The organism is Mycobacterium venezuelense, from assembly GCF_054919535.1.
The window spans coordinates 1-55,108 of the sequence record NZ_JBONDW010000009.1 but is presented as its reverse complement, the minus strand read 5'-3'; the positions used below and the strand labels follow the sequence as shown (position 1 = coordinate 55,108).

Below are 55,108 nucleotides of genomic sequence, written 5' to 3'. Positions count from 1 at the left end.
GGCCGCCAACCTGGTTGCGTTGCTGTTGACAGCGATCGGCAACACGGCCGCCAACCGGCGATTCACGTTCGGCATCGCCGGCGCCGGCAATGTCACCCGCCACCACCTGGAGGGGCTGACCGTCTTCGCGATCGCCCTGACCATCACGAGCGGCTCGCTCGGCGTGCTGCACGCACTGACGCCGCAGCCGCATGGAGCCGTCGAACTCGCCGTGCTCGTGGCGGCGAACCTGGCGGCCACCGTCGTCCGCTTCGTGTTGTTGCGCGGCTGGGTGTTTCACCCGTCCCGGACACGACGCTGAACCTTCGAAACCGAAAGACTGCTGACATGACGACCATCGCTGACATCGGCCGCGACCCCATCGTGGTGTCGGCCGACGCGCCCCGCGCCGCACAGCCGCGCTGGGTCCGGCCCGCCTACTGGGCGATGCTGGCCGGCACCGCGATCCTGTACGTGTGGGGTCTCGGATCCTCGGGCTGGGCCAACAGTTACTACGCCGCCGCGGCACAAGCGGGCACCCAGTCCTGGAAGGCCTGGCTGTTCGGCTCCCTCGACGCCGGCAACGCCATCACGGTGGACAAACCGCCTGCCGCGATGTGGGCCATGGGATTGTCGGGCCGGTTGTTCGGCTTCAACGAGTTCACGATGCTGTTGCCGCAAGCCCTGATGGGCGCGGCGGCAGTGGCCGTCCTGTATGCCACCGTCAAGCGGACGAGCGGCCCGGGCGCGGGCCTCATCGCGGGGGCGGCGCTGGCCTTGACCCCGGTGGCGACGTCGATGTTCCGCTACAACAACCCCGACGCACTACTGGTCTTGCTGCTCGTCGTGGCCGCCTACTGCATGGTGCGCGCGATCGGGCCGGTGTCGGCGAAGACCAGCACGCTGTGGGTCGCGCTGTCGGGCTGCGTGCTCGGGTTCGCGTTCCTGACCAAGATGCTGCAGGCGTTTCTCATCATTCCCGGGCTGGCGCTGGTGTTCTTGGTCGCCGCGCCCATCGCATCGGTGTGGAAGCGCCTGGGGGCAATACTGATCGGCGGCGTCGCAATGGCGATCTCGGCCGGGTGGTATCTCGCGCTGGTTGCCTTGTGGCCTGCCGAATCCCGTCCCTATATCGCGGGCTCGACCGACAACAGCTTGCTGCAACTGGCGTTCGGCTACAACGGTATCGATCGGATCGTGGGGCAGAACCAGCCCGGCGGCGGCTCCGGTCATGGTCCCGGCGGCGGTGGGCCGAACCTGTTCTTCGGCGGCGAGGCCGGCATCGGCCGGATGTTCGGGCTGTCCATGGGTACCGAGGCGTCCTGGCTGCTGCCCGCCGCGTTGGTCGGACTGGTCGCCGTGCTGTGGTTGACGCGCCGCACCGCGCGCACTGCGGGTGCTCGTGCCGGGGCGCTGCTGTGGGGTGGCTGGCTGCTGGTGACGGCGGCCGTGTTCAGCTTCATGGACGGCACCATCCACCCGTACTACACCGTGGCGCTGGCCCCGGCGATCGCGGCGCTCGTCGGTATCTCGGCGATCGAATTGTGGCGGGTACGTGAGCACTTCATCGCCCGACTGGTGCTGGCCGCGATGCTGGCGGGCACCGGGGTGTGGGCGTTCGTACTGCTCGACCGGACACCCGAGTGGCTACCCGCGCTGCGCTGGATCGTGCTGGTCGCCTCAATCGTGGTCGCGCTGCTTCTGGCGGCCGGTGCGCACCGGCCGGGCCGGGCCGGTGCGGCGGTGGCGCTCGCCGCGATCATTGTCGGGCTCGGTGCGCCCGCGGCGTACTCGATCGAAACCGTGGTCAACGGAAACAGCAGTGGTCCGATGGCGATCGCAGGCCCCAAACGCGACTGGGGTTTCGGTGGCCCGGGTGGACACGGTGGCCCCGGTGGCCCTCCGCCGGGCATGGGCAAGACAGATGACTCGGCTCTGGCCGACCTCATCGCCGGCGCCGACAACCGTTGGGCAGCAGCCAGTGTCGGGTCGATGATGGTCAGCGATCTGGAACTCAAGACCGGCGAGTCCCTGATGGCCATCGGCGGATTCACCGGTGGCGACAACTCGCCCACCCTGGCGCAATTCCAGCAGTATGTCGCCGATGGCGACGTCCGCTACTTCCTGGATCGGGAAAGTGGCTTCGGCCCGCCCCGCGAGCAGCGTGGCAGTGCCGGTGACATCACCAACTGGGTGAAGCAGAACTTCACCAAGACCGAGGTCGGCGGAACAGCGGTGTACGACCTGCAAGCACCGCTCTCCTGACCCCCAGACCGCGGCGGCCGTCCTGCTACCCCCCGAGCAGGACGGCCGTCGCCTTTGAATCCACCCGATCCAGACCCGTGACGAACGGGTCGACGGGGTCTAACCTGCCGCTCATGTCAGTCACCGATCAGTACCTGGCCAACAACGCGGCGTTCGCCAAGGAGTTCACCGGACCGCTGCCGCTACCGCCGAGCAAGCACGTCGCCGTCGTGGCGTGCATGGACGCTCGCCTGAATGTGTACCGCATCCTCGGCCTGGCCGACGGCGAGGCGCATGTCATTCGCAATGCCGGAGGCGTGGTCACCGACGACGAGATCCGGTCTCTTGCCATCAGTCAGCGGTTGCTGGGAACCAAGGAGATCATCCTGATCCATCACACCGACTGCGGCATGCTGACTTTCACCGACGACGACTTCAAACGCGCGATCCAAGACGAAACGGGCATCAAGCCCGCGTGGGCGGCCGAGGCGTTCACCGATCTCGAAGAGGATGTGCGCCAGTCCCTGCGCCGCATCGAGGCCAGCCCGTTCGTGACCAAGCATGAATCGTTGCGCGGCTTCGTCTTCGACGTGGCGACCGGCAAGCTCAACGAGGTTCGCGTCTGAGGGGTTCAGCCCACCTTGTATGTCGCGATCGCCTTGGCGACCGCGTCGCCGTCGGGCGTGACGATGTCGACATCGCAACTCACGAGCGACCGGCCCTGGCGCAGCACCCGGCCGATCCCGATGATGTCGGTTGCCCGGGCCGGCGCGAGGTACTGCACCGACATCGAAACCGTCACGCCGCGAAGCGAATCCGGCACGTCGGCGCCGGCCCATGCCGCTGCCATGACGGTGACGTCGGCGAGCGTGGCGATCGCGCCGCCGTGCACCATGTCCGCAAGGGTGACGTTCGACGGGTCCCATGGCAGCCGGATTCGAACCTCGGGTCCGTCGAGCGATTCCGCGACGATGCCCAACTTCGCGACAAATGGTGACTGCGGCAGGAACTGTGCCATCACGTCAGATCCGGTCTGGGTGGTCATGCGCCCGAGTCTGTCGGCAACCGGTGCGGCAGTTCAATTACCTCCGGGGTAATCGGCCTGCGCCAGCACCGTCAGCGCGTCGGCCGTGCGGTCGCAGTATGCATCGCGGCCGACGAGCCCCCGCGTCATCGCCCGAACCACGGTGGACGATACGAGGAAATCGAACACGACGTCGGCACGCGCCGCGTCGCCGAGCAGTTCGGCCATCAATTCCCGCACATCGGTCTCGGCACGCAGCACGAGCCGCTCATAGATCGTCTCGTCCCGGTGGTATGCCGTCAGCAATCCCGGCAGCGCCGCCCGGGTCACGGGGTTGGCCAGCCAGTCGAGGAACACCGCGACCCAGCCGCGCAGATCCGCCCGCAGGTCGCCGGACGGCGCGGGTACGGGCACGGGTGCGGTGTGACCGAACGCGGCGTCTTCGACGAGAGCCTCTTTGGTGGGCCAGCGCCGGTAGATCGTCGGTGCGCCGACACCGGCCCGCCGGGCGATGGCGAGCACGGTGGTGCCCTGGTAGCCCTCCTCGACCAGCAGTTCCCGGGCCGCAGTCAGCACGGCGACATCCTTGGCGGGGTCGCGTGGCCGCCCGGCTGCAGTGGTCATCGCAAAAACCTATCCGCACTCGCTCCCGAGTGTTACGTTACGGACCATAACGTAATTATCCGGAAGGCTGCCGATGCTCACCCCGCACGACGAACTGCTCTGTCACCAGTTGCCGACCACGTTCGACCATGTCGCCCAATCCGATCTGCGTTGGACCGAACGCATCGTGATGTACGGGTTCGACCGCTCGGGCGATGTCAACGTGATGACGGGCCTGGCGCGCTATCCCAATCGCAACGTCACCGACGCGTACGCGATGATCACGAAGCGCAACGGCGAGGCGCGCGTCGTGCGCATGTCCACCGAATTGAACCCCGAATCCGGCGCTCTCGGAACGTATTCCGTCGGCCCGTACACCTACATCGTCGAGGAGCCGCTGCGGACCGTGCGGGCAGTGCTCGAACCCAACGAGCAGGGGGTGAGCCTCGACCTGCGGTTGCGCGGCCAGTTCCCGACCTATGAGCAGACGCCGGCGTTCCACCGCAGCCGCGGCCGCGTCAGCGAGGATGCCCGCCGGTTCTACCAGAACGGCGACCTGGAAGGCTGGATCGACATCGATGGCGAACGCATCGAAATCGATACGTCCCGCTGGTGGTTCGGACGCGACCACTCGTGGGGTATCCGCAACGGACCCGGCGGCGGGAGCCTGTCGGAGGGTGCGAACCTACAGCCTCAGGAGATACCCGAGGGCACGCTCTACTACATGGGCATCTTCGAATTCGACGACGAGCTCGTGCATTTCGCGCAACGCGAGACCAGTACGGGGGAGCGGTGGCAGTTCGAGGGCGAAATCCTCTATCCGCTTGCGACGGAACGCCCGGCAGGCACCATCATCGACGTCGAACACGATCTGAAGTTCCGCGACGACCTGCGGGTCATCAGCGGCGGCACTTTCACCGTGCACCGCGGCGACCGCAGCACGAGCACCATCGCGGTCGCCCCGATCACCGACTTCTGGCCCGGACTGGCCGGCTACATGGAAGTCGACGGATATGCATCCGGGCATTGGCGCGGTAAGGACTTCATCGACGGGTTCACGGCAGACACCACGGATCTGAGTGTCGTGAAGCCGGTCAGCTTCCTGTCCGAGACGCTGTGCGAGGTCCAGATGGACGGTAAGACCGGCCACGGCCTGGTGGAGATGGTCTTCGTCGGGGCCTACCCGCGCTACGGCTACACCGGATGGTGAGGCTAGCCGCCGAGGAGCTACCAGGAGCCCTCGAAACCAATGCCCGCCAACGTATTCCCGGAGCCTCGCAAGCGCGGGTGAAGAACTGGAACGCGAGCCAAGGCGGATTCTCCACCGAGACGTTCCTGTTCGACCTCGAGGGGCTCGACGACGGAGGCAGTCTCGGCCTGGTGTTCCGCCGCCCGCCGGAATTTCAGATCCTGCCCGACTACGACCTGCGCAGGCAGTTTCTCGTCATGCAACGTCTTGCGGCATCGGACATTCCGGTGCCGACCGTGCGGTGGATCGACGCCGATGCCGACGCGCTGGGCACGCAGTATCTCGTGATGGACCGCATCGACGGAGTGGTCGGTGTCAGCGACGTGCCGCCCTACCACGGGGCAGGAATCTTCGCCGAGACCGACGACGCGGGCCGCGCCACGCTCTGGAATGGGTGCGTAGACATGATCGCGGCCGTGCACCGGCTCGATCCGCAGGAATATAGGCTGGGGTTCCTCGGCGAGTCGAGTCCGGCCGCCCTGCGTGACTTCCTGCGCTATGCGATCGGCTGGGCCTACGGCGACAAGCCGATTCACCCGACCTTCATCCGAGCGCTGGAGTGGCTGGACAACCATCTCTACTCGCCTGACCGGGTCGGGCTGTGCTGGGGTGACAGCCGGATGTCCAATGTCCTTTACCGGCCCGATCTCACGCCCGCCGCGGCGCTGGACTGGGAGATCGCCTATCTCGGTGATCAGGCCGCCGACCTCAGCTGGCTGCTCATGACCGATTGGGTGAGCAGCCCGCTGCCCGACAACGCACCGGCGCCTGGAACGCCGAGCCGCGAGGAGACCGTCGACCGCTACGAACACGCGGTGGGGCACAGCATCGGCAACATCGAGTTCGGCGACATCACCGCGCCGCTTTTGCTGGCCGTCGCGCTTATCCGGCTCAACCATCGGTTCGACCTGCCGGGCGTTGACCTCGCCGACATTTGCGCGCGGCGTATCGACTTCGTACTCGGCAGCTGAGGGTCCTCAGGGAATTGCTCTAGATTTCTCGGGTGTCCACGCCCGAGAGCCCGGCCTTCCCCCGCGGGATGGCTCTGCTCGTGGCGGGGGCGCTGTTCATGGAGATCCTCGACGCCACGATCATCACGCCCGCCATACCGCTGATCGCGTCGTCGTTCGGCGTCGATGCGGTTGACGTCAACGTCGCGATCTCGGCGTATCTGGTCACCGTGGCGGTCCTGATCCCGGCCAGCGGCTGGATGGCCGACCGCTTCGGCATCCGCCGCGTATTCATCGCCGCCATCGCGGTATTCACGCTGGCCTCGGTCGGCTGCGCGTTCTCCGTGTCGTTGCCCATGCTCGTCGGCACGCGGGTATTGCAGGGTGTCGGTGGCGCGATGATGGTCCCGGTCGGCCGGCTCGCAGTGCTGCGCTTCAGCGCCAAGTCCGACCTGGTGCGGGCCATCGCGTTGCTGACCTGGCCGGCCCTGGCCGCGCCGGTTCTCGCCCCGGTGCTCGGCGGTGCCATCGCGACGCTCGGAAGCTGGCGGTGGATCTTCGCGGTCAACATTCCGATCGGGCTGATCGGATTCCTCTTGGCGCTGCGGCTCATTCGCGGTGAGCCGGCCGCGGCGCCGCGGTCCCTGGACTGGCCCGGGCTGCTGGCACTCGGTTCCGGGATTGCTGCGGCGCTGATCGCACTGGAGAACATCCGGGTGTCCGGCACCGATTGGGTGCTGGTCGGCGGGTGCGGTGTGGGCGCGATCGTGCTGCTGTCGGCTGCCGTCTGGCGGCTGCTCAATGCACAGAATCCGCTCGTGCAACTGCGCGTGCTCCAGGTCCGCACGCTGCGGATCACGGTGCAAGCCGGGTCGCTGTACCGGATGGCCATCACCGGCGTGCCGTTTCTGCTGCCGCTGCAGTTCCAGTTGGAGTTCGGCTGGACGCCGTTCGCCGCGGGGCTCATGGTGGCCGCGCTGTTCGCAGGCAACCTGACCATCAAGCCACTCACGACGCCGATGATGCGGCGCATCGGAATTCGCAACGTGCTGCTGATCAACGGCATCGCCTCGGTCGGTTGTTTCGGCCTGCTCGCCCTACTACAGCCGGGCGTGCCCGTCGCCGTCATGGCCGTCGTCCTCTACGTCAGCGGCGCGCTGCGATCCATCGGCTTCACCGCCTACAACAGCCTGGCGTTCTCCGACGTCGACGGCGATCGACTCACCCACGCCAACACGCTCAACGCGTCCGTGCAGGAACTCGCTGCCGGCCTCGGCATCGCCGTCGCCGCGCTGCTGCTCAGTCAGCTGACCTCGTACTCGGCGACATTCTTGGTGCTCGGCGCCATGCTCGCGGTCACTCTCATCGAAACGCTGCGGCTGCCGCGCAGTGCCGGCTCGCACGTGAGCGGGCACCGCTGAGGTGATTGCTCGCTGGCTGTGTGCCCGCGATTGGCGGCGTTGCCCCTTGATGGTCACGCCAGTGTGGCTTTGGAGGCCGACGGTCACTCTGGCGTGACAAAGGCAGTGGCGTGACAAAGGCAGTGGCGTGACAAAGGCGGGCCGGCCGCGGGCCACGCACTCGCGCAGGTCAGCAGCTGGAACGTTGACACTGCCGCGCCATGCCGGTTACATTCCAGGTCATGCTTGCAATTCTGGCCATTTCTACCAACTTAATGGGGAAGCAGTGACCACGGCCGAGCCGATCGAGACGCAACCCGGCACCTACGAGCTGAGCCATCTGCGTTCGCTGGAAGCCGAGGCCATCCACATCATCCGCGAGGTCGCGGCTGAGTTCGAGCGGCCGGTGCTGCTGTTCTCGGGCGGCAAGGACTCGATCGTCATGCTGCAATTGGCGATCAAGGCGTTCGCGCCGGCGCGGCTGCCGTTCCCGGTCATGCACGTCGACACGGGGCACAACTTCGACGAGGTGATCGAGACTCGCGACCGTCTGGTGGCCGAGAACGGCGTGCGACTCGTCGTCGCCTCGGTGCAGGACGACATTGACGCGGGCCGGGTCGTCGACAACGGACCCTCGCGCAATCCGCTGCAGACGGTGACGCTGTTGCGCGGCATTCGCGAGAACAAGTTCGACGCCGCATTCGGCGGTGCACGCCGTGACGAGGAGAAGGCACGGGCCAAGGAGCGGGTGTTCAGTTTCCGCGACGAGTTCGGCCAGTGGGATCCCAAGGCGCAGCGCCCCGAACTGTGGAACATCTACAACGGCAGGCACCGCAAGGGTGAGCACATCCGGGTGTTCCCGCTGTCGAACTGGACCGAGTACGACATCTGGGCCTACATCGGCGCCGAGAACATCACGTTGCCCGCGATCTACTACGCCCACACGCGCCCGGTGTTCCAGCGTGACGGGATGCTGCTCGCGGTGCACCCGTTCATGCAGCCCCGCGACGGCGAAGACGTCTTCGAGACGAGCGTGCGGTTCCGCACCGTCGGCGACGTCACGTGCACGGGCTGTGTGGAGTCGACCGCGGCGACGGTCGAGGACATCATCGCCGAGACCGCCGTCTCGCGTCTGACTGAACGCGGCGCCACGCGCGCCGATGACCGCATCTCCGAGGCTGGGATGGAAGACCGCAAGCGCGAGGGGTACTTCTGACATGGGGCGAGCGAAGCGACGGGGGAAATAGACATGGCGACACTGCTGAGGATCGCGACCGCCGGGTCGGTCGACGACGGCAAGTCCACGCTGATCGGCCGGCTGTTGTATGACTCGAAGGCCGTCATGGAGGATCAGCTCGCCGCCGTCGAGCGCACCTCCAAGGAACGCGGCAACGACTACACCGACCTGGCACTGGTGACCGACGGCCTGCGCTCGGAACGCGAGCAGGGCATCACGATCGACGTCGCCTATCGCTACTTCGCCACGGCCAAGCGGAAATTCATCATCGCCGACACGCCCGGCCACATCCAGTACACGCGCAACATGGTGACCGGAACGTCGACCGCGCACCTGGCGATCGTGCTCGTCGACGCGCGGCACGGGCTGCTCGAACAGTCCCGCCGCCACGCCTTCCTGGCTTCGCTGCTTGGTGTGCAGCACATCGTGCTCGCCGTCAACAAGATGGACCTGATCGACTGGAATCAGGAGAAGTTCAACGACATTCGCGACGAATTCCATGCGTTCGCGGCGCGTCTGGACATCCATGACGTCACCACGATCCCCATGTCGGCGCTCAACGGTGACAACGTCGTCACGAAGTCGGACAAGGCCCCGTGGTACGACGGCCCCCCACTCCTGAGCCATCTCGAGGACGTCTACGTCGCCGGTGACCGCAACCTGGTCGACGTCCGGTTTCCCGTGCAGTACGTGATCCGTCCGCAGACCGTCGACCATGCCGACCACCGCAGCTATGCCGGCACTGTGGCCAGTGGCGTGATGCGCGTAGGCGACGAGATCGTCGTGCTGCCGAGCGGGAAGTCGAGCACCATCACCGCGATCGACGCGCCGACCGGTCCGGTCACCGAGGCGTTCCCGCCGATGGCGGTTTCGGTGAGCCTGGCCGACGACATCGACATCTCGCGTGGCGATGTGCTCGCCCGGGTCAACAACCAGCCGCACGTCTCGACGGAGTTCGACGCGACGGTCTGCTGGATGGCCGATGGCTCGGCGCTGGAGCCGGGCCGCGAGTACCTGGTCAAGCACACCACGCGCACGACGCGGGCCCGGGTCGCCTCACTGGACTACCGTCTCGACGTCAACACGCTGCACCGGGACAAGTCCGCGACGGCGCTCAAGCTCAACGAGCTCGGCCGCATAACGCTGCGCAGCCAGCAGCCACTGATGCTCGACGAGTACTCGCGCAACGCCGCTACGGGTGCGTTCATCCTGATTGACCCCGACACCAACGGGACGGTCGCCGCGGGCATGGTGCGTGACACCACGCCCGTCGCGAACCGGGCGGCGAGCCCCAACACCGTTCGTCACCAGTCGCTCGTGTGTGCCGACGACCGGCTGTCCAAGGGCCGCACCATCTGGTTCACCGGCCTGTCGGGTTCCGGTAAGTCGTCGGTGGCGATGCGGGTCGAGCAGAAGCTGCTCGAACGCGGTTGCCCGGCTTACGTTCTCGACGGCGACAACCTGCGGCACGGGCTCAACGCCGATCTCGGTTTCTCGATGGCCGACCGGGCGGAGAACCTGCGCCGGCTGGCTCACATCGCCACGCTCATGGCCGACTCCGGTCTGACGGTGCTGGTTCCCGCGATCAGCCCACTGACCGAGCACCGCGAGCTGGCCCGTGCCGTGCACGCGAACCAGGGTTTCGAGTTCTTCGAGGTGTTCTGCGACACCCCGCTGGAGGACTGCGAGCGGCGCGACCCCAAGGGGCTGTACAAGAAGGCCCGTGCCGGTGAGATCACGCACTTCACCGGGATCGACAGTCCATACCAGCGGCCGAAGAGCCCGGACCTGCGGTTGGTTCCCGATCGCGATGTGGACGAGCTCGCCGACCAGGTGATCGAGCTGTTGGACAGTCGCCGGTGAACGACCACGAACTGGCTGCCCGTCTCGCGACGCGCGCCGGGGATCTGCTGCTCGACGTCCGTGCCGACTTCGCCGACGCGTCTGCCGAGGAGCGGAAAGCCGCGGGGGACAAGCAGTCCCACGATTTCCTGATGGAGGAGCTCGCGGCGCAGCGTCCCGGCGACGCGGTGCTGTCCGAAGAAGGTGTCGACGATCCGGTGCGCCTCGCCGCCGAGCGGGTCTGGATCGTCGACCCGCTCGACGGCACGCGGGAGTTCTCCGAACTCGGCCGCGACGACTGGGCGGTGCACGTCGCCCTGTGGGAGAACGGTGAACTGGTCGCCGGCGCGGTGGCGCTGCCCGCACAGAACACCACGTTGTCGACACCCGAGGTGGCCGCGCCGCGTGCGTTCGACGGCCCGCCGCGGATCGTGGTGTCGCGTACCAGGCCGCCGGCGATCGCGCTTGCGGTGCGCGATGCGCTCGACGGCACCTTGGTCGAAATGGGTTCGGCCGGTGCGAAAGTCGCCGCGGTGATCCGCGGGGTCGCCGACGTCTACGTGCACGCCGGTGGCCAGTACGAGTGGGATTCGGCCGCGCCGGTCGCCGTGGCACGCGCGGCGGGCCTGCACACGTCACGCATCGACGGGTCGCGGCTGGTCTACAACTCGGCCGACCCGCTGCTGCCGGACCTCGTGGTGTGCCGGCCCGAGCTGGCCGAGCGGGTACTGGCCGTCACCGGATAGGACGTTACCGAGAGCAACGAAATGGCTGGTTTGCCAACGGTTTCACCGCCACACCGTTGGTCTCGGCGTAGGCTGGCTTGATGACTCGTCCAACGTTGCGCGAACTCGCCAGCCTGCCGGGCGCGCCGGCCCGGCTGGCCGACTCCACCCTGGTGCTCATCGACTGCCAGAACACCTACACGCAGGGCACGATGGAGCTCGAAGGTGTGCAGGCCGCCCTGACCGAGACCGCGCAACTGCTGGACCGGGCCCGCAGCGCGGGCATCCCGATCATCCACATCCAGCACTCCGACGGGCCGGGTTCGCTGTACGACATCGAAGGCGAGAGCGGTGCGATCGTGGCGTCGGTGGCGCCTCGCGAGGGTGAACCCGTCGTGGTCAAGAACTTCCCGAATTCCTTTGTGCAAACTGATCTTCAGCAGCGATTGCAAGAGGTCGACGCGTCGAATCTGCTACTCGCGGGGTTCATGACGCACATGTGCGTCAACTCGACCGCACGCGGTGCGTTCAACCTCGGTTACGCGCCCACGGTCGTGGCCGCTGCGACCGCAACCCGGACGCTCGCAGGCCCGGACGGGGAACCCGTGCCTGCCGCCGCCCTGCAGGCGGCGAGCCTGGCGGCCTTGTCGGACCTGTTCGCGGTCGTGGTGCCGCAGACCGTCGACATCCCCGACTAACCCGTCCAGTTCGCGTTGAGCGAGTCGATGCGGTCGACGTTGTCCTCGGCCCAGGCGCGGAGCCGGCCCAGCGGATCGGCGACGTCGCGGCCCAGTTCGGTCAGTGCGTATTCGACGCGGGGCGGCACTTCGGCGTAGATGGTGCGCCGCAGCAGCGACGCGGCCTCGAGCCGGCGCAACGTCTGGGTCAGCATCTTCGGGCCGACGCCGGGCAGCGCGGCTTGCAGTTCGGTGAACCGGGCCTGGCCCTGCTCAAGCAGCCCGATGATCAACGCCGACCACTTGTTGGCCAACAGATCCAGCAATGCCCGGCACGGACAGGCTTCGGCGTACACGTTGTGCTCGTCGTGTCGACCGGTCGGACAAATCGTGGCCACAGCTCGTTCTCCTCACTACGTCTAGCTGCAAGGATTCCCTCGAGGGAAGTAGGCGCCCTTGCAGGAAACCGCCGGTGCGCGATTAGCATCCGTCGGCGTCAGCAATGCCAACAGATGAGGAGTGGTCACTATGCCCGATATGGCCGCGATCGGTTCCTACTCCGCCCTGCCGATCGACGATCCGGATGCTCTGCGAGACGTCCGGGTTCCGGTGCCTCAACTCCGCCCTCATGACGTCCTCGTGCGGGTCGCGGCCGTCTCGGTCAACCCCGTCGACATCAAGCGCCGCCGTAGCCTGTCGCCGAGCACGGATCCGGTGATTCTTGGCTTCGACGCGGCGGGAACGATCGAGGCGGTCGGGCCGGAGGTGACGACGCTCTCGGTGGGTGACGAAGTCTGGTATGCCGGTGACGTCACGCGGCCCGGAACCAACGCCGAGCTTCATGCGGTCGATGAGCGTATCGTCGCGCGAAAGCCGAAATCGTTGTCCTTCAAGGATTCTGCCGCACTGCCGTTGACCACCATCACGGCCTGGGAGACGTTGTTCGAACGGTTCGCGCTCACGGCCGATTCCCGGGGTGACCTGCTGGTGCTCGGCGCGGCCGGCGGCGTCGGGTCGGTGTTGATCCAGCTGGCAAAAGCGCTGACCGGGGTTCGTGTCATCGCGACGGCCAGCCGCGCCGAATCCCGCGACTGGGCGCTGCGCATGGGAGCCGATGAGGTGATCGACCACCGTGACCTGCGATCTCAAGCTCTCGAGGTGGCGCCGGACGGGATCGACTACCTCTTCTCGCCGCACTCGGCAGGCAACATCAGCATCTACGCCGACATCATGCGCCCGTTCGGGCACATCACGGCCATCGACGAGCCCGAGGGACTCGACCTCGTCGAGCTCAAGACGAAAAGCATTGCGTGGCATTGGGAACTGATGTTCACGCGCCCGATGTTGGGTTACGACATGATCGCCCAGCAGCGGTTGCTCAGCGCGGCCGCCGATCTGATCGACGCTGGGACGCTGCGGAGCACGCTCACCAATGCAATCGACGGCTTCGGTGCGGCCGGCCTTCGCGAGGCGCACCGCCACGTGGAATCCGGTCGCATGGTCGGCAAAGTGGTGGTGACGCGCGAGCGATAAACCGCTGGGCGGTCCGCCGACCCGGCTGGCAGAATCGCGCCATGCGGAGCACCCCATGACGCAGCCCTCCACGCGCATCACTCGCCTCGACGAGAAGCAGAGCACGTCGCGAAGCCAGCTGGACGAACTGCTCGACAGCACGCCACTGGCGACCATCGCACTCGTCCGCGACGGTCACCCGATCGCGTTTCCGACCGGATTCGCGCGCATCCGAGACGAATTGGTGATCCACGGATCCACCGGCTCGCCGTGGCTGCGGGCGCTCGCAGGAGGTGCACCGGCCGCGGTTTCGGTGACCGCGCTCGACGGTGTGGTGGTGGCGCGCAGCAGCTTCGAATCGTCGTTCCACTACCGCAGTGCCGTGCTGTTCGGGACGTTCGAGCGCATCTCCGACGACGACAAGGTCGGGTACCTCGAAACCCTTACCGACTCATTCATCCCCGGGCGCGTCGCCGAACTGCGGTCCAGCACCCGCAAAGAGCTCGCTGCCACGATGGCGATGCGCCTGCCGATCGGTGCCGACAACTGGTCGCTCAAGGTCAGCGACGGCTGGCCCGAAGACCCGGACGAGGACATCGCGGCGGGCGCATGGGCCGGTGTGGTGCCGTTGACGGTGCAGTACGGACAACCCGAGACCGCGCCGGACGTCGCGCCGGGCACACCGGTGCCAGCGTCGGTGCACGCCATGACCGGGCCGCTGCGGAACACGCCGTCGCGGTAGCGCTGGACTGTCCGCATGGTCCGGCTGGCAGAATCGGGCCTATGCGGATGTCGGCGAAGGCGGAGTATGCCGTCCGAGCCATGGTCCAATTGGCCGCCGTCGGCGAAGGTGATCTCGTAAAAACCGACGATCTGGCCAAGGCGCAGGGCATACCGTCGCAGTTCCTCGTCGACATACTCTCCGACCTGCGCACCGACCGGCTCGTTCGCAGCCACCGGGGCCGAGACGGGGGATACGAGTTGGCTCGCTCGGCCGCTGAGATCAGCATTGCCGACGTGCTGCGCTGCATCGACGGGCCGCTTGCGAGTGTGCGCGACATCGGCCTGGGCGACCTGCCGTATTCGGGCCCGACCGCCGCGTTGACCGATGTGTGGCGGGCCCTGCGGGCCAGTATGCGTTCGGTGCTGGAGGAGACGAGCCTGGCCGACGTGGCGTGCGGCAAATTGCCGTCCCACGTGGCGAAACTGGCGGGCGCCTACCTCAATCAGGAAGAGCAGCGCGGGCACGGTTAGTGGCCGACGTACTCAGCCGCCGTACGGCCGGGTGATGATCTCCAGGTAGTGGCCCGACGGGTCTTGGAAGTAGACACCACGTCCGCCGTCGTTGTGGTTGATCTCGCCGGGGCGCGCACCGCGCGGATCGGCCCAGTGCTGCAAGCCCCAGTCGCGGACCCTGCCGTAAATCGCGTCGAACTCGTCCTCGGACACGAGAAACGCGTAGTGCTGAGGGCGGATCTCCTCGCCGGGTGAGGCCTGCGCGTAATCGAGGGTGACGCCGTGGTTGAGCGTCACCGCGAGAAACGGGCCGAATTCGCGCGGGCTGGGCAGCCCGAACAACTCGGTGAAGAAAACCGCTGACTCCTGCCGATCCTTGGCGGCGACGATGGTGTGGTTGAAGGTGATTGCCATATGTAGCCAGTAAACCCTTGGCTCGTCGCGGTCGGCAAGGTGCAGGATGAGGGCCATGCCGACAGCCGAAACCCTGACCGGTCCACGCGTGCGGCTGCGGGCACCGGTCATCGATGATGCCGAAGCACTGTTCGCCCGTATCGCCTCCGATCCCGAGGTGACCCGCTATCTGTCGTGGCGCCCGCATCCTGACGTGGCAGAGACGCGGCGGGTCATCACGTCGCTGTTCAATGTCGGCGATGAACGGACGTGGCTGATCGAGCTGGACGGTGAGGTTGTCGGCCTGTGCGGCAGCCGACGCGTGCAGCCGCACGCGGTAGAGCTCGGCTATTGCCTGGCACGGTCGCATTGGCGGCAGGGTTTGATGTCAGAGGCAGTGTCGATGGTGTTCGACGAGGCGAGCCGTGACCCGTCGGTGTACCGGGTGTCGGCCTACTGTCATGTCGACAATGCGGGCTCGGCGGGTGTGCTGCGACGGTGCGGTTTGTCACTCGAAGGAAGGCTCGCGCGCTACGCAGTGTTTCCCAATATCGGCGAGGAGCCCCAGGATGTGCTCCTGTTCGGAAAGGCGGTGCGGTGATGAGCGGATTCGACCTACGAGGTCTGGCGCGGCCGGTGATCGTGGCACCGATGGCCGGTGGGCCGTCGACCCCCGAATTGGCGGCCGCGGGCAGCAACGCGGGTGGGCTCGGATTCATCGCGGCCGGCTATCTCTCTGCCGACGCACTCGCCGACCGGATCACCGCAGCGCGCGCGCTGACATCAGAGCCGTTGGGCGTGAATCTCTTTGCGCCCCAGCCCAGTGCAGGCACCGCGGATGGGATCGAGGCCTACGCGCGGGCGCTGGACGGTGAGTCGGACCGGTACGGGGTAGCGCTCGGCGAGCCGCGCTACGACGACGATGCCTGGTCGGCGAAACTCGGCGTGGTCGGAGACCTGCGGCCCGAGGTGGTGTCGTTCACGTTCGGATTGCCGACGGCCGAAGAGATCGCGCGGCTGCGCGATGCCGGGATCACCACGGTGGGCACCGTGACGACGCTGGACGAGGCCCGGATGGCGGTGGATTGTGGCATCGACGCGCTCGCCGTGCAGGGGCCCGCGGCGGGCGGTCACCGCGGCACATTCGACCCGGCCGCGGCACCCGCGACGCAGCCGCTGGATCAGCTTCTGGCCGAGGTGCTGGCCGCAGTCGACGTCCCGGTCGCGGCGGCGGGTGGGCTGGTGACCGCAGCCGACGTCGCGGGCGTCCTGGCCGCCGGTGCGGTGGCAGCGCAACTCGGCACCGCGTTCCTGCTGGCCGACGAGGCAGGCAGCAGTCCTGTGCACCGTGCCGCGTTGCAGAGCCGGGATTTCACCGAAACCGTTGTGACGCGGGCATTCTCCGGACGTTATGCCCGCGGCCTGCGCAACCGGTTCGTCATCGAGCACGAGGCTCAGGCGCCGTTCGGCTACCCTGAGATCCACTATCTGACGAGTCCGGTACGCAAGGCGTCGGTGGCCGCCGGTGATCCGCAGGCCACCAACGTGTGGGCGGGTACCGGGTGGCGCAACATCGGCACGGGTTCGGTCAAGGACATCATCGGCGCACTCACCTGAGCTGACCTAGCCGCGTTCGAGTCCCACTTCCTCCACCACGACCTCACCGTTGTCGGATCGTGCGGTCACCTCCCCAACAGCGTTGTCGGGATTGGTGGTTTCGGGCACCCGCACCTTGGTCGAGGACCCGGACTGCGCTCGCACGAAGTACGGACCGGGCTTCGGCAGGCCGATCACGACAGTGCCGTCGCGGGTGATCGCATTGACGGTGCGGGGTGCGGCATCGCGGAAGTCGACGGTGATATCGCCATCGGATGTCGTGGCGCTGAACTCCTCGGTGACCGCGATGGGATCGCGGGAGACGATTTCGCCGTTGACGGTGTGGGTTTCGATACGCCGGGCCGCGCCGCTGAGGACGATCGCGCCGTTTGTGGTGCGGGCGATCAGCTGGTCCACGTCGGCTTGCGCGAAGACCGCGCCGATCTCCTGTTCGGTGCGCACCGTCAGCCTGCGTGCCTGTTCGGGCGGCAGCGAGATGACGATCTCACCGCCGCGGGCCCATTCCAGCATGGGAGACGGACTACCGGAGATGGCGATGCGGGCTTCGCCGCCGTCGGAGCTCACCGCGAGCCGGTGCTCGCCGCTGTGCGTGGTGTTGACGAGCCGCAGGTCGGCTTTGGCATCGCGGGTTTCGCGATCGGCGGTGATCCGGATCGCGACGGGAACCTGAGCGGTGTCGATCACCAGCGTGCGCATGGTGGCCGGCAGGGCCTGGTGATCGGTGACGACGCGCACGGTACTGACGCCCCAGGCCGCGACCCCGAGGCCGGCCAGCGTGCCGACGAGCAGAAGCGCGGCCGCAGCGATCAGAACCAGCCGGAACGCGGTGCGCCCGCCCGGCGTCAGTTGGGGCGGCGGGGCGACCGGCGGCGGGGTGGTGATGGTAGTCACGATGGAAGTCCTTCCGGGAATGGAGATTTCGGCTACGTCTCGAGGTAACGCAGTACCGCCAGGACGCGGCGGTTCTCGCTCTCGTCGGGGGCGAGATCCAACTTCGTGAAAATGGACGCGATGTGTTTCTCGGCCGAGCCGACCGAGATGTGCAGTGCCGTGGCAATCGCCGAGTTGGTCTTGCCCTCGGCCATCAATTGCAGGACGTCTTGTTCGCGCGGGGTCAGCTGATCCAGTGCGCTGCGTCGGTGGGAACGAACCAAGATCTGTGACACCACCTCGGGATCGAGCACGGTTCCGCCGCCGCCCACCACCTCGACCGCGTCGAGAAAAGCAGGCACATCCGCGACCCGATCCTTCAGGAGATAACCGAATCCCTTGGTGTCCGAAGCGATCAGGTCGGCTGCGTAACGCTCCTCCACGTAGTGCGAGAGCACCAGGACAGGCGATTCAGGGTTCTGGCTGCGTAGCAGGGCCGCGGCCCGGATGCCCTCGTCGGTGAACGTCGGCGGCATCCGGACGTCGAGGATGGCCAGGTCGGGACGGTGCTCGTTGACGAGCCGCAGCAGGTTGGTGGCGTCGGGAACTCCGGCGACCACCTCATGACCGGCGTCGGCGAGGATGCGCTCGATGCCTGCCCGCAACAGCGCGGAGTCCTCGGCGATTACGACGCGCATGGCAGCACCGCCGTGACGATCGTCGGCCCGGTCACCGGACTCGACACTGCGAACGATCCGCCTGCGGCGCGGACCCGTTCTTCCAAACCGCGCAGGCCGGTGGCGTTCTCGCCCGCATCGATCACCGCGCCGCCTCTACCGTCGTCGAACACCGACACGTGCAGCACGTTGGCGGCATCATCGAGCCGGACGGTCACCACGGCCTGGGTGGCCTCGGCGTGCTTGGCGATGTTGGTCAGGGCCTCGGCCACCACGAAATAGGCGACCGACTCCACCTCGTCCGGCAGCCTTCGTGGCAGATCGACATGCAATGTCGTTGGCACTCCCGAAGTTTCGGCGCGCTGCACCACCGACGACAACGCCGCGTCCAATCCGCGGTCGGCGAGGATGGTCGGGGCGATGCCGCGCACCACGTTTCGTAGCTCGACGAGCGCGCTCTTGGCGTCGTCGTGCGCCTCTGCGATCAGTGCCTTCGCGGCGGGCAGATCGGAGTCCAACTTGGTCTGTGCCAGCCCGATCGTCATCGCCAGGGAGACGAGCCGAGGTTGCACGCTGTCGTGCAGATCGCGCTCGATACGGTGGCGTTCGGTCTGCGCCGAGGACACCGCACCTTGTCGCGCGTCGGCCAGTGCACTGACCTGGTACTGCAGGGCCGCCGTCGGGGAGGGGGACAGCAGCCACCGGTCGATTGCGGCGTCAAGGGCGGGCGCGAACACCAGGATGGCCGCGGCAGCCGCGACGGCGACGATCGCCAGCAGCCAGGCTATGGGCGGCGAGACGAATATCAGGCCAGCGTCGCCGTCACTCTGGCGGATCGCGGTGGCCGCGGCCGGCCCCACGAACGCGAACAGCAATAGCCCGAACGCGATACCGGCGGCCAGCATGTCGTAGAGCATCCGCAGATAGTGGTGGGCGACTCCTTTCCAGAATCGCGCACTGCTGATGTCCAGCCACTGCTGATGGGCCCAGCGTTGCAAACCGGTGTAGTGCGACAGCCGGCGCGGCGGAACGCCGATGCCCAAGCCGAAGACCGCCTCGCTGCGGGCCCGCTCGACCCACTCGACTCCGCGCATGAGGTAGATGAAGACGACTGCGGCAAGCAGGAATCCGATCACCGATGGAATCGATGACAGCCCGACGATCAAGATGGACAACGGAATCCAGAACCACACCAGCGCCAGGGCGGCTCCCGTGATCAGCGAGGCCGTCGGTACGACGCCGATGTTGCGGGGCTTCGCGAGGGGCACGGCAGGGGCGGGAGCGGCCGGTGGGCCGGTTTCGCTGATTGCGACCATGCCTTCAACCTACGAAGTCGAGGCGTCCGGCGACACAGCGTTTTCCCGCGAACCGGCTGGGGGATAACCACCCCTTGCCTTCCACGTGACCGCGCCGATGAGTTTCCGCCGGCCCACCGGTCTACCCATCCGTCAGCTCATCTCGCCCGCCAGGAGGACACCATGACCGTTCTGACCGCACCACAGACAAAGAAGATCAGCGAAGGCACGTCGCTGAGCCGTCGAATCGGAATCGGGATCAGCGTGCTCGTCGGCGCGTTTCTGGTATTCGACGCGGTCGGCAAACTCACCCTGCCCGAACAGGTCGAAGCCGGGACGGAATCGCTCGGGTTCCCGGTCGAGCAGGCACTGGCGATGGGCATCGTCCTCGCGGTCTGCGTCGTCGTGTACGCGGTCCCGCGGACCGCAGTGCTCGGTGCGCTGGGCCTCACGGCCTACCTCGGCGGTGCTGTCACGGCGAACATGCGTGTCGAGGCTCCGTTGTTCAGCCATACGCTGTTCGCGGTGTATCTCGGCACCTTGATGTGGATCGGGCTGCTCCTGCGTCGCCCCGAACTGCTCAGAATTTTCGGGTTGCGACGCTGAATCTCATTTCGGCGCAGTCAGCTCGAGCGCGATGTTGTCGGGATCGCGGAACTCGAGGATGTAGGACGGGCCGATGTCCTTGACCGGTTCGTGCGCGATGCCCAGATCGTCCAGATGGCGCGCGGCGTCGTTGAGCTCGGCTACGCTCGCGACTCGGAAAGCCAAGTGGTCCAAGCCAGCTCGGTCCTCATCGAAGCGATCCTCGGCGACCGGTCGCAGGCCGATCAACGTGCCGCCGAGGTCGTAGATCACGCCACCGAACAAAAAGCTCAACCGTTCCCGGATTGTCGCGCTCGCGTTCTCCGGGAGCTCGAGGAGGACCGGCCAGTCGAACACGCTCTCGTAGAACTGTCGCGACCGTTCGATATCGCTGACCGTGAGCCGGACGTGCGCGATGGAGGACGTTGCAATCGCCATCCGTTCATGCTGCCATCGTGCTCCCGAACGCATCAGTGGTGACCCGCGAGCGCGGATCACCACTGATGAGGGGAAAGGTTGCGCTACTCCGCCGCGTCGGCGGCCTCCGCGCCTTCGTCACCGGGGGTCCAGCCGTCCCTGAGCTTGTCGGGGAAGCTGGTCCAGCCCTCGCGGAGCTTGTCGGGGTAGTTGACCCAGTTGTCCCTGAGTTCGCCGGGGAAGCTGGTCCAGTTTTCCCGGAGCTGGCCGGGGAACGTCTGCCAGGCGTTGGCCTGGATCGGCACCGCGCAGGTCCAGGCCTCGGTGGAGGTCGGCTCGTAGCCCTCCTCGCTGTTGATTTTGTCGATGACGCTGTCGCAGTTGGGTGCGGCGGAAGCCGGCGCGGCGAGCGCGATCGCGCCCCCGAATGCCCCGGCGGCCAAAACCCCCACGATGAGTTTGTTCATGATCTGTGTCCCTCGGGTGAAAAGCTGATTTGAGATGGACTGTATACCTATTCGCCACAGTTTGCTGAAGTTTTCACTACGCGTCTTTTCCTGCCGCGCGGCAAGAGAAACACGCTGCGGTCACCTGGGAGATTCGCGGGTGTGGATTTGCCCATGGCCAGTGCGTTCGTCACGGTTGGGCACGTCGCGTCGGGGCGCGTCGGTCACGCCGTCACCCGGTCTGCCGCTTACTCCGGCGAGATTTTGCCAAACTTCGCCTTCCGCGGCCCATGTCAGAATCACTTCGTGCGGGTTGGGATGACGATGCCGGTAATGGAGCCACAGCTGGACGCCGCGACTTTGCGCGCGTGGGCGCACGTCATCGATGGAGGCCCGTTTTCGTCCTTGTGCTGGGGTGAGCGGATCGCGTTCGACAACCCCGACAGCCTGACCCTGCTCGGGGCGCTGGCGGCCTGGACCGATCGGGTCCGGTTGGTGACCACCGTCGTCGTACCGCAACTGCACGACCCGGTGATGCTCGCCAAAGGGCTGGCCACGGGGGATCTGCTCAGCGGCGGTCGGCTGACGGTCGGTATCGGAATCGGCGGCCGCGAAGAGGACTACCGGGCGGTTGGGGCAGACCCGGCCACGCAGACCCGACAGGGTCTGGCCGATCGGGTGGCGGTGATGAAGCGCGTGTGGGCGGGTGAAAAAATCACTGACTCGACGCTGCCGGTGGGTCCCCCGCCCGTGCAGACCGGCGGACCGCCGCTGCATATCGGCACCATCGGACCCAAGACCGTGCGTGACGCCGCCGCGTGGGCGGACGGCGTCGCGGGGACGACCTTGGACCTGGACTTGGACAAGCAGGCCGAGTTGTTCGACATCGCGCGGGCCGCGTGGGCGCAGGCCGGGAAACCGAAGCCGCACCTGGCCACGTCGTTCTGGTTCGCGCTCGGCGAACCCGACGAGGCCAGGGCGCAGGTGCACCGGCATCTGCGTCGGTACATGAACTGGATCCCCGCCGACTACGTCGACGCGATGGCTCCCACGACCGGCTGGGCCGGCAGTGAGGACGAATTGGTCGAAGTGCTCGGCAAGTTCGAGGACATCGGCACCGACGAGGTGCAGCTCATTCCGACGAGCTCCAACATCGACCAGCTGCGCCGGGTGGCCGACGTCGTAAAGATCTTCGCCTGACGGGGGTGCGATGGCAGGCTGAGAACATGGCCGCCACACCGCTTCCCCCCATCGTCTCCCGCGCCGAGTGGGAGGAGCAACGTGCGAAACTCCTTGTCCGCGAAAAGGAACTGACACGCATGAAGGATGCGGTCAGCGCGGCGCGACGGCGCCTGCCGATGGTCGAGATCACCGAGAACTACGTGTTCGACACCGAGAGCGGGCCGCTCTCGTTACTCGATCTTTTCGACGGGCGCCGTCAATTGATCGTGCAGCACTTCATGTTCGGTGCCGACTGGGATCAGGGCTGCGACGGCTGTTCGATGATGGCCGACCACATCGGCCCGCTGTCCCACCTGTACGCCAAGGACACGTCATTCGTGCTGGTGTCCCGGGCGCCCATGGGCAAGCTGCTGGCATTTCGCGACCGCATGGGCTGGGCGCTGCCATGGGTGTCTTCCGGGGCGACGACGTTCAACGAGGATTTTCGCGCGACGGTCGACGGTGAGGAACGTCACGCCATCAGCGTGTTCCTGCGTGACGGCGAACGCGTGTTTCACACCTGGTCGACCTACGGCCGCGGTGAGGAGCCGTTCATGGTGGTCTTCGACCTGCTGGATCTCACGCCCTACGGGCGACAGGAGACCTGGGAAGACTCGCCGAAGGGCTGGCCACAACAGCCGCCCTACGAGTGGATGCGGCTACACGATTCCTACTGACCTGGCTGTTTAACATTCGCGAGAAGTGGAACGATAGATAGTCAGAGGCCGTAATTCGGCTGATGAGGAGCAAGAGATGAATTTCGTGAAGAAGATCGCTACGACAGCCGCCACCGTCGGTGCGCTCGGCTTCGCTGCCGTCGGTATCGGTGCAGGTCAGGCCAACGCCGATGACCCATGGTGGTGGGAGCCCGTGCCATCGCCAGGACACTTCGTGCCGTCACCGGGCCATATCGGCCAGTTGCCGTTCGTCCCGCCGCCAGGGCACTGGGACAAGCCCGGCAAGTGGTTCAAGTAGCGGCATCGTCAACAGGACCGGCCTACCACGCAGAACGGCTGCGCGGTAGGCACGGGTGACTTGCTCGCTTTCTTCAGCGCCTCGAATTTCATGACGATTTCGTCGCTGATGCGGAAGGCATCGTTTTCCTGCGGCAGGTCGTAGTAGGCCGCCTCGGCGGCCTTGAAGCGTTCGACGGCCGCCTCGTGTCTCCGCTGGTTCTCCGGCGTGGGATTGGCCTCCTTCGCTGCTTCCGCGGCTTCGAGAGCCTTTGCTGCTGCGTTTATTTCGGCATATACCCGGTGTGTCTTGGGGGAGTCGGTGCCGTTCTGGGAGTCGTACCAGCCCTCCGCGATCGCGGCTTCCATGGTGCCGGGCTTGAGCTGGTTCTCCGGCTTGAGCGCTTCTTTGATGACGTCCTTCTTGGTGCTGGTCTGCCAATAGATCTGGCCTTCGTTCAGGCCACGCCCGGCGAGCATCGACGCGATGCGGAACGCCTGCTCGGCGTGCCGCGCTTCGTGATAGAGCGTCGACGTGAGGGCGGTGGTGTGGCGGTCACGGTGTTCCGGATCACTCGGCAGCTCTTTGAAGGCCGACGGTTTGATGAAGATCGTCCACGTCGTGCTGTCGAACTGATTGCCTTCGCCCGTAGTGAGTTCGACGGCGGGCACTCCGACCTCACCGAGGTGCTTGTTGATCTCGGTTTTCAACGCCAGGCGTCGTGCCTCGGGTGTCTTGAGTTCGTCCCACCTGTCCAGGACGGACTTCATCTCACCGACGTAGACGGTGATGCGGGCGCTGACCCCTAGGCCCCCTTGGAACATGCGCGGCAATGTGCGGGGGCCCGCCATACCGTCGACCTTCAGGTGTGGCTCGAATTCGCTGCCCTTCGTCCGCTGCCATTCGGCGACGGCCTGCACGTCGGCGGCGTCCATCTCATCCTTCGGCGGAGTGCCGACCGCGGCTTGGATCTGGTTGATCACCGCCTTGGTGTAGCGCTTGGGTTTTTGCTTGTAGTAGAAGATCGCGCCGGTGACCTGCTGTGGGTCGAGGACGCCCTCGACCTCGATCACTGGTTCGCGTTGCACATGTAGCAGGTCCGTGGTGGCGCGATTGCCTGCCAGGCGCTGCAGGCCGAGGACTCCGCCAGCCGTTCTCGCGTCGACGCCGGCCGTCGCTGCGCGACGTGGTGTGCCGGCGCGGCGTCTGGCATCCCGCGCAATTCGGTCGAACATGCGATCTCGCCCCCTCATGCGAGATGGATAGGCCGAACCTACGAATTGCGCAGGGCGGCCACAATGGACGAAAGGGCAGAATCGAGCGCCGATTCTTGCGTAGGAAAACGCGCGACACGCAATTTGCGAAAAGCTGTCTACTCACGAACCTGTGTGGTGACACACTTGGCGAAATTCGAAGTGCGTCAAGCGATGGGGTAGCGGTCATGAGTCCGTCGCACATCCGGGTCGTTGCGTGTACTTGTGTGCTCGCGGTTGGAGTCATGGTCGGCACACCGGCGATCGCGTTCGCAGAACCAACTATTGACGGTGGTGTCACCGCGAGCGCCGATGAAACCGCCGGTGGCTCACCCGAATTGACGTCGTCGACAATCGATACCACCGCAGCGTCGCCCGAGCCAACCGCCGCCGGCAGCGCCGAGGACAGCGCTGCCGCTGCGGAGCGAAACGCTGTCGAAGGCGTCGACAGCACGGTCGGTTCCGGCCGTAACCCTGGTGACCCGCCGCTCGCAGAAGATGGCGGCTCCACCGAAACGTCGGCAGCCGAACAACCTTCGGCGACAGCCAGCGCGACGGATGAGGGGTCTGTCATCGCCGATGCGGACGCGGAATCGGCCGCTTCGGATTCCGACCCGACCACCGAGGCCACGCCTGAGACCACCGAGGCGGACGGTTCGGGGTCAGCACCGGCTGTTCAAACACAATCCCAGGGCACCACCGCCGTGCCGCCCGACAACACGCCGACTGCACCGCCACCCGGGACCGTGCCCGCTGCCGCGTACGTGATGGCCGTGCCGTATCTGGCCCTGCTGGGCCTGCAGGCGGTGGTCGCACCGGTTGCCCATGTCATGGCGGCAGTGACGTACCTGCTCGCCGAGGTGGTCGTCGTACCCCTCCTACAGCTCCAACATGATCTTGTGATGTTGTTCGCGATCGCCGGAGTCGAACCCGTGGTGGACAGCCTGGCGCAAATCGGTGTCGCGCTACCGCCATCGGTTCAGGCGGCGTTGGAGGCGAAGTTCGCCGAACCGGCGCCAGGCGTATCCCCGCTGGACGCCGTTTCGGCCGGCGTGGCTCAGCCGGAGGCCGGGCTTCCTCTGGAAAGCAAGTTGCCCGCGGCCCCCGCACCGCCCGAACCGGGCGAGTCAGTGCTGTCGCGGGTCTCGTCGTTCATCGGCGACATCACCCGCAAACTGCTGGAGTCCCCAACGTTGATGGCATTGGCCATCGCAGCCCTACCTGGCCTCGCCGGGTTGTTGGTGCTGACGGCTGGTGGCGTGCGGCTCGGGTACCGGCAGGCCAAGGCGCGGGTTGCCGTGCAGGTGCATGGCATCGCCCGATTCGTGGCGATGGAGCCAGTGGCCGAGGTTCGGTGCGGGGCGTTGGTGTTGCTGCGGCCACGGATCAGGTCCGCACCAAAGCCGGTCGTCACGGCGGTGCTGGACGAGGCGGCATAGGCGCTGACAACATTTTTGCCCGCCGGCGGAATATTGCGGGGGCGTAGTTGATTTCACACCTCAGGGCCGTCTATCCGGGCGGTCTGCCCGAGGCCGAGTGAGGTGGTCAGAGGTGGATTCGAACAAGAATCGCAGGCAGTTCAAGACAGTGTCGGCCGGTATCGGTCTGACGGCGGCAGGGGCTCTGGCGGTGCTGGGAGTGCTGATGAGCCAGTCACCTGCGGGAACGCAGAATTGGAGTCAGGCGCCGATGGAGACGGGAGCGACGGTGACGCAATCCACTCCCGCGACCGAGCCGGAAACGTCGGTGGCCAAGCCGCCGTTCACGTTTACGACGCCAGAGGGGTTCGCGGTACCGCACTAGCGCTGCACGGTCCAGCGGCCGGGATGGTTCAACAGCCGTGGTGTAAGCACTCCTACAGTGACCGTTCACGGCTCGTGTACGTCGGTTCCCATCGCCCGAAAAGCCTTGGTAGACAAGGCTTTGGGCGACGGCTGACAGTTTCTCACAGGCAGATTCGTCCGTGCGCGCTCAGATCCCAAGGTGACTAACGCTTTCGCCGATTAGCGTTCCAAGCATGTTGAACCACAGTGCCATTCGGCGCGAGGTGCTCATGATGCGGGCGTTTCGGAACCGCCTGGTCGGTTGGGGTCAACGCCGTGTCACCGGCACGGAACAGGTCATGCGCGAGGGCATGGGTTTCTGGTCTTCGCGGTCTCTTCACCGATCTGGCGACCGGCCCCGCAACCGCCAATGCTCGACTGCCTCGTCGCGCTCGGGCTGCTCAAGTGTGACCGCAACGGCCGGTACCTGAACTCGCTGCGGGCAAGTCTGTTCCGTGGATCGCAACAGGCCCAGCTACATCGGCGGGCTCATGGAGCTGTCCAGTAGTCGTCTCTATGACCTCTGGTCCGGGCTCGGCGACCTGATGAGCACCGGGAACCCCGCCGCCGAGGAAGAGAGCGGCGACAACGAGTTCTTCGCCACCCTCTACCAGGACCCCGCTGCGCTGAGGCACTTCCTGTCCGGGATGACCGGTATCTCGACAGCCGAGGCGACGTTGATCGCCGCGCGGTTGCCCTGAAGGCGGTTCAGCACGTTCGCCGATATCGGCGGAGCGCAGGGCGCGCTGCCGGTCCGCGTCGCGCTGACCCATCCGCATCTGACCGGGCTCAACTACGACCTGGCCGCGGCCGGCCCGTCTTCACCGAGTACGTCGCGCCGGTTCGGCTCGAGCTCATCAGGAAGGCGTACTCGGCGCTGCCGCCGGGAGGCTCGCTTCTCGTCTACGACGCCATGGTCGACAACAAGAGCCGATACCGCTCGATGGGCCTCTTGTCGAGCTTGAACATCATGCTCGAAACCCGTGAGGGCTTCGAAGCGAGCACTGACGAGTATGTGCGCTGGCTCGGCGATGCCGACTTCCGCGACGTCACGGTCACACACCTGGTGGGGCCGACCTCGATGGTCTACGGGTTCAAGCCGACGGCTTAAGCCTGGTCAGAGGGTATTTTGCGGAGTGCCCCCGGCAGGATTCGAACCTGCGGCCTTCTGCTCCGGAGGCAGACGCTCTATCCCCTGAGCTACGGGGGCGCGATGGTTAAACCAGCTGCGCCGATTGGGCGTGGATAGCGTAGCGCATCCGGCGGCGAATACGGATTCGGGGCGTGAGCACCCCAGACCATAGGATGGACCCTCGTGACCCCCGCCGACCTTGCTGAGCTGCTCAAGGCCACTGCTGCGGCAGTGCTGACCGAACATGACCTGGACACGGCCGCGTTGCCCGCGACCGTGACGGTCGAGCGCCCCCGCAACCCGGAGCACGGCGACTATGCGACCAACCTCGCTCTGCAGGTCGCCAAGAAGGTCGGGGCCAATCCACGCGAGCTCGCGGGCTGGTTGGCGACCGCGCTCGCGGCCGCCGACGGCATCGCCGCGGCCGAGGTCGCCGGCCCGGGCTTCGTCAACCTGCGCATCGAGGCGTCCGCGCAGGGTGTGATCGTCACCAACGTGCTGGCCGCGGGGGCGGGCTACGGCGCGTCGGAGGTGCTCAAGGACCAGAACATCAACCTCGAATTCGTCTCGGCCAACCCCACGGGGCCCATTCACATCGGTGGCACACGCTGGGCCGCGGTGGGTGACGCGCTGGGACGGCTGCTGGCGACGCAGGGCGCCGAGGTCACGCGTGAGTACTACTTCAACGATCACGGCGCGCAGATCGACCGGTTCACCAACTCGCTGATCGCGTCGGCGAAGGGCGAACCGACCCCCGAGGACGGCTACGCCGGGGCCTACATCGTCGACATCGCACAGCAGGTGCTGGCCAAGGCGCCCGATGCCATGAGCCTGCCCGGCGAGCAGCAGCGCGAGACGTTCCGCGCAATCGGCGTCGACCTGATGTTCACCCACATCAAGGAGTCGCTGCACGAGTTCGGCACCGACTTCGACGTGTACACGCACGAGGATTCGATGCACACGTCCGGCCGGGTGCAGCAGGCCATAGCCAAGCTGCGCGAGACCGGCAACATCTACGAGAAGGACGGCGCAACCTGGTTGCGCACCACCGAGTTCGGCGACGACAAGGACCGCGTCGTCATCAAGAGCGACGGCAACCCGGCCTACATCGCCGGTGACCTCGCCTATTTCCTGGACAAGCGTCAGCGCGGCTTCGACCTGTGCATCTACATGCTGGGTGCCGACCACCACGGCTACATCGCGCGGCTCAAGGCCGCCGCGGCAGCGCTCGGCGACGACCCGAACACCGTCGAGGTGCTGATCGGGCAGATGGTCAACCTGGTCCGTGACGGTCAGCCGGTCCGGATGAGCAAGCGCGCGGGCACCGTCATCACGCTCGACGACCTGGTCGAGGCCATCGGCGTGGACGCTGCACGCTACGCGCTGATCCGCTCGTCGGTGGACACCCCGATCGACATCGACCTGGCGCTGTGGTCGAGTGCGTCCAACGAAAACCCGGTCTACTACGTGCAATACGCACATGCCCGGCTCTCGGCGCTGGCCCGCAATGCGGCCGATCTGGGCGTTGTCGCCAGCACCGACAAGCTGGACCTGCTCACGCACGACAAAGAAGGCACGCTGATCCGCAACCTGGGCGAGTTCTCCCGGGTGCTCAAGACCGCCGCCGCGCTGCGCGAACCGCACCGCGTGTGCCGTTACCTGGAGGATCTGGCCGGCGACTACCACCGGTTCTACGACTCCTGCCGGGTGCTGCCGCAGGGCGACGAGGAGCCGGGCGATCTGCACGCGGCGCGGCTGGCGCTGTGCCAGGCCACCCGCCAGGTCATCGCCAACGGTCTTGCCATCCTCGGCGTCACCGCTCCGGAGCGGATGTGAACGCGCACCCCGCCGGTCCGCGGCATGCCGACGAAGTCCATCACACCGCCACCCCCGCCAAGCCGCAGACGCCGGACGAGATCCTGCTGCTGGCTCCGAATGTCTGGCCCCGCAACCTCGTTCGCGGTGCCGACGGCGTGGTGTCGATCGCCGGAGTGTCGGTCACGGATCTGGCCGCCGAGTTCGGCACGCCGCTGTTCGTCATCGACGAGGCCGACTTCCGGTCCCGCTGCCGCGATATCGCGGCGGCCTTCGGCGGCGGCGAGTACGTCCACTACGCGGCCAAGGCGTTCCTGTGCTCCGAGATCGCGCGCTGGGTGGACGAAGAAGGTCTCGCACTCGACGTCGCGACCGGGGGCGAGCTCGCCGTCGCGCTGCACGCGGGCTTCCCGGCGGAGCGAATCACGGTGCACGGCAACAACAAGTCCGTCGAAGAGCTGACCATGGCGGTCAAGGCGGGCGTCGGCCATGTGGTGCTGGACTCCGAGATCGAGATCGAACGCCTCGACGCGATCGCCGGACAGGCCGGTGTCGTGCAGGACGTGCTGGTGCGCGTCACCGTCGGCGTTGAGGCCCATACCCACGAATTCATCTCCACCGCGCACGAAGACCAGAAGTTCGGGTTGTCATTGGCCACCGGCGCCGCGATGGACGCAGTGCGCCGGGTGTTCGCCACCGACAACCTGCGGCTCGTCGGCCTGCACAGCCATATCGGGTCGCAGATCTTCGACGTCGCCGGGTTCGAACTGGCCGCGCACCGGGTGATCGGTCTGCTGCGCGACGTGGTCGCCGAGTTCGGCGTGGAGAAGACCGCGCAGATCTCGATCGTCGATCTCGGTGGGGGACTGGGTATTTCCTATCTTCCGCACGACGACCCGCCGCCGATGAAGGACTTGGCCGACAAGCTCCTGGCGATCGTCCGCAACGAATCCGCGGCTGTCGGGCTGCCCGCGCCCAAGCTTGTCGTCGAGCCCGGCCGTGCGATCGCCGGGCCGGGGACCATCACGCTCTACGAAGTCGGCACGGTCAAAGATGTGGCCGTGAGCCCGACCGCGCACCGTCGGTACGTGAGCGTCGACGGCGGCATGAGCGACAACATCCGTACCTCGCTCTACGCCGCCGAGTACGACGCCCGGTTGGTCTCGCGGGTGAGCGATGCACCGGCCGCGCTCGCGCGCATCGTCGGAAAGCACTGTGAGAGTGGCGATATCGTCGTCCGCGACACCTGGGTGTCCGATGACATCGCGCCGGGCGATCTGCTCGCTGTGGCCGCGACCGGGGCGTACTGCTACTCGATGTCGAGCCGTTACAACCTGCTGTGCCGTCCCGCCGTGGTTGCGGTGAAGGACGGCAAGGCGCGGCTGGTACTGCGACGGGAGACCGTCGACGATCTTTTGAGCCTGGAGGTGAGTGGTCAATGAGTCAGAAGCCCATCGGCATAGCGGTATTGGGCCTGGGTAACGTCGGCAGCGAAGTGGTGCGCATCATCAACGAGAGCGCCGCCGACCTGGCCGCGCGCATCGGGGCGCCGCTGGAGCTGCGCGGCGTGGGCGTGCGCCGGGTTTCCGACGATCGCGGCGTGTCGCCCGACCTGCTCACCGACGACATCGCTGGCCTGGTGTCGCGCGACGACGTCGACATCGTCGTCGAGGTGATGGGCCCGGTGAAGCCTGCCCGCAAGGCCATCCTGGCCGCGCTCGAGCAGGGCAAGTCCGTCGTCACCGCAAACAAGGCCCTGATGGCGCAGTCCACCGGTGAGTTGGCGCAGGCCGCCGAGAAGGCCCGCGTCGACCTGTATTTCGAGGCCGCGGTGGCAGGCGCGATCCCGGTTATCCGCCCGCTGACGCAGTCGCTGGCCGGTGACTCCGTACTGCGCGTGGCCGGCATCGTCAACGGCACCACCAACTACATCCTGTCCGAGATGGACAGCACCGGAGCCAATTACGAGACGGCACTGGCCGACGCCAGCGCGCTCGGCTACGCCGAGGCCGATCCCACCGCCGACGTCGAGGGCTACGACGCCGCGGCCAAGGCGGCCATTCTGGCCTCGATCGCGTTCCACACCCGGGTGACCGCCGACGACGTGTACCGCGAGGGCATCACCAAGGTCACCGCGGCGGACTTCGTCTCGGCGCGCGCGCTCGGCTGCACCATCAAGTTGTTGGCCATCTGCGAGCGGCTCACCACCGACGAAGGCAAGCAACGGGTTTCGGCCCGCGTGTATCCGGCGCTGGTGCCGCTGTCGCACCCGCTGGCCGCGGTCAACGGCGCGTTCAACGCCGTCGTGGTCGAGGCCGAGGCCGCCGGCCGGCTGATGTTCTACGGTCAGGGTGCCGGCGGCGCTCCGACCGCGTCGGCTGTGCTCGGCGACGTCGTGATGGCCGCGCGCAACCGGGTGCAGGGCGGCCGGGGCCCGCGGGAGTCGAAGTACGCGAAGCTGCCGATCGCGCCGATCGGCTTCATCCCCACCCGCTACTACGTCAACATGAACGTCGCGGATCGACCGGGCGTACTGTCCGCTGTGGCAGCCGAATTCGCCAAGCGTGAGGTCAGCATCTCCGAGGTGCGCCAGGAAGGCATGGTCGACGAGGGTGGCCAGCCGTGCGGCGCGCGCATCGTCGTGGTCACCCACGAGGCGACCGACGCGGCGCTGTCGGAAACCGTCGAGGCGCTGGCAGATCTCGACGTGGTGCAGACCATCAACAGCGTGCTCCGCATGGAAGGAACGAGCGCATGAGTTCAGCAAAGGCCGGCCAAGTTGCCCGGGTGCACCAGCCCTGGCCCGGCCTGATCGAGGCCTACCGAGACAGGCTGCCGGTCGGCGACGACTGGACACCGATCACCCTGCAAGAGGGTGGCACGCCGCTCATCCACGCCGAGCGGTTGAGCGAATTGACCGGCTGCACCGTCCATCTCAAGGTCGAGGGGCTCAACCCCACCGGTTCGTTCAAGGACCGCGGCATGACGGTCGCGGTCACCGAGTCGCTGGCCCGCGGGCAGCAGGCCGTGCTGTGCGCATCGACCGGAAACACCTCGGCATCGGCGGCCGCATACGCCGCGCGTGCCGGGATCACCTGCGCGGTGCTGATCCCGCAGGGCAAGATCGCGATGGGCAAGCTCGCGCAGGCGGTCATGTACGGCGCCAAGATCATTCAGGTCGACGGCAACTTCGACGACTGCCTGGAATTGGCGCGCAAGATCACCGCCGACTTCCCGACCGTCGCGCTCGTGAACTCGATCAACCCGTATCGCATCGAGGGCCAGAAGACCGCGGCGTTCGAGATCGTCGACGCGCTCGGCACCGCACCCGACGTGCATGCGCTGCCGGTCGGCAACGCGGGCAACATCACCGCGTACTGGAAGGGCTACACCGAGTACCACCGCGACGGCCTTTCGGACCGGCTGCCGCGCATGCTCGGAACCCAGGCCGCCGGCGCGGCCCCGCTGGTGATCGGTGAGCCCGTCAAGGAGCCCGAGACCATCGCGACCGCGATCCGCATCGGATCGCCGGCCTCGTGGAGTGCGGCCGTCGAAGCTCAGCAGCAGTCCAAGGGGAAGTTCCTGGCGGCCACCGACGAGGAGATCTTGGCCGCCTACCACCTGGTCGCCCGGACCGAGGGCGTGTTCGTCGAACCGGCTTCGGCGGCCAGCATCGCGGGCCTGCTCAAGTCGGTCGAGGACGGCTGGGTCAAGCGCGGCTCCACCGTGGTCTGCACGGTCACCGGTAACGGCCTGAAGGATCCGGACACCGCGCTCAAGGGCATGCCCGCCGTCACGCCGGTTCCGGTCGATCCGGTGGCCGTCGTTGCCAAGCTCGGTCTGGTCTAGCGGAGAATCAGGTGACACACACTCTGCCCGTCGGGATCACGGCCACGGCCGTCGTCGCTGCGTCCAGCGCGAACCTGGGACCGGGCTTCGACAGCCTGGGCCTGGCGCTGAGCCTGTATGACGAGATCGTCGTCGAGACAACAGAATCCGGGCTTCGGGTGGAGGTCGAAGGGGAGGGCGCAGGCCAGGTCCCCCTGGACGGTACACACCTGGTGGTGCGGGCGATCGAGGCCGGCCTGCGCGCGGCTGGCTACTCGGCTCCCGGGCTGATCGTCCGCTGCCGCAACGATATTCCGCATTCGCGCGGTCTGGGTTCTTCGGCCGCGGCGGTGGTTGGCGGCTTGGCGGCCGTGAACGGCCTTGTGACACATGCTGGTTCGGAACCGATGACGGACACCCAGCTGATCCAGTTGGCCAGCGAGTTCGAGGGGCACCCCGACAACGCCGCGGCAGCGGTACTGGGTGGCGCGGTGGTGTCGTGGACCGACGAGGGTGCGGACGGCGGAGCGCGGTACTCGGCCGCGCCACTGCGGTTGCATCCCGACATCCGGCTGTTCCCGGCCGTGCCGCAGCAGCGGTCGTCGACCGCCGAAACCCGCGTCCTGCTGCCCGAGCAGGTCAGCCACGTCGACGCGCGGTTCAACGTCAGCCGTGCGGCGCTGCTCGTGGTCGCGCTGACCGAACGGCCGGATCTGCTGATGGCCGCCACGCAGGATGTCCTGCATCAGCCCCAGCGGGCAGCGGCGATGCCGGCCTCGGCGGAATATCTGCGCATCCTGCGCCGTTATGGCATTGCAGCGGTGCTTTCGGGGGCGGGTCCCTCGGTCCTTGGCATGAGCGCGCAGGTGGGACTACCTGCCGAAGCCCTGGAGTTCGGCACCGCCAACGGGTTCACCGTCAGTGAGATGTCGGTCGGTTCCGCCGTACGTTGGACTTCAGGTGTGGCGGCCCGGAACTGACATCCCGGGCTGGGTATGCACAAGGGGTGTGCGCGCAAACACAACGCGCGGAGCAATTGACGTTGCTTGATTCCTGCACCGAAGCGGGTTATTCTCGCTCTCGTCCAGCAATCGCAGGGTCTCTGCCTGCGTCGACACCAGGACGACCACCCAATCTTCTTGTGTTTCACTCGTGGACTGATGGTTCGCCGTTTGACGGTGAATCCTGGCGATCGCCGTTGCGCAGGCGACGGTGTGAGCCACGCGTTCAGCGGTTCGGCTGAATGCGCATTGACCTTTGGGGAGCCCTCGCACGACGCAATCAGCGAGGGAAAGAAAGGAAATCCGTGACAGATACGGACCTCTTCACGGCTGACAACGCCAATGACACCGGTGATTTGTCGAATGCCGTGACAGCAGACAGCGTTGCGCCCGCTGCCGCCAAGTCGGACACCGCGCCGCGCGCTTCGAGCGCCCGGCCCGCGTCGCTGTCGACGATGGTGCTGCCGGAGCTGCGTGCGCTCGCCAAGGAAATCGGTGTTGAAGGTGCGTCCGGTCTGCGCAAGAGTGAGTTGATCGCAGCCATTCGCGCCCACCGCGGCGAAACCAACGGCCGGACCGCTGAGGCCAGCAGCCCGGCGGCCACCGACGCGCCGGCGGACGCCGGTGCCGAGGTTGCCGAGCAGCCCGCCCCCCGACGCCGTGAGCGGCGCGGATCGTCTCGTCAGGCCGGAGCTCCGGTTGGTGAGGCGGCCAAGGAGGACGCGAAGGGCACACCGGCCGAGCCGGCCAAGGGTGCCGAGGCTGAGCCGGCCAAAACCGCCGAAGCCAAGGCTGAGACCGCGGAAGCGAAGGCTGAGCCGGCCGAAGCCAAGCAGGACACCCGCAACAAGGGCGACCGGCGCAAGGACGATCAGGCCAAGGGCGACCGGAACAAGGACGACCAGGGCAAAGACGACCAGGGCAAGCAGGACCGGCAGGACAAGCAGGACCGGCAGTCCGCGGGTGACCAGGCGGATCAGCAGTCCGACCAGAACCGCGGTGGCGGAAATGCCGATGACGACGGCGAAGGCCGTCAGGGCCGGCGTGGCCGCCGGTTCCGCGACCGTCGGCGCCGTGGCGAACGCGGCGGTGAGGGCGGCGGCGAGACCGAGCTCCGTGAGGACGACGTCGTCCAACCGGTAGCGGGCATCCTCGACGTTCTGGACAACTACGCCTTCGTCCGCACGTCGGGTTACCTCGCCGGGCCGAACGACGTCTACGTGTCCATGAACATGGTCCGCAAGAACGGGCTGCGTCGCGGTGACGCGGTCACCGGCGCGGTCCGGGTGCCCCGCGAAGGCGAGAACACCGGCCAGAATCCGCGCCAGAAGTTCAATCCGCTGGTCCGGCTCGACACCGTCAACGGCGGATCGGTCGAGGACGCCAAGAAGCGTCCCGAGTTCAGCAAGCTGACGCCGCTGTACCCGAACCAGCGCCTGCGCCTGGAGACCACTCCGGAGCGGCTCACGACCCGCGTGATCGACCTGATCATGCCGATCGGCAAGGGCCAGCGCGCCCTGATCGTGTCTCCGCCGAAGGCCGGTAAGACGACGATCATGCAGGACATCGCCAACGCGATCACCCGCAACAACCCGGAATGCCACCTCATGGTCGTGCTCGTCGACGAGCGCCCCGAAGAGGTCACCGACATGCAGCGCTCGGTGAAGGGTGAGGTCATCGCCTCGACCTTCGACCGGCCCCCGTCAGACCACACCCAGGCCGCCGAGCTGGCCATCGAGCGGGCCAAGCGCCTGGTCGAGCAGGGCAAGGACGTCGTGGTGCTGCTGGACTCGATCACCCGGTTGGGCCGCGCGTACAACAACGCGTCACCGGCCTCGGGCCGCATCCTGTCCGGTGGTGTGGACTCCACCGCGCTCTATCCGCCGAAGCGCTTCCTGGGCGCGGCCCGCAACATCGAGCACGGTGGCTCGCTCACCATCATCGCCACGGCGATGGTCGAGACCGGCTCGACCGGTGACACCGTGATCTTCGAGGAGTTCAAGGGCACCGGTAACGCCGAGCTCAAGCTGGATCGCAAGATCGCCGAGCGGCGGGTGTTCCCGGCCGTCGACGTCAACCCGTCCGGCACCCGTAAGGACGAGCTGCTGCTGTCGCCGGACGAGTTCGCGATCGTGCACAAGCTGCGCCGCGTGCTTTCGGGTCTCGACTCGCACCAGGCCATCGACCTGCTGATGAGCCAGCTGCGCAAGACCAAGAACAACTACGAGTTCCTGGTGCAGGTCTCCAAGACCGCACCCGGTTCGATGGACGTCGACTGACCCGTCGGTTTCCGTACGCAAGGCCCTCGCTTCGGTGGGGGCCTTTTGCGTGCCGGGGTCCGACTACTCAAGTTTGACTACTATGGCATGCATGGCCACGACGACGATTCCGCTGCTGCCTTGTACCGACCTGGACGAAACCGTCGAGTTCTACCGGGCGCTGGGTTTTGACACGTCCGACCAGCAGACCAAGCCCTACCTGTACCTGGCGTTCGCGCTGGCCGACATCAATGTGCACTTCAAAGAGCCGGCGCCGAGCCTGAACCCGGCCGAAGAACTGTCCGGCGGGTGCGTGATCCTCGTCGACGACGTGCGTGGCTTCCACGCGGAATTCACCGAGGGCCTGCGCAGGCACTACGGGCGGCTGCCGATCTCCGGGCTACCGCGGATCGCCCGCCTGCGCCCCGGGCAGTCCCGGTTCAACCTGTATGACCCGTCGGGCAACTGCCTGGCGTTCATCCGGCATGACGAGGCCGACATCACCTACGGCGGGTCGCGCAGCCTGTCCGGCCTGGCCAAAGCGCTCGACAACGTCGCGGTCTTCCGGGATTTCAAAGACGATGACGTGCTCGCCGCCCGGGCACTCGACACGGCGTTGCGCCGATACCGCGACAGCGCGCCGCGGGTGGATCTGGCGCGGGCTCTTGCGGACCGGATCGAGCTGGCCATTGTGTTGGGGGATCGTGCGACCGCGGATTCCGTTCGCGCCGAACTGGATTCGATGCGACTGACGCCGGACGAGCGTGAGGGTGCGGCGACCGAACTGCAAGCCATCGCGGACCTCGAACGTTGGCTGGCGTAGCCGCGCCGACCGTCCGGCTGCTCGTGCTGGGCGTCGTGCGCACCCGCGGCGAGGCGCATGGGTACGCGATCCACCGCGAACTGATGTCATGGCGCGTCGACACCTGGACGGCAGTCAAGCCGCCGTCGATCTATCACGCAGTCAAACAGCTTGAGCGCGAAGACAAATTACGTTCCGTGCGCGCCGAACCGAGCCCTCGCGGGCCGGCCCGGGTGGTTTACGGCATCACCGAATCCGGTGTCGAGGAGTTCTTTCGGCTGCTCGAGGCGGCGCTCATCAGCCCTGACATCGAGGAGTTCGGGGCCGGTATCGCATTCATGCGCAGTCTGCCCCGCGATCGTGTGGCCGACCTGCTCACTCGGCAGCTGACGGTGAGCCGCCAGATCGGGGCCGAACTGCAGGACATGAAGCCGCAGTGGCCCGACCCGGCGCAGCCCCCGCACGCCCAGCATCTGCTCGACCTGTGGAGTGGGGTGTTCGATTCCAATGCCCGGTGGACCGCGTCGATGCTCGACCGTGTGCGGGCGGGGGAGTTTCAGTTCGACGACAACGAAAACTAGACGGCCGGATCTGCCTTCAGGCCGGGCATCACGTAACGCCGCAGATGGGTCAGCACAGCGTCGAAGTCGCCGGCATCCAACTGTTCGCCCGGGACGGTCGCGAACGTAAGAAGAACGCGCGCAACCCATTCCGATGCTTCGGCGATGTCGGTGTCGGCGTGGATCTCACCGGCTTCGCGAGCCGCGACGAGGTAGCGCGACCAGAACTCCGCGAGGTCGGGCACCAGGCCCTGCACGCCTGCACCCGCGCACGCGGCGAACTCGTCGGGCTCCTCGACCCGCAGCTTCATCAGTAGCGCGCCGGGATCGTCGTACGCCGTGCGGCCGTGCCGGATACCTGCGGCGATTTTCTGATCGAGGCCGTCGAACTGTTCGAGCATCGCGTGCGCCTCGGACCAATACGCCTCGTTCAGTCGCACGATCGCGGCGCCAAGCAGTGTCACCTTGTCCGGGAAATGGCGATAGAGCCAGCCGCGCGACACTCCGGCCGCCTCGGCGACCTCCGACACTGTCGTCGCACGAATCCCCTTGGCGCGCAGGCAAACTTCGGCCGCGTCGATCAACCGATCGCGCACACTCTTCGGGGTTGTCGTGCTGGTCAACTGCGGCGGCTCCTGGTCACGGGGTACGGGCAGGTACATGATTCTGCCAAGGCCTGACGCTACCGGGCCGCGGCACAACCATGGTAGACAGTTTTCTCAATCTGTTCACCAGCCTATGGGGGTCGTCGGATGGCCGATACGCTGCAGCAACTGCTCAGGGAACGTGCCGAGCTGGACACCGTCGCGGTCAAGTACGGCCACCAGAGCTGGACCTGGCGCCAACACATCGCCGATGCCGCGCGCCAGGCCGCGGCCCTGCTGGACCTCGCCGACCACGAGCGTCCGGTCCATATCGGCACGTTGCTCGGCAACACCCCGGACATGCTCACCGCGATGGCGGCAGCCGGGCTCGGCGGCTACGTACTGTGCGGCATCAACAACACCCGGCGCGGTGAGGCCCTGGCGCGCGACATCCTTCGGGCCGACTGCCAGATCCTGCTTACCGACGCCGCACACCGCGATCTGCTGGACGGTCTCGACCTGCCCGGCGTCCGGGTGCTCGACACCACATCCGACGAGTGGGCAGGTGTGACCGCGAACGCTGGGCCGCTGACACCGTGGCGCGAGGTCGGGCCGACGGACACGTTCATGATGATCTTCACGTCGGGGACCAGCGGCGATCCCAAGGCCGTACAGGTGGCGCACATGACGGTGCTGTTCGCCGGCCTGGCGCTCGTCGAGCGCTTCGCGATCACCGCGGCCGACGTCTGTTACCTGTCCATGCCGTTGTTTCACTCCAACGCGCTGCTGGCCGGCTGGGGAGTGGCCGTGGGATCGGGCGCCGCGATGGCTCCCGCCGCCTTCTCGGCATCCGGGCTGCTGCACGACCTGCGCCGGTACGGCGCGACATACCTGAACTACGTCGGAAAACCGCTGGCCTATGTGCTCGCCACGCCCGAACAGCCCGATGACGGCGACAATCCGCTGCGCGTGGCATTCGGCAACGAGGCCAGCGATCGCGATATCGCCGAGTTCGGCAGGCGATTCGCTTGCACCGTGTGGGACGGTTTCGGCTCGACCGAAGGCGCGGTGATCGTCACGCGTGAGGACAACTGCCCGCCGGGATCGGTGGGGAAGGGCTTCCCCGGCGTGGCGATCTACGATCCCGAGACCGTCACCGAGTGTGCGGTCGCGGAGTTCGATGCCGGAGGCGCGTTGGTCAACGGCGACGAGGCTATCGGTGAGCTCGTCAACACCACCGGCGCGGGGCTGTTCCAGGGCTACTACAACGACAAGTCGGCCACCGACGAGCGGTTGCGTCACGGGATGTACTGGTCGGGCGATCTGGCCTACCGCGATGCCGATGGCTGGATCTACCTGGCCGGCCGGACCGCCGACTGGATGCGCGTGGACGGCGAGAACATGACGTCGGCACCGATCGAACGCATCCTGGTGCGCCATCCCGCGGTCAACATCGTCGCGGTGTACCCGGTGCCCGACGAGTTCGTCGGCGATCAGGTGATGGCCGCCATCGTGCTGCAGGACGGCGCCGCACTGGGGCCCGAGGACTTCGAGGAGTTCCTCGCCGCGCAGCCCGATCTCTCGCCGAAGGCGTGGCCACGCTACGTCTGGATCGCCGACGAGCTGCCGACGACCGCGACCAACAAGATCCTCAAACGCGAGCTCGTCGCGCGGGGCGCCCAGCCGGATGGGCGGTGCCTGTGGCGGCGTGAGGGCACGCGATTCACGGACTCCAACAGGACGCCTCACCGCTGATCGGGGTTGGTAAACGGTGAGGCGCCGGTCATGGGATACCCGGAATATCGCCCGTTCATCACGCGTTTAGGAGACTGGCGGTTGACCTGGCATAATGGACCGCTGACCCTCGGGCCCGGTTCACGTCCGCGTACGTGAGGAGCGCAAAGCTCCTGGCACTTCGGGCGACCCGGGCCCACGAATGAAGAGGAACCATGAAAACAGGCATTCATCCTGAGTATGTCGATACCACCGTGCACTGCGGCTGTGGCAACACCTTCACCACGCGCAGCACGAAGCAGAGCGGACAGATCGTCGTCGAGGTCTGCTCGCAGTGCCATCCGTTCTACACGGGCAAGCAGAAGATCCTCGACAGCGGCGGCCGCGTGGCCCGCTTCGAGAAGCGCTATGGCAAGCGCAAGCCCGCCGGTGACAAGGCCGCAGCGGACAAGTAGCTACGTCAACAGCGCCCGATCTGTCGCATTCGCGTCGGATCCGGGCGCTGTTTTCGTTTCACGGAGGATTCGGGAAGGAGCGGGCAAGTGACCGACACAGATACCGCGCCGGCGATCGAGGCGTTGCTGGCCGAGCACGCCGACCTCGAGCGCCAGCTCGCCGATCCCAATCTGCATTCCGACGCCGCGGCGGCCCGCAAGGTGGGCAGGCGGTTCGCGCAGGTCTCGCCCGTCGTCGCGACCTACCGCAAGCTGGAAGCCGCCCGTGGTGACCTGGAGGCGGCCCGCGAGTTGGCCGCCGACGACGCCAGTTTCGCCGCCGAGGTGGACGAGCTCACCGCCACGGTGGCCGAGCTGGACCGCCAGCTGACCGATCAACTGGCCCCGCGCGACCCGCACGACGCCGACGACATCGTGCTCGAGGTGAAGTCCGGGGAAGGCGGCGAGGAATCCGCCCTGTTCGCGGCCGATCTGGCCCGGATGTACATGCGGTACGCCGAACGTCACGGATGGAGCGTGACGATGCTCGACGAGACCACGTCGGACCTCGGCGGCTACAAGGACGCGACGCTGTCGATCAGGAGCAAGGGCGACTCCGCCGACGGCGTGTGGGCCCGGCTGAAATTCGAAGGCGGCGTGCACCGCGTACAGCGGGTTCCGGTCACCGAATCGCAGGGCCGCGTGCACACGTCAGCCGCGGGCGTCCTGGTGTACCCCGAGCCCGAAGAAGTCGAGGAAGTCGCGATCGACGAATCGGATCTGCGCATCGACGTCTACCGCTCGTCGGGCAAAGGCGGCCAGGGCGTCAACACCACCGACTCGGCTGTGCGCATCACGCATCTGCCCACGGGCATCGTCGTCACGTGCCAGAACGAACGCTCGCAGCTGCAGAACAAGGCGCGCGCGATGCAGGTGCTGGCAGCGCGGCTGCAGGCCCTGGCCGAGGAACAGGCCCAGGCCGACGCGTCGGCCGACCGGGCGAGCCAGATCCGCACGGTCGACCGCAGCGAGCGCATCCGCACGTACAACTTCCCGGAGAACCGGATCGCCGATCACCGGATCAACTTCAAGGCCCACAACCTCGATCAGGTGCTCGACGGTGAGCTCGATCCGCTGTTCGACGCACTTGCCGAAGCCGACAAGCAGGCCCGCCTGCAGCAGGCGTGACCCGGTTCGCCGGGGCGGCATGACCTCCATGCGACAAGCGATCGAAGCCGCGACGGCGACACTCGCGCGGGCCGGCGTCGGTTCGCCGCGGATCGACGCCGAGCTTCTGGCTGCGCACGCCGCGGGCACCGACCGTGGCCGCCTGATCCTGCTCGACGATCCGGGTCCGGACGTCCTTCATGCGTACCGGGAACTCGTTGCCGCTCGGTCTCGACGGGTTCCGTTGCAGCACCTGATCGGAACCGCGGCGTTCGGCCCGCTCACCGTCGCGGTCGGACCCGGCGTCTTCATCCCGCGGCCGGAAACCGAGTCGCTGCTGGAATGGGCCGTGAAATGGGTTGATGCGCACGATCTTCCACGGGGTGCCGTGATCGTAGACCTGTGCACGGGTTCGGGTGCGCTCGCGCTCGCGCTGGCCCGGCACCGGCCCGACGCGCGTGTGATCGCCGTCGACGATTCGCCTGCCGCGCTGGAGTACGCCCGGCGCAACACCGCGGGGACGTCCGTCGAGGTACTGGCCGCCGACGTCACCGCTCCCGAGTTACTGCCCGAACTCGACGCCGCGGTGGACCTCCTGGTGTCCAACCCGCCCTACATCCCGGAGGGCGCTGAGCTCGAACCGGAAGTCGCCGACCACGATCCGGCGCACGCGCTGTTCGGCGGACCGGATGGCATGTCGGTGATCGGCCCACTCGTGCGGCTCGCCGCGCGCTGGCTGCGCGACGGAGCGGCGTGCGCCGTCGAGCACGACGACACCACCTCGCATCGCACCGTCGCGGCATTCGCCGACGACGGCAACTTCGGCCAGGTGACCGCCCACCGCGACCTGGCCGGACGACCCCGCTTTGTCACGGCGACCCGAATTGGGCGAAGCTGACAGTATGAGCGAGCTGTTCGACTGTGCCGATCCCGCCGAGCGGGAAACCGGTATCGCCTCCGCGGTCAGCGCGGTCAAGGGCGGCCGACTCGTGGTCATGCCCACCGACACCGTCTACGGCATCGGTGCCGACGCGTTCGATCCGGAAGCGGTCGGGGCCCTGCTGTCGGCCAAGGGCCGCGGCCGCGACATGCCCGTCGGCGTTCTGGTCGGTTCGTGGACCACCATCGACGGGCTCGTCTACTCGGTGCCGCGAACCGCTCGCGAACTGATTCGGGCCTTCTGGCCCGGCGCGCTGAGCCTCGTGGTTCAGCAGGCGCCGTCGCTGCAATGGGATCTCGGCGATGCGCACGGCAGCGTCATGCTGCGGATGCCGCTGCATCCGGTCGCTATCGAGCTACTGCGTGAGGTCGGTCCGATGGCGGTGTCGAGCGCCAACATCTCGGGGCGACCGGCGGCGGTCACCGCGGCCGAGGCGCGCGATCAACTCGGCGATCTCGTCGAGGTCTACCTCGACGGGGGACCGGCCGAACAGCAGGCCGCGTCGACCATCATCGATCTGACCGGCGCGCAGCCCCGCATTCTGCGTAGCGGCCCGATCAGCGCTGAGGACATCGCCAGGGTTCTCGAAGTGGAAGTCTCGACACTCGCGCCGACATTGACGGAATGATCTCAGCTTTCTGCAGTACGGTGCACCGGTGATCACGGCCGACGAGGTTCTCGCGTTGTCGGACCGGGGAGCCGGTGTGCCGCTGCGCGAGCTCGCGCTGGTGGGACTGACGGCGGCCATCATCACCTACTTCGCCACCGGGTGGGTACGCGCGCTGGCCATCCGGCTCGGCGCGGTCGCGTATCCGCGCGAACGCGACGTCCATGTACAGCCGACCCCACGGATGGGCGGGCTGGCGATGTACATCGGGGTGGTCGCGGCTGTGCTCCTGGCCTCCCAATTGCCCGCGCTGACGCGGGGTTTCGTCTACTCGACCGGTATGCCCGCGGTCGTGGTCGCGGGCGGGCTGATCATGGCGATCGGGCTCATCGACGACCGCTGGGGCCTGGACGCGTTGACCAAGTTCGCCGGTCAGATCACCGCGGCCAGCGTGCTCGTCACCATGGGCGTTGCCTGGAGCGTGCTCTACATACCGATCGGGGGAGTCGGCACCATCGTGCTCGACCAGGTGTCGTCGATCCTGCTGACATTGGCGCTGACCGTGTCGATCGTGAACGCGATGAACTTCGTCGACGGGCTCGACGGGCTCGCGGCGGGCCTCGGGCTGATCACGGCGCTGGCCATCTGCGTGTTCTCGGTGGGATTGCTGCGTGACCACGGCGGCGACGTCCTGTTCTATCCGCCCGCCGTCATCTCGGTGGTGCTGGCCGGCGCATGCCTGGGGTTCCTGCCGCACAACTTCCACCGGGCCAAGATCTTCATGGGCGACTCCGGATCCATGCTGATCGGCCTGATGCTCGGCGCGGCGTCGACGACGGCAGCGGGCCCGATCTCGCAGAACGCCTACGGCGCCCGTGACGTCTTCGCGCTGTTGTCCCCGTTCTTGCTGGTGGTCGCGGTGATGCTGGTACCCGCCCTCGACACCTTGCTGGCGATCGTGCGCCGAACCCGGGCCGGGCGCAGTCCGCTCAGCCCCGACAAGATGCACCTGCACCACCGGCTCCTGCAGATCGGGCACTCGCACCGCCGTGCGGTACTGCTGATCTACCTGTGGGTCGGCATCATCGCGTTCGGCGCGGCGAGCACGATCTTCTTCGATCCGCGCCACACCGGTGCGGTGATGGTGGCCGCCATTCTGGTCGCCATCGTCGTTACGTTGATCCCGTTGTTGCGCCGCGATTCGGAGGCTTCCGAGGAGCAGTAAACCGGCCAGTACGACAAAAAGTAGTAGGCCCCGTTTAGGGGTGCCTACCATGTGGTACGGTGCTGGCAGAACCCGAAAAACCTCGCGGGTTGCCGGCCCGGCCCATCGGTTCTCAGAGCCGATCGGAGCCGATCAACGACCGACAAAAGGGAGCTACCCCTTGGGTGATTCCAGCGCGCCCGCTGCCCTCCGATACGCTCGTCGGGCACGCACAGGATTTTGCCAGTCAGGGCTCGCCCTGACTAACCCGAGGGAACAGTTTTCCGTGAAAGCGGGATTGAGGTGAAGCAGTGACGACACCAGCGCAGGATGCGCCGTTGGTGTTTCCGTCGGTGGCTTTTCGGCCGCTGCGCCTGTTGATCGTTTGCGTTGCGTTGACCGGAGTCGCGGTTCTCGCGGCCGGGTTCACCGGACACATCTTCTTCGGACTCTTCTTCGGGGCGGGTCTGGCCCTCGGGCTGATCAACGCCCTACTGGTGCGCCGCGCGGTGGAGTCGATCACCGCCGAAGAACACCCGCTCAAGAAGAAGATGGCGGTCAACTCGGCGACGCGGCTGCTCGTCATCACCGCGGTCGCGCTCGCGATCGCCTTTGTCTTCAGAACCTCGGGCGGCATCGCGGTGCTGTTCGGGCTGGCGGTGTTCCAGGCGCTGCTGGTGATGAGCACCAGCATCCCCGTGCTGCGGAAGATCCGCGCGAACGGCCTGGACGTCTTGGATTCGGAATCGAAGGGTTGAGCTGACCTCTATGACGCAGACGACGACCGTGCTGGCCGCCGAAGAAGGCGGGGCCGCCATCCACGTCGGGCACCACACGCTGGTGTTCGAGCTGTTCGGGATGACGTTCAACGGTGACACCATCCTCGCGACCGCGATCACCGCGGTGATCGTGATCGGGTTGGCGTTCTTCCTGCGCGCCAAGGTCACCTCGACCGGCGTGCCCGGCGGTGTCCAGCTGTTCTGGGAGGCGCTGACCATTCAGATGCGCGGTCAGATCGAAAGTGCCATCGGCATGAAGGTCGCGCCGTTCGTGCTGCCCCTGGCAGTCACCATCTTCGTCTTCATCCTGATCTCCAACTGGCTCGCGGTGCTTCCGCTGCAGTACGGCGGATCGGACGGTGCAGCGGGCGAGCTGTACAAGCCGCCGGCCTCAGACATCAACTTCGTGCTGGCGCTCGCGCTGTTCGTGTTCGTCGCTTACCACGCCGCAGGCGTCTGGCGCCGGGGCATCATCGGCCACCCGCTCAAGGTGGTCAAGGGTCACGTGGCCTTCCTCGCGCCGATCAACATCGTCGAGGAGCTGGCCAAGCCCATCTCGCTGGCTCTCCGTCTTTTCGGCAACATCTTCGCCGGCGGCATCCTGGTGGCACTCATCGCGATGTTCCCCTGGTACATCCAGTGGGCACCCAACGCGATCTGGAAGACCTTCGACCTGTTCGTCGGCCTGATCCAGGCGTTCATCTTCTCGCTGCTGACGATCCTGTACTTCAGCCAGTCGATGGAGCTGGACCACGAAGACCACTAAGCCCACTGATCCGCATCTCTGATCCCTACGACCGAACGATACGAACCTCTGGCGGCACGGCCACCAGTTATCAAGGAGGATAAAAGGAATGGAACTCGATCCAAACGCCATCATCACGGCCGGCGCTCTGATCGGCGGTGGATTGATCATGGGTGGCGGCGCCATCGGCGCTGGTATCGGTGACGGTATCGCGGGTAACGCGCTGATCTCGGGCATCGCCCGGCAGCCCGAGGCCCAGGGCCGGCTGTTCACCCCGTTCTTCATCACCGTTGGTCTGGTTGAGGCCGCGTACTTCATCAACCTGGCCTTCATGGCGCTGTTCGTCTTCGCCACGCCGGGCCTGCAGTAGTCCGTCGGTATGAGTGACCTAACCATCCTCGCGGCGGAGGAAGGCGGTGGGGGCCAGAGCAACTTCCTGGTCCCCAACGGCACCTTCTTCGCCGTGCTGATCATCTTCCTGATCGTGCTCGGCGTGATCGCGAAATGGGTTGTGCCACCGATCAGCAAGGTGCTCGCGGAGCGGGAAGCGATGCTGGCCAAGACGGCAGCGGACAACCGCAAGTCGGCCGAGCAGGTCGCCGCGGCACAGGCCGACTATGACGAGGCCATGGCCGGCGCACGTGCGCAGGCATCGTCCATCAGGGACGAGGCCCGCGCGTCGGGTCGTCAGGTGGTCGACGAAAAGCGCGCCGAAGCGAGCGGTGAGGTAGCCGAGACCGTACGCCAGGCCGATGAGCAACTGTCCGCGCAGAGCGATCAGGTGCGTGGTGGCCTCGAATCGTCCGTGGATGGACTTTCGGCCACCCTGGCCAGCCGCATCCTCGGCGTCGACGTGAAATCAGGTGGGACGCAGTAGATGTCGATATTCATCGGACAGCTGATCGGCTTCGCCGTCATCGCATTCATCATCGTGAAGTGGGTAGTGCCGCCCGTGCGGTCCCTGATGCAAAAGCAGCAGGAAGCCGTGCGCGTCGCTCTCGCTGAAAGTGCGGAGGCGTCGAAGAAACTCGCCGATGCCGACGCGATGCACGCCAAGGCGCTCGCGGATGCCAAGGCCGAGTCGGAGAAGGTCACCGACGAGGCCAAGCAGGACTCCGAGCGCATTGCCGCGCAGCTGGCCGAACAGGCCGGTACCGAAGCCGAGCGCATCAAGGCCCAAGGCGCACAACAGGTTCAGCTGATGCGCCAGCAGCTCATCCGTCAGCTGCGCTCGGGCCTCGGCGAGGAGTCGGTGGCCAAGGCCGCAGAACTGGTGCGGGCGCACGTTTCCGATCCGCAGGCACAGGCGGCAACGGTCGACCGCTTCCTGGCCGAGCTGGAGGAGATGGCTCCCTCCACGGTGGTCATCGACACCGCCGCCACGTCGCGGCTTCGGGCCGCCAGCCGAGAGTCGTTGACCGTCCTGGTCGCCAAGTTCGACGACGTTGCCGGTGGTCTCGACGCCAACGGGCTGACGACCCTCGCCGACGAACTGGCGTCGGTGGCCAATCTGCTGCTGTCCGAGTCGGTGCTCAACAAGCACCTGGCCGAACCGGCCGACGACGCCGCGCCCAAGGTGCGGCTGCTCGAGCGCCTGCTGAACGGCAAGGTGGGCGCGCCCGCTCTCGATGTGCTGCGCACCGCGGTGTCGCAGCGGTGGTCGACCGAGTCCAACCTGGTCGACGCAATCGAACACACCGCGCGTCTGGCTCTGCTCAAGCGTGCCGAGACCGCGGGTGAGGTCGACGAGGTGGAGGACCAGCTGTTCCGGTTCGGCCGCGTCCTCGACGCCGAGCCGCGTCTGTCGGCTCTCCTGAGCGACTACACCACGCCGGCCGACGGCCGAGTTGCCTTGCTGGACAAGGTGCTCACCGGTGGTTCCGGGGTGAACGGAACCGCTGCGGCGCTGTTGACCCAGACCGTCCGACTGCTGCGCGGCGAGCGTGCCGACGAGGCCGTCATCGACCTCGCCGAGCTCGCGGTGGCTCGCCGCGGTGAGGTTGTCGCCCATGTGACGGCTGCCGCCGAGCTCAGCGACGCCCAGCGCACGCGCCTGACCGAGGTGCTCAGCCGCATCTACGGCCACCCGGTGTCCGTCCAGCTGCACGTCGACCCTGAACTCCTCGGTGGCCTGTCGATCACCGTCGGCGACGAGGTGATCGACGGCTCCATCTCGTCCCGACTAGCCGCCGCTCAGACCCGGTTGCCGGACTGAGTCGAACCACACGAACCACCCTAGGAACAAGGTAGGAAGACGAAAAACCATGGCAGAGTTGACAATCTCGGCTGCTGATATCGAAGGTGCCATCGAGGATTACGTATCCTCGTTTTCCGCCGACACCGAGCGCGAAGAGATCGGCACCGTCGTCGACGCCGGTGACGGCATCGCCCACGTCGAGGGCCTTCCCTCGGTCATGACGCAGGAGCTGCTCGAGTTCCCAGGCGGTGTCCTTGGCGTTGCGATGAACCTCGACGAGCACAGCGTCGGCGCGGTCATCCTGGGTGAGTTCGAGAAAATCGAAGAGGGCCAGCAGGTCAAGCGCACCGGGCAGGTGCTGTCCGTGCCGGTCGGCGATGCCTTCCTCGGCCGCGTCATCAACCCGCTCGGCCAGCCGATCGACGGCCAGGGCGACATCGCCTCGGACACCCGCCGCGAGCTCGAGCTGCAGGCACCCTCGGTGGTTCAGCGCCAGGGCGTCGGCGAGCCGCTGCAGACCGGTATCAAGGCCATCGACGCCATGACGCCGATCGGCCGTGGCCAGCGCCAGCTGATCATCGGTGACCGCAAGACCGGCAAGACCGCCGTCTGCGTGGACACCATCCTCAACCAGCGCAAGAACTGGGAGACCGGCGATCCGAAGCAGCAGGTCCGCTGCGTCTACGTCGCGATCGGCCAGAAGGGCACCACGATCGCCAGCGTGAAGCGTGCGCTGGAAGAGGGTGGCGCGATGGAGTACACCACCATCGTCGCCGCCCCGGCATCCGACGCGGCCGGCTTCAAGTGGCTTGCGCCGTACACGGGTTCGGCCATCGGCCAGCACTGGATGTACGACGGCAAGCACGTGCTGATCGTGTTCGACGACCTGTCCAAGCAGGCCGACGCCTACCGCGCGATCTCGCTGCTGCTGCGCCGCCCGCCGGGCCGTGAGGCGTTCCCCGGCGACGTGTTCTACCTGCACTCGCGCCTGCTGGAGCGCTGCGCGAAGCTCTCCGACGAGCTGGGCGGTGGCTCGATGACCGGCCTGCCGATCATCGAGACCAAGGCCAACGACATCTCGGCGTTCATCCCGACCAACGTCATCTCGATCACCGACGGCCAGTGCTTCCTGGAGTCCGACCTGTTCAACCAGGGTGTGCGGCCGGCCATCAACGTCGGTGTCTCGGTGTCCCGCGTCGGTGGCGCCGCGCAGATCAAGGCGATGAAGGAGGTGGCCGGCTCGCTGCGTCTGGATCTGTCGCAGTACCGCGAGCTGGAGGCCTTCGCCGCGTTCGCCTCTGACCTGGATGCCACGTCCAAGGCTCAGCTGGACCGCGGTGTCCGCCTGGTCGAGCTGCTCAAGCAGCCGCAGTACAGCCCGATGGCAGTCGAGGACCAGGTCGTCGCGATCTTCCTCGGCACCAAGGGCCACCTGGATTCGGTTCCGGCCGAAGACGTCTCGCGTTTCGAGTCCGAGCTGCTCGAGCACGTCAAGGCCAGCCACTCCGACATTCTCGACGGGATTCGCGAGACCAAGAAGCTCTCCGAGGAGGTCGAGGAGAAGCTGGCTTCGGTCATCAACGAGTTCAAGAAGGGCTTCTCCGCATCCGACGGCAGCTCGGTGGTGGTCAACGAGGCTGACGCCGACGCGCTCAATCCCGAGGACCTGGAGAAGGAATCGGTCAAGGTCCGCAAGCCTGCTCCCAAGAAGGCCTAGGTAACAGATGGCAGCCACACTGCGCGAACTACGCGGGCGCATCCGCTCCGCCGGGTCGATCAAGAAGATCACCAAGGCCCAGGAGCTGATCGCGACGTCGCGGATCGCCAAGGCGCAGGCCCGGGTCGAGGCGGCCCGGCCCTACGCCACCGAGATCACCAACATGCTCACCGAGCTCGCGGGTGCCAGCGCGCTGGACCACCCGCTGCTCGTCGAGCGTGAAGCCCCCAAGCGGGCCGGTGTGCTGGTGGTGTCGTCGGACCGCGGCCTGTGCGGCGCCTACAACGCCAACGTGCTGCGCCGGACCGAGGAACTGTTCTCGCTCCTGCGCGACGAGGGCAAGAATCCGGTGCTTTACGTGGTCGGCCGGAAAGCGCTGGGCTACTTCAGCTTCCGGCAGCGCACGGTCACCGAGTCGTGGACCGGGTTCTCGGAGCGGCCCACGTACGAGGACGCCAAGACGATCGCTGACACCCTGGTGACCGCGTTCATGTCCGGTGCCGACGACGAAGGCGACGACGCCGGAGCCGACGGGATCCTCGGCGTCGACGAACTGCACATCGTGTTCACGGAGTTCCGCTCGATGCTGTCGCAGACCGCGGTCGCACGGCGGATCGCTCCGATGGAGGTCGAGTACGTCGGCGAGGCCGAAACCGGGCCCCACACGCTGTATTCGTTCGAGCCGGATCCCGAGACCCTGTTCGACGCGCTGCTCCCGCGCTACGTCGCGACGCGCGTCTACGCAGCGTTGCTGGAAGCCGCGGCTTCGGAGTCGGCCTCACGCCGGCGCGCCATGAAGTCGGCCACCGACAACGCCGACGATTTGATCAAGGCGCTCACGCTGGCGGCCAACCGCGAGCGTCAGGCACAGATCACCCAGGAAATCAGCGAAATCGTCGGTGGCGCCAACGCGCTGGCCGACGCCAAGTAAAGCCCCGTAGGAAGCGAAGAGAGAATGACTGCTACTGCAGAAAAGACCGCGGGTCGCGTTGTCCGCATCACCGGCCCGGTGGTGGACGTCGAATTCCCGCGTGGCGCTGTGCCAGACCTGTTCAACGCGCTGCACGCCGACATCACGTTCGGTGCGCTCGCCAAGACCCTGACCCTTGAGGTCGCCCAGCACCTCGGTGACAACCTTGTTCGCTGCATCTCCATGCAGCCCACCGACGGCCTGGTGCGCGGCGTTGAGGTCAGCGACACCGGTGCCTCGATCTCCGTCCCGGTTGGCGACGGCGTCAAGGGCCACGTGTTCAACGCCCTCGGCGACTGCCTCGACGATCCCGGCTACGGCAAGGACTTCGAGCACTGGTCGATCCACCGCAAGCCGCCGGCCTTCTCGGACCTGGAGCCTCGCACCGAGATGCTGGAGACCGGTCTGAAGGTCGTCGACCTGCTCACCCCGTACGTGCGTGGCGGCAAGATCGCGCTGTTCGGTGGCGCCGGCGTGGGCAAGACGGTTCTGATCCAGGAGATGATCAACCGCATCGCCCGCAACTTCGGTGGTACCTCGGTGTTCGCCGGCGTGGGGGAGCGCACCCGTGAGGGCAACGACCTGTGGGTCGAGCTCGCCGACGCCAACGTGCTCAAGGACACCGCCCTGGTGTTCGGGCAGATGGACGAGCCGCCAGGCACCCGTATGCGCGTCGCCCTGTCGGCCCTGACCATGGCCGAGTTCTTCCGCGACGAGCAGGGCCAGGACGTGCTGCTGTTCATCGACAACATCTTCCGGTTCACCCAGGCCGGTTCCGAGGTGTCGACCCTGCTGGGCCGCATGCCTTCGGCGGTGGGTTACCAGCCGACGCTGGCCGACGAGATGGGTGAGCTGCAGGAGCGCATCACCTCGACGCGTGGTCGCTCGATCACCTCGATGCAGGCCGTGTACGTGCCCGCCGACGATTACACCGACCCGGCCCCGGCGACCACGTTCGCTCACCTGGACGCCACCACGGAGCTTTCGCGTGCGGTGTTCTCCAAGGGCATCTTCCCCGCGGTGGATCCGCTGGCCTCGTCCTCGACGATCCTCGACCCCGCGGTCGTTGGCGACGAGCACTACCGCGTTGCCCAGGAAGTCATCCGGATCCTGCAGCGCTACAAGGATCTTCAGGACATCATCGCGATCCTCGGTATCGATGAGCTCTCCGAAGAGGACAAGCAGCTGGTGCAGCGCGCGCGTCGTATCGAGCGCTTCCTGAGCCAGAACATGATGGCGGCCGAGCAGTTCACCGGTCAGCCGGGTTCGACGGTGCCGCTCAAGGAGACCATCGAGGCGTTCGACAAGCTCACCAAGGGCGACTTCGACCACCTGCCCGAGCAGGCGTTCTTCCTGATCGGTGGCCTGGACGACCTGGCGAAGAAGGCTGAAAGCCTCGGCGCCAAGCTGTGATGAGCGCTTGCGCGAAGAACCGACATGCACAGATGGTTGAACCTAGCGAGTCGAAAGGTGGTGTGACATGGCTGATTTGAACGTCGAGATCGTGGCCGTAGAGCGTGAGCTCTGGTCCGGCCCCGCCACGTTCGTCTTCACCCGGACCACCGCCGGTGAGATCGGCATCCTGCCGCGGCATATCCCGTTGGTGGCACAGCTGGTCGACGACGCGATGGTCCGCGTAGAGCGTGAGGGCGAGGACGATCTGCGTATCGCGGTCGACGGCGGCTTCCTGTCGGTGACCGAGGAGACCGTCCGGATCCTGGTGGAGAACGCACAGTTCGAATCCGAGATCGACGCCGACTCCGCCAAGCAGGATTCGGAATCCGACGATGAGCGGACTGCGGCATGGGGCCGGGCGCGTCTGCGCGCCCTAGGCCAGATCGACTGATTGCCGATGAGCGCGTCCATGATTGCCATGGTCGCGCTCGTCGGTGTGCTCTTACTGCTGGTCATCGCGCTGTGCTACCGGCTGTGGAAATTGCGTCAGGTGGGTGGAACCGCCGCGATCCTGCGTGATTTTCCCGCAGTCGGCGGCCACGGCTGGCGGCACGGGGTGATGCGATATCGCGGTGGGGAAGCCGGTTTCTACCGGCTTTCCAGCATCCGCTGGTGGCCGGACCGGCGCCTCAGCCGCCGCGGTCTTGAGGTCGTGTCGCGGCGCGCGCCGCGCGGCGACGAATTCGACATCATGACCGACCAGATCGTCATCCTGGAATTGCGCGACACCGGGTCCGACCGCCGTCAAGGATACGAGATCGCGCTTGACCGTGGTGCGTTGACGGCGTTCACGTCATGGCTCGAATCGCGTCCGTCCCCGCGGGCGCGCCGCCGCTCTTACTGACTCGCGCCGCCGCCGGGCTTCCACAGCACGTCGCCGTCCGGATTCGCTGCCCGCGACAGAATGAACAACAGATCCGACAGCCGGTTCAGGTATTTGGCCGGCAGCACATTCACCGAATCGCCGTGCTGGTCGATCGCGGCCCATGCGGATCGTTCGGCGCGCCGGGCAATGGTTCGCGCGACGTGCAACAGCGCCGAGAGAGCGGTGCCGCCCGGTAGGACGAACGAGTTGAGGGCAGGCAGTCCCTCGTTGAACTCATCGCACCACTTCTCGAGCCGATCGATGTAGGGCTGCGAGATCCGCAGCGGCGGATGCTCGGGGTTCTCGACAACCGGCGTGGAGAGATCGGCACCGGCGTCGAACAGGTCATTCTGAATCTGCCGCAATACGGCCGACATTTGCTGGCTGGGGTTCCCCATGGCGATCGCGACGCCGATCGCGGCGTTGGCCTCGTCACAGTCGGCATAGGCAGCCAGCCGCGCATCATTCTTGGAGACCCGGCTGAAGTCGCTCAGCCCGGTCGTCCCATCGTCGCCGGTGCGGGTGTATATCCGGGTGAGATGAACTGCCATGACTGAACCGTACCGGGCGTCGCGCCAGGCCATCTCGGGCCCGCGCGTTATCACGCGAGCGTTCTCAATCTGGGCCGAGGGCTGTCTACACTAACCGCGTGAGCGAGCGTTTCGTGGTGACCGGCGGCAACCGGTTATCGGGCGAAGTTGCTGTCGGGGGCGCGAAGAACAGCGTGCTCAAGCTGATGGCCGCCTCGCTGCTGGCCGAGGGCACGAGCACGATCACCAACTGCCCGGACATTCTCGACGTTCCGCTGATGGCGGAGGTGCTGCGCGGGCTCGGGGCCACCGTCGAGCTGGATGGCCAGACCGTGCGGATCACCTCGCCGGATGAGCCGAAATACGACGCGGACTTCGCCGCGGTACGGCAGTTCCGTGCGTCGGTGTGTGTGCTCGGGCCGCTGGTCGGCAGGTGCAAGAAAGCCAAGGTTGCGCTGCCGGGCGGGGACGCTATCGGCTCCCGACCGCTGGACATGCACCAGGCCGGCCTTCGCCAGCTGGGCGCGACCTGCAACATCGAGCACGGCTGCGTGGTGGCCGAGGCCGATCATCTGCGTGGTGCCGAGATCCAGCTGGAGTTTCCGTCGGTCGGCGCGACCGAGAACATCCTCATGGCCGCGGTCTTGGCGGAGGGCGTGACGACGATCCACAACGCGGCGCGAGAGCCCGACGTCGTCGATCTCTGCGCGATGCTCAACCAGATGGGCGCACAGGTCAGCGGCGCGGGCACCTCGACGCTGACGATCACCGGCGTGGACCGGTTGTATCCGACCGAGCACCGGGTCATCGGCGACCGGATCGTCGCCGCGACGTGGGGGATCGCCGCGGCGATGACGCGCGGCGACATCTCCGTGACGGGGGTCGACCCGCAACATCTGCAGTTGGTGTTGCACAAGCTGCACGACGCCGGTGCCACCGTGACTCAGAACGACGACGGTTTTCGGGTCGTGCAGTACGAGCGCCCCAAGGCCGTGAACGTCGCAACGCTCCCGTTTCCGGGTTTCCCCACCGATCTGCAGCCCATGGCGATCGGCCTGGCGTCGGTGGCCGACGGAACTTCGATGATCACTGAGAACGTCTTCGAGGCGCGGTTCCGGTTCGTCGAGGAGATGATCCGGCTGGGAGCAGACGCCCGGACCGACGGACACCACGCCGTCGTGCGCGGAATCCCGCAGTTGTCGAGTGCACCGGTCTGGTCGTCGGATATCCGTGCGGGCGCCGGTCTGGTGCTCGCCGGGTTGGTCGCGGACGGCGACACCGAGGTGCACGATGTGTTCCACATCGACCGCGGCTATCCGCTGTTCGTGGAGAACCTCGTGAGTTTGGGCGCGGAGATCGAGCGGGTAACCTAGGTCGAGTGACGTCCGACTGAGGCAAAACCGCTCTGACCAGCGGATTTGACTCGCGGAGGACAGAAGTTCTAATCTAATCGAGTTGCCCCGGCAGCGGGGAGACAAAGCCGCTTGACTCTCTGGCCAAGATAGTTTAAGCTGGCAGGGTTGCCCTGAAGAGGGGGAACCGCAACAATCTGGTC

Annotated in this window: 60 protein-coding genes and 1 tRNA gene (1 of these 61 cut by a window edge); 48 read left to right on the top strand and 13 right to left on the bottom strand. The window is 66.7% G+C overall.

Features of this window, described 5'->3' with window-relative positions; all coding sequences use genetic code 11:
• The 3 genes from ACRCUN_RS16470 to ACRCUN_RS16460 form a co-directional block, all read left to right on the top strand.
• Nucleotides 1-301 carry the final stretch of a bifunctional glycosyltransferase family 2/GtrA family protein gene (locus tag ACRCUN_RS16470; protein ID WP_462142694.1) on the top strand. 983 nt of this gene lie to the left of the window's left edge, so 301 of the gene's 1,284 nt are visible here — the last part of the coding sequence; its start codon lies beyond the left edge, outside the window; it ends in the stop codon at nt 299-301.
• Between the two features lie 26 nt (nt 302-327).
• Nucleotides 328-2,244 (top strand): ArnT family glycosyltransferase, encoded by a 1,917-nt coding sequence (locus tag ACRCUN_RS16465; protein ID WP_462142693.1) that lies wholly within the window; start codon nt 328-330, stop codon nt 2,242-2,244.
• A gap of 113 nt (nt 2,245-2,357) precedes the next feature.
• On the top strand, nt 2,358-2,849 hold the full coding sequence (locus ACRCUN_RS16460; protein WP_462142692.1) for a beta-class carbonic anhydrase: 492 nt from the start codon (nt 2,358-2,360) through the stop codon (nt 2,847-2,849).
• 5 nt (nt 2,850-2,854) lie between these two features.
• Here the strand turns inward: ACRCUN_RS16460 and ACRCUN_RS16455 are convergent, their stop codons facing one another.
• Both ACRCUN_RS16455 and ACRCUN_RS16450 read right to left on the bottom strand, forming a co-directional pair.
• Entirely contained in the window at nt 2,855-3,244 is a 390-nt protein-coding gene (locus ACRCUN_RS16455) for a PaaI family thioesterase (RefSeq protein WP_462142911.1), read from the bottom strand.
• A 57-nt stretch (nt 3,245-3,301) separates the two neighbouring features.
• Nucleotides 3,302-3,871 carry a TetR/AcrR family transcriptional regulator gene (locus ACRCUN_RS16450; protein WP_462142691.1) on the bottom strand — a complete coding sequence of 190 codons (570 nt, stop codon included), beginning with the start codon at nt 3,869-3,871 and terminating at the stop codon, nt 3,302-3,304.
• Nucleotides 3,872-3,944: 73 nt separating this feature from the next.
• On the opposite strand from ACRCUN_RS16450, the gene ACRCUN_RS16445 reads away from it, so the two are divergent.
• The 7 genes from ACRCUN_RS16445 to ACRCUN_RS16415 all read left to right on the top strand — a co-directional run bounded on the left by ACRCUN_RS16445 (nt 3,945) and on the right by ACRCUN_RS16415 (nt 11,951).
• Nucleotides 3,945-5,060, top strand: a complete 1,116-nt coding sequence (locus ACRCUN_RS16445) for an Rv3169 family protein (RefSeq protein WP_462142690.1) — start codon at nt 3,945-3,947, stop codon at nt 5,058-5,060.
• The gene (locus tag ACRCUN_RS16440; protein WP_462142689.1) at nt 5,054-6,070 is read left to right on the top strand and encodes a phosphotransferase family protein; all 1,017 of its coding nucleotides are present in this window, start codon (nt 5,054-5,056) and stop codon (nt 6,068-6,070) included. Before ACRCUN_RS16445 ends, ACRCUN_RS16440 begins: the two co-directional genes overlap by 7 nt.
• 68 nt (nt 6,071-6,138) lie before the next feature.
• Nucleotides 6,139-7,470, top strand: a complete 1,332-nt coding sequence (locus ACRCUN_RS16435) for an MFS transporter (protein WP_462142910.1) — start codon at nt 6,139-6,141, stop codon at nt 7,468-7,470.
• 265 nt (nt 7,471-7,735) lie between these two features.
• Nucleotides 7,736-8,665: a sulfate adenylyltransferase subunit CysD gene (gene cysD, locus ACRCUN_RS16430; protein ID WP_462142688.1), complete on the top strand. Its 930-nt coding sequence runs from the start codon at nt 7,736-7,738 to the stop codon at nt 8,663-8,665.
• Nucleotides 8,666-8,698: 33 nt separating this feature from the next.
• On the top strand, nt 8,699-10,549 hold the full coding sequence (gene cysC, locus ACRCUN_RS16425; protein WP_462142687.1) for a sulfate adenylyltransferase subunit CysN: 1,851 nt from the start codon (nt 8,699-8,701) through the stop codon (nt 10,547-10,549).
• Entirely contained in the window at nt 10,546-11,274 is a 729-nt protein-coding gene (locus tag ACRCUN_RS16420; RefSeq protein ID WP_462142686.1) for a 3'(2'),5'-bisphosphate nucleotidase CysQ, read from the top strand. Before cysC ends, ACRCUN_RS16420 begins: the two co-directional genes overlap by 4 nt.
• A gap of 80 nt (nt 11,275-11,354) precedes the next feature.
• Entirely contained in the window at nt 11,355-11,951 is a 597-nt protein-coding gene (locus ACRCUN_RS16415; RefSeq protein WP_462142685.1) for a cysteine hydrolase family protein, read from the top strand.
• Here ACRCUN_RS16415 and ACRCUN_RS16410 read toward each other — a convergent pair.
• Nucleotides 11,948-12,328, bottom strand: a complete 381-nt coding sequence (locus ACRCUN_RS16410) for a winged helix-turn-helix transcriptional regulator (protein WP_462142684.1) — start codon at nt 12,326-12,328, stop codon at nt 11,948-11,950. The genes ACRCUN_RS16415 and ACRCUN_RS16410 overlap by 4 nt on opposite strands.
• Nucleotides 12,329-12,458: 130 nt before the next feature.
• Here ACRCUN_RS16410 and ACRCUN_RS16405 point away from each other — a divergent pair, with 130 nt between their 5' ends.
• The 3 genes from ACRCUN_RS16405 to ACRCUN_RS16395 are packed head-to-tail and all read left to right on the top strand — an operon-like array spanning nt 12,459 to nt 14,696.
• Nucleotides 12,459-13,463 carry a zinc-binding alcohol dehydrogenase family protein gene (locus tag ACRCUN_RS16405; protein ID WP_462142683.1) on the top strand — a complete coding sequence of 335 codons (1,005 nt, stop codon included), beginning with the start codon at nt 12,459-12,461 and terminating at the stop codon, nt 13,461-13,463.
• A 55-nt stretch (nt 13,464-13,518) separates the two neighbouring features.
• Nucleotides 13,519-14,184, top strand: a complete 666-nt coding sequence (locus ACRCUN_RS16400) for a pyridoxamine 5'-phosphate oxidase family protein (protein ID WP_462142682.1) — start codon at nt 13,519-13,521, stop codon at nt 14,182-14,184.
• A 41-nt stretch (nt 14,185-14,225) separates the two neighbouring features.
• The gene (locus ACRCUN_RS16395) at nt 14,226-14,696 is read left to right on the top strand and encodes an Rrf2 family transcriptional regulator (RefSeq protein WP_462142681.1); all 471 of its coding nucleotides are present in this window, start codon (nt 14,226-14,228) and stop codon (nt 14,694-14,696) included.
• 12 nt (nt 14,697-14,708) lie between these two features.
• On the opposite strand, the gene ACRCUN_RS16390 is transcribed toward ACRCUN_RS16395, so the two are convergent.
• Nucleotides 14,709-15,092, bottom strand: a complete 384-nt coding sequence (locus ACRCUN_RS16390; protein ID WP_462142909.1) for a VOC family protein — start codon at nt 15,090-15,092, stop codon at nt 14,709-14,711.
• Nucleotides 15,093-15,147: 55 nt separating this feature from the next.
• Between ACRCUN_RS16390 and ACRCUN_RS16385 the strand changes: the two genes are divergently transcribed.
• On the top strand, nt 15,148-15,672 hold the full coding sequence (locus ACRCUN_RS16385; RefSeq protein WP_462142680.1) for a GNAT family N-acetyltransferase: 525 nt from the start codon (nt 15,148-15,150) through the stop codon (nt 15,670-15,672).
• Nucleotides 15,672-16,688 carry a nitronate monooxygenase gene (locus ACRCUN_RS16380; protein ID WP_462142679.1) on the top strand — a complete coding sequence of 339 codons (1,017 nt, stop codon included), beginning with the start codon at nt 15,672-15,674 and terminating at the stop codon, nt 16,686-16,688. Before ACRCUN_RS16385 ends, ACRCUN_RS16380 begins: the two co-directional genes overlap by 1 nt.
• Before the next feature lie 6 nt (nt 16,689-16,694).
• Here ACRCUN_RS16380 and ACRCUN_RS16375 read toward each other — a convergent pair whose 3' ends face one another.
• Genes ACRCUN_RS16375 through ACRCUN_RS16365 form a run of 3 tightly spaced genes read right to left on the bottom strand, consistent with a single transcriptional unit; the run spans nt 16,695 to nt 19,551 of the window.
• Entirely contained in the window at nt 16,695-17,579 is an 885-nt protein-coding gene (locus ACRCUN_RS16375) for a DUF4097 family beta strand repeat-containing protein (RefSeq protein ID WP_462142678.1), read from the bottom strand.
• A gap of 32 nt (nt 17,580-17,611) precedes the next feature.
• On the bottom strand, nt 17,612-18,256 hold the full coding sequence (locus ACRCUN_RS16370; protein WP_067858756.1) for a response regulator transcription factor: 645 nt from the start codon (nt 18,254-18,256) through the stop codon (nt 17,612-17,614).
• Complete coding sequence (locus ACRCUN_RS16365; protein WP_462142677.1) at nt 18,244-19,551, bottom strand: sensor histidine kinase; 1,308 nt, start codon at nt 19,549-19,551, stop codon at nt 18,244-18,246. The genes ACRCUN_RS16370 and ACRCUN_RS16365 overlap by 13 nt, the downstream gene beginning before the upstream one ends.
• A gap of 162 nt (nt 19,552-19,713) precedes the next feature.
• Between ACRCUN_RS16365 and ACRCUN_RS16360 the strand changes: the two genes are divergently transcribed.
• Nucleotides 19,714-20,136, top strand: coding sequence for a DoxX family protein (locus ACRCUN_RS16360; protein ID WP_462142676.1), 423 nt, complete (start codon nt 19,714-19,716; stop codon nt 20,134-20,136).
• Between the two features lie 3 nt (nt 20,137-20,139).
• Here the strand turns inward: ACRCUN_RS16360 and ACRCUN_RS16355 are convergent, their stop codons facing one another.
• Nucleotides 20,140-20,553, bottom strand: a complete 414-nt coding sequence (locus tag ACRCUN_RS16355) for a VOC family protein (RefSeq protein WP_462142675.1) — start codon at nt 20,551-20,553, stop codon at nt 20,140-20,142.
• 83 nt (nt 20,554-20,636) lie between these two features.
• Nucleotides 20,637-20,999, bottom strand: coding sequence for a hypothetical protein (locus ACRCUN_RS16350; protein ID WP_462142674.1), 363 nt, complete (start codon nt 20,997-20,999; stop codon nt 20,637-20,639).
• A gap of 297 nt (nt 21,000-21,296) precedes the next feature.
• Here ACRCUN_RS16350 and ACRCUN_RS16345 point away from each other — a divergent pair, with 297 nt between their 5' ends.
• The 3 genes from ACRCUN_RS16345 to ACRCUN_RS16335 all read left to right on the top strand — a co-directional run bounded on the left by ACRCUN_RS16345 (nt 21,297) and on the right by ACRCUN_RS16335 (nt 23,174).
• Complete coding sequence (locus tag ACRCUN_RS16345; RefSeq protein ID WP_462142673.1) at nt 21,297-22,178, top strand: LLM class flavin-dependent oxidoreductase; 882 nt, start codon at nt 21,297-21,299, stop codon at nt 22,176-22,178.
• A 26-nt stretch (nt 22,179-22,204) separates the two neighbouring features.
• Nucleotides 22,205-22,876, top strand: a complete 672-nt coding sequence (locus ACRCUN_RS16340) for a DUF899 domain-containing protein (protein ID WP_462142672.1) — start codon at nt 22,205-22,207, stop codon at nt 22,874-22,876.
• A gap of 76 nt (nt 22,877-22,952) precedes the next feature.
• On the top strand, nt 22,953-23,174 hold the full coding sequence (locus ACRCUN_RS16335) for a hypothetical protein (protein WP_462142671.1): 222 nt from the start codon (nt 22,953-22,955) through the stop codon (nt 23,172-23,174).
• Nucleotides 23,175-23,182: 8 nt separating this feature from the next.
• On the opposite strand, the gene ACRCUN_RS16330 is transcribed toward ACRCUN_RS16335, so the two are convergent.
• Nucleotides 23,183-24,406, bottom strand: coding sequence for a hypothetical protein (locus ACRCUN_RS16330; protein WP_462142670.1), 1,224 nt, complete (start codon nt 24,404-24,406; stop codon nt 23,183-23,185).
• 245 nt (nt 24,407-24,651) lie between these two features.
• On the opposite strand from ACRCUN_RS16330, the gene ACRCUN_RS16325 reads away from it, so the two are divergent.
• The 4 genes from ACRCUN_RS16325 (at nt 24,652) to ACRCUN_RS16310 (ending at nt 27,340) form a co-directional block, all read left to right on the top strand.
• On the top strand, nt 24,652-25,845 hold the full coding sequence (locus tag ACRCUN_RS16325; RefSeq protein ID WP_462142669.1) for a hypothetical protein: 1,194 nt from the start codon (nt 24,652-24,654) through the stop codon (nt 25,843-25,845).
• A 112-nt stretch (nt 25,846-25,957) separates the two neighbouring features.
• On the top strand, nt 25,958-26,209 hold the full coding sequence (locus tag ACRCUN_RS16320) for a hypothetical protein (protein ID WP_462142668.1): 252 nt from the start codon (nt 25,958-25,960) through the stop codon (nt 26,207-26,209).
• Between the two features lie 475 nt (nt 26,210-26,684).
• Nucleotides 26,685-26,930 carry a hypothetical protein gene (locus ACRCUN_RS16315; protein ID WP_462142667.1) on the top strand — a complete coding sequence of 82 codons (246 nt, stop codon included), beginning with the start codon at nt 26,685-26,687 and terminating at the stop codon, nt 26,928-26,930.
• Nucleotides 26,927-27,340: a methyltransferase gene (locus tag ACRCUN_RS16310; RefSeq protein ID WP_462142908.1), complete on the top strand. Its 414-nt coding sequence runs from the start codon at nt 26,927-26,929 to the stop codon at nt 27,338-27,340. Before ACRCUN_RS16315 ends, ACRCUN_RS16310 begins: the two co-directional genes overlap by 4 nt.
• A gap of 26 nt (nt 27,341-27,366) precedes the next feature.
• Here ACRCUN_RS16310 and ACRCUN_RS16305 read toward each other — a convergent pair.
• Nucleotides 27,367-27,439, bottom strand: a tRNA-Arg gene (locus ACRCUN_RS16305).
• Nucleotides 27,440-27,544: 105 nt separating this feature from the next.
• Here ACRCUN_RS16305 and argS point away from each other — a divergent pair.
• The 8 genes from argS to ACRCUN_RS16265 all read left to right on the top strand — a co-directional run bounded on the left by argS (nt 27,545) and on the right by ACRCUN_RS16265 (nt 37,646).
• Nucleotides 27,545-29,197 carry an arginine--tRNA ligase gene (argS, locus tag ACRCUN_RS16300; RefSeq protein ID WP_462142666.1) on the top strand — a complete coding sequence of 551 codons (1,653 nt, stop codon included), beginning with the start codon at nt 27,545-27,547 and terminating at the stop codon, nt 29,195-29,197.
• 80 nt (nt 29,198-29,277) lie between these two features.
• On the top strand, nt 29,278-30,618 hold the full coding sequence (lysA, locus tag ACRCUN_RS16295) for a diaminopimelate decarboxylase (protein WP_462142907.1): 1,341 nt from the start codon (nt 29,278-29,280) through the stop codon (nt 30,616-30,618).
• Nucleotides 30,615-31,934, top strand: coding sequence for a homoserine dehydrogenase (locus tag ACRCUN_RS16290; RefSeq protein ID WP_462142665.1), 1,320 nt, complete (start codon nt 30,615-30,617; stop codon nt 31,932-31,934). The genes lysA and ACRCUN_RS16290 overlap by 4 nt, the downstream gene beginning before the upstream one ends.
• Nucleotides 31,931-33,025 (top strand): threonine synthase, encoded by a 1,095-nt coding sequence (gene thrC, locus ACRCUN_RS16285; RefSeq protein ID WP_462142664.1) that lies wholly within the window; start codon nt 31,931-31,933, stop codon nt 33,023-33,025. Before ACRCUN_RS16290 ends, thrC begins: the two co-directional genes overlap by 4 nt.
• Nucleotides 33,026-33,036: 11 nt before the next feature.
• Nucleotides 33,037-33,984 carry a homoserine kinase gene (gene thrB, locus ACRCUN_RS16280; RefSeq protein ID WP_462142663.1) on the top strand — a complete coding sequence of 316 codons (948 nt, stop codon included), beginning with the start codon at nt 33,037-33,039 and terminating at the stop codon, nt 33,982-33,984.
• 326 nt (nt 33,985-34,310) lie between these two features.
• Nucleotides 34,311-36,284 (top strand): transcription termination factor Rho, encoded by a 1,974-nt coding sequence (gene rho, locus ACRCUN_RS16275; RefSeq protein ID WP_462142662.1) that lies wholly within the window; start codon nt 34,311-34,313, stop codon nt 36,282-36,284.
• Nucleotides 36,285-36,375: 91 nt separating this feature from the next.
• Nucleotides 36,376-37,086, top strand: coding sequence for a DUF8817 family protein (locus ACRCUN_RS16270; RefSeq protein WP_462142661.1), 711 nt, complete (start codon nt 36,376-36,378; stop codon nt 37,084-37,086).
• Nucleotides 37,074-37,646: a PadR family transcriptional regulator gene (locus ACRCUN_RS16265; protein ID WP_462142660.1), complete on the top strand. Its 573-nt coding sequence runs from the start codon at nt 37,074-37,076 to the stop codon at nt 37,644-37,646. Before ACRCUN_RS16270 ends, ACRCUN_RS16265 begins: the two co-directional genes overlap by 13 nt.
• Here the strand turns inward: ACRCUN_RS16265 and ACRCUN_RS16260 are convergent.
• The gene (locus tag ACRCUN_RS16260) at nt 37,643-38,287 is read right to left on the bottom strand and encodes a TetR/AcrR family transcriptional regulator (protein WP_462142659.1); all 645 of its coding nucleotides are present in this window, start codon (nt 38,285-38,287) and stop codon (nt 37,643-37,645) included. The genes ACRCUN_RS16265 and ACRCUN_RS16260 overlap by 4 nt on opposite strands.
• Nucleotides 38,288-38,377: 90 nt before the next feature.
• Here ACRCUN_RS16260 and fadD1 point away from each other — a divergent pair, with 90 nt between their 5' ends.
• From fadD1 to ACRCUN_RS16180, 16 genes are all read left to right on the top strand, one after another.
• Entirely contained in the window at nt 38,378-39,964 is a 1,587-nt protein-coding gene (gene fadD1 / locus ACRCUN_RS16255; protein ID WP_462142658.1) for a fatty-acid--CoA ligase FadD1, read from the top strand.
• A 194-nt stretch (nt 39,965-40,158) separates the two neighbouring features.
• A complete protein-coding gene (rpmE, locus tag ACRCUN_RS16250; protein ID WP_462142657.1) occupies nt 40,159-40,398 on the top strand; it encodes a 50S ribosomal protein L31 in 240 nt (79 codons plus the stop codon).
• Between the two features lie 87 nt (nt 40,399-40,485).
• On the top strand, nt 40,486-41,565 hold the full coding sequence (gene prfA, locus ACRCUN_RS16245; RefSeq protein WP_462142656.1) for a peptide chain release factor 1: 1,080 nt from the start codon (nt 40,486-40,488) through the stop codon (nt 41,563-41,565).
• A gap of 19 nt (nt 41,566-41,584) precedes the next feature.
• On the top strand, nt 41,585-42,442 hold the full coding sequence (prmC, locus tag ACRCUN_RS16240; protein ID WP_462142655.1) for a peptide chain release factor N(5)-glutamine methyltransferase: 858 nt from the start codon (nt 41,585-41,587) through the stop codon (nt 42,440-42,442).
• Nucleotides 42,443-42,446: 4 nt separating this feature from the next.
• A complete protein-coding gene (locus ACRCUN_RS16235) occupies nt 42,447-43,112 on the top strand; it encodes an L-threonylcarbamoyladenylate synthase (RefSeq protein ID WP_462142654.1) in 666 nt (221 codons plus the stop codon).
• A 10-nt stretch (nt 43,113-43,122) separates the two neighbouring features.
• Nucleotides 43,123-44,316: a glycosyltransferase family 4 protein gene (locus ACRCUN_RS16230; protein ID WP_462142906.1), complete on the top strand. Its 1,194-nt coding sequence runs from the start codon at nt 43,123-43,125 to the stop codon at nt 44,314-44,316.
• Nucleotides 44,317-44,606: 290 nt separating this feature from the next.
• Nucleotides 44,607-45,053 (top strand): ATP synthase subunit I, encoded by a 447-nt coding sequence (locus ACRCUN_RS16225; RefSeq protein ID WP_462142653.1) that lies wholly within the window; start codon nt 44,607-44,609, stop codon nt 45,051-45,053.
• A gap of 10 nt (nt 45,054-45,063) precedes the next feature.
• Nucleotides 45,064-45,840, top strand: coding sequence for a F0F1 ATP synthase subunit A (atpB, locus tag ACRCUN_RS16220; protein WP_462142652.1), 777 nt, complete (start codon nt 45,064-45,066; stop codon nt 45,838-45,840).
• Nucleotides 45,841-45,928: 88 nt separating this feature from the next.
• Nucleotides 45,929-46,189 carry a F0F1 ATP synthase subunit C gene (locus ACRCUN_RS16215; RefSeq protein WP_036440957.1) on the top strand — a complete coding sequence of 87 codons (261 nt, stop codon included), beginning with the start codon at nt 45,929-45,931 and terminating at the stop codon, nt 46,187-46,189.
• Between the two features lie 9 nt (nt 46,190-46,198).
• Nucleotides 46,199-46,696, top strand: a complete 498-nt coding sequence (locus ACRCUN_RS16210; RefSeq protein WP_067858644.1) for a F0F1 ATP synthase subunit B — start codon at nt 46,199-46,201, stop codon at nt 46,694-46,696.
• Nucleotides 46,697-48,034, top strand: a complete 1,338-nt coding sequence (locus ACRCUN_RS16205) for a F0F1 ATP synthase subunit B/delta (RefSeq protein ID WP_462142651.1) — start codon at nt 46,697-46,699, stop codon at nt 48,032-48,034.
• 49 nt (nt 48,035-48,083) lie between these two features.
• On the top strand, nt 48,084-49,733 hold the full coding sequence (atpA, locus tag ACRCUN_RS16200; RefSeq protein WP_462142650.1) for a F0F1 ATP synthase subunit alpha: 1,650 nt from the start codon (nt 48,084-48,086) through the stop codon (nt 49,731-49,733).
• 7 nt (nt 49,734-49,740) lie between these two features.
• Complete coding sequence (locus ACRCUN_RS16195) at nt 49,741-50,664, top strand: F0F1 ATP synthase subunit gamma (RefSeq protein ID WP_462142649.1); 924 nt, start codon at nt 49,741-49,743, stop codon at nt 50,662-50,664.
• Nucleotides 50,665-50,688: 24 nt separating this feature from the next.
• The gene (atpD, locus tag ACRCUN_RS16190) at nt 50,689-52,116 is read left to right on the top strand and encodes a F0F1 ATP synthase subunit beta (RefSeq protein WP_067858632.1); all 1,428 of its coding nucleotides are present in this window, start codon (nt 50,689-50,691) and stop codon (nt 52,114-52,116) included.
• 67 nt (nt 52,117-52,183) lie between these two features.
• On the top strand, nt 52,184-52,549 hold the full coding sequence (locus tag ACRCUN_RS16185; protein ID WP_067858629.1) for a F0F1 ATP synthase subunit epsilon: 366 nt from the start codon (nt 52,184-52,186) through the stop codon (nt 52,547-52,549).
• 6 nt (nt 52,550-52,555) lie between these two features.
• Nucleotides 52,556-53,002 (top strand): DUF2550 domain-containing protein, encoded by a 447-nt coding sequence (locus ACRCUN_RS16180; protein WP_462142648.1) that lies wholly within the window; start codon nt 52,556-52,558, stop codon nt 53,000-53,002.
• Here ACRCUN_RS16180 and ACRCUN_RS16175 read toward each other — a convergent pair.
• Complete coding sequence (locus tag ACRCUN_RS16175) at nt 52,996-53,574, bottom strand: cob(I)yrinic acid a,c-diamide adenosyltransferase (RefSeq protein ID WP_462142647.1); 579 nt, start codon at nt 53,572-53,574, stop codon at nt 52,996-52,998. The two genes, ACRCUN_RS16180 and ACRCUN_RS16175, sit on opposite strands and share 7 nt — an antisense overlap.
• A gap of 98 nt (nt 53,575-53,672) precedes the next feature.
• On the opposite strand from ACRCUN_RS16175, the gene murA reads away from it, so the two are divergent.
• Nucleotides 53,673-54,926 carry a UDP-N-acetylglucosamine 1-carboxyvinyltransferase gene (gene murA, locus ACRCUN_RS16170; protein WP_067858620.1) on the top strand — a complete coding sequence of 418 codons (1,254 nt, stop codon included), beginning with the start codon at nt 53,673-53,675 and terminating at the stop codon, nt 54,924-54,926.
• Nucleotides 54,927-55,108 lie beyond the last annotated feature (182 nt).

What these genes read in the sequence shown, in the direction of transcription:
- ACRCUN_RS16465 (WP_462142693.1), top strand. Translation starts at nt 328, where the DNA reads ATGACGACCATCGCTGACATCGGCCGCGACCCCATCGTGGTGTCGGCC.
- ACRCUN_RS16460 (WP_462142692.1), top strand. Translation starts at nt 2,358, where the DNA reads ATGTCAGTCACCGATCAGTACCTGGCCAACAACGCGGCGTTCGCCAAG.
- ACRCUN_RS16450 (WP_462142691.1), bottom strand. Translation starts at nt 3,871, where the DNA reads ATGACCACTGCAGCCGGGCGGCCACGCGACCCCGCCAAGGATGTCGCC.
- ACRCUN_RS16445 (WP_462142690.1), top strand. Translation starts at nt 3,945, where the DNA reads ATGCTCACCCCGCACGACGAACTGCTCTGTCACCAGTTGCCGACCACG.
- ACRCUN_RS16440 (WP_462142689.1), top strand. Translation starts at nt 5,054, where the DNA reads ATGGTGAGGCTAGCCGCCGAGGAGCTACCAGGAGCCCTCGAAACCAAT.
- ACRCUN_RS16435 (WP_462142910.1), top strand. Translation starts at nt 6,139, where the DNA reads ATGGCTCTGCTCGTGGCGGGGGCGCTGTTCATGGAGATCCTCGACGCC.
- cysC (WP_462142687.1), top strand. Translation starts at nt 8,699, where the DNA reads ATGGCGACACTGCTGAGGATCGCGACCGCCGGGTCGGTCGACGACGGC.
- ACRCUN_RS16415 (WP_462142685.1), top strand. Translation starts at nt 11,355, where the DNA reads ATGACTCGTCCAACGTTGCGCGAACTCGCCAGCCTGCCGGGCGCGCCG.
- ACRCUN_RS16405 (WP_462142683.1), top strand. Translation starts at nt 12,459, where the DNA reads ATGCCCGATATGGCCGCGATCGGTTCCTACTCCGCCCTGCCGATCGAC.
- ACRCUN_RS16400 (WP_462142682.1), top strand. Translation starts at nt 13,519, where the DNA reads ATGACGCAGCCCTCCACGCGCATCACTCGCCTCGACGAGAAGCAGAGC.
- ACRCUN_RS16395 (WP_462142681.1), top strand. Translation starts at nt 14,226, where the DNA reads ATGCGGATGTCGGCGAAGGCGGAGTATGCCGTCCGAGCCATGGTCCAA.
- ACRCUN_RS16390 (WP_462142909.1), bottom strand. Translation starts at nt 15,092, where the DNA reads ATGGCAATCACCTTCAACCACACCATCGTCGCCGCCAAGGATCGGCAG.
- ACRCUN_RS16385 (WP_462142680.1), top strand. Translation starts at nt 15,148, where the DNA reads ATGCCGACAGCCGAAACCCTGACCGGTCCACGCGTGCGGCTGCGGGCA.
- ACRCUN_RS16380 (WP_462142679.1), top strand. Translation starts at nt 15,672, where the DNA reads ATGAGCGGATTCGACCTACGAGGTCTGGCGCGGCCGGTGATCGTGGCA.
- ACRCUN_RS16370 (WP_067858756.1), bottom strand. Translation starts at nt 18,256, where the DNA reads ATGCGCGTCGTAATCGCCGAGGACTCCGCGCTGTTGCGGGCAGGCATC.
- ACRCUN_RS16365 (WP_462142677.1), bottom strand. Translation starts at nt 19,551, where the DNA reads ATGGTCGCAATCAGCGAAACCGGCCCACCGGCCGCTCCCGCCCCTGCC.
- ACRCUN_RS16360 (WP_462142676.1), top strand. Translation starts at nt 19,714, where the DNA reads ATGACCGTTCTGACCGCACCACAGACAAAGAAGATCAGCGAAGGCACG.
- ACRCUN_RS16355 (WP_462142675.1), bottom strand. Translation starts at nt 20,553, where the DNA reads ATGGCGATTGCAACGTCCTCCATCGCGCACGTCCGGCTCACGGTCAGC.
- ACRCUN_RS16350 (WP_462142674.1), bottom strand. Translation starts at nt 20,999, where the DNA reads ATGAACAAACTCATCGTGGGGGTTTTGGCCGCCGGGGCATTCGGGGGC.
- ACRCUN_RS16345 (WP_462142673.1), top strand. Translation starts at nt 21,297, where the DNA reads ATGACGATGCCGGTAATGGAGCCACAGCTGGACGCCGCGACTTTGCGC.
- ACRCUN_RS16340 (WP_462142672.1), top strand. Translation starts at nt 22,205, where the DNA reads ATGGCCGCCACACCGCTTCCCCCCATCGTCTCCCGCGCCGAGTGGGAG.
- ACRCUN_RS16335 (WP_462142671.1), top strand. Translation starts at nt 22,953, where the DNA reads ATGAATTTCGTGAAGAAGATCGCTACGACAGCCGCCACCGTCGGTGCG.
- ACRCUN_RS16330 (WP_462142670.1), bottom strand. Translation starts at nt 24,406, where the DNA reads ATGAGGGGGCGAGATCGCATGTTCGACCGAATTGCGCGGGATGCCAGA.
- ACRCUN_RS16325 (WP_462142669.1), top strand. Translation starts at nt 24,652, where the DNA reads ATGGTCGGCACACCGGCGATCGCGTTCGCAGAACCAACTATTGACGGT.
- ACRCUN_RS16290 (WP_462142665.1), top strand. Translation starts at nt 30,615, where the DNA reads ATGAGTCAGAAGCCCATCGGCATAGCGGTATTGGGCCTGGGTAACGTC.
- thrC (WP_462142664.1), top strand. Translation starts at nt 31,931, where the DNA reads ATGAGTTCAGCAAAGGCCGGCCAAGTTGCCCGGGTGCACCAGCCCTGG.
- ACRCUN_RS16270 (WP_462142661.1), top strand. Translation starts at nt 36,376, where the DNA reads ATGGCCACGACGACGATTCCGCTGCTGCCTTGTACCGACCTGGACGAA.
- ACRCUN_RS16260 (WP_462142659.1), bottom strand. Translation starts at nt 38,287, where the DNA reads ATGTACCTGCCCGTACCCCGTGACCAGGAGCCGCCGCAGTTGACCAGC.
- fadD1 (WP_462142658.1), top strand. Translation starts at nt 38,378, where the DNA reads ATGGCCGATACGCTGCAGCAACTGCTCAGGGAACGTGCCGAGCTGGAC.
- rpmE (WP_462142657.1), top strand. Translation starts at nt 40,159, where the DNA reads ATGAAAACAGGCATTCATCCTGAGTATGTCGATACCACCGTGCACTGC.
- prmC (WP_462142655.1), top strand. Translation starts at nt 41,585, where the DNA reads ATGACCTCCATGCGACAAGCGATCGAAGCCGCGACGGCGACACTCGCG.
- ACRCUN_RS16235 (WP_462142654.1), top strand. Translation starts at nt 42,447, where the DNA reads ATGAGCGAGCTGTTCGACTGTGCCGATCCCGCCGAGCGGGAAACCGGT.
- atpB (WP_462142652.1), top strand. Translation starts at nt 45,064, where the DNA reads ATGACGCAGACGACGACCGTGCTGGCCGCCGAAGAAGGCGGGGCCGCC.
- ACRCUN_RS16215 (WP_036440957.1), top strand. Translation starts at nt 45,929, where the DNA reads ATGGAACTCGATCCAAACGCCATCATCACGGCCGGCGCTCTGATCGGC.
- ACRCUN_RS16210 (WP_067858644.1), top strand. Translation starts at nt 46,199, where the DNA reads ATGAGTGACCTAACCATCCTCGCGGCGGAGGAAGGCGGTGGGGGCCAG.
- ACRCUN_RS16205 (WP_462142651.1), top strand. Translation starts at nt 46,697, where the DNA reads ATGTCGATATTCATCGGACAGCTGATCGGCTTCGCCGTCATCGCATTC.
- atpA (WP_462142650.1), top strand. Translation starts at nt 48,084, where the DNA reads ATGGCAGAGTTGACAATCTCGGCTGCTGATATCGAAGGTGCCATCGAG.
- ACRCUN_RS16195 (WP_462142649.1), top strand. Translation starts at nt 49,741, where the DNA reads ATGGCAGCCACACTGCGCGAACTACGCGGGCGCATCCGCTCCGCCGGG.
- atpD (WP_067858632.1), top strand. Translation starts at nt 50,689, where the DNA reads ATGACTGCTACTGCAGAAAAGACCGCGGGTCGCGTTGTCCGCATCACC.
- ACRCUN_RS16185 (WP_067858629.1), top strand. Translation starts at nt 52,184, where the DNA reads ATGGCTGATTTGAACGTCGAGATCGTGGCCGTAGAGCGTGAGCTCTGG.
- ACRCUN_RS16180 (WP_462142648.1), top strand. Translation starts at nt 52,556, where the DNA reads ATGAGCGCGTCCATGATTGCCATGGTCGCGCTCGTCGGTGTGCTCTTA.
- ACRCUN_RS16175 (WP_462142647.1), bottom strand. Translation starts at nt 53,574, where the DNA reads ATGGCAGTTCATCTCACCCGGATATACACCCGCACCGGCGACGATGGG.